Here is a 57,671-nt window from a genome sequence, read left to right on the forward strand (position 1 = left end):
GAGCCAGAGCCAGAGCCAGAGTTTGTGCCAGACAATCCCGTTAAGTTTGTGGCGCTTGAGCAGTTGCGTCAGCGTAAGGGTTGGACGCTGCAGCTTGTTGCAGGCAATCAGGAACAAACGGTGTTGAATGTACTGCGTCGAGCGCCCGAGGATGCGAATTTGAGCTACACCAAGGGTGAGCGCCAGGGCTTACCTTGGTTTATGCTGGTTTATGGCCAATACTCTAGCCGAGAAGAGGCCGGGGCGGCGGCGGCTAGTCTGCCCGACGTGCTGAGGATCTCGAATCCTTGGGTTCGACCCTACGAGGATTATTGATTTTCGCACCATTCCGGTGCGTTTTTGGCCCCAGACTACGAAAAAAATTGTATACGTAGTTTCACGTGTGTAAAATCCCTTCCCCCTTTTTTTTGGTGTCAGCGTATTTTTTGCACTTTTTTGGTGCAAGAGTGTCGCTGGCGGGAAGCATTTACACGCGAGAGAAAGCTTATGACAACAGGCTTGTATCATCCTGATGAGTTCAGGGACAACTGCGGTTTTGGCCTGATTGCCCACATGAAGGGCGAAGCGAGCCATAAGCTGTTGCAGACAGCCATTGAATCTCTGACCTGCATGACCCACCGGGGCGGCATTGCTGCCGATGGCAAGACCGGTGATGGTTGTGGTCTGCTTATTCAGAGCCCCAAGGCCTTCCTCTATAAAGCTGCCCAGGCAGCCTTCGGCAAAAAACCTGGCGACTTGTTTGCGGTTGGCCAGGTTTTTTTGGCTAAGGACGACGCAAAAGCTTCTGCTGGCCGATCAGCTATTGAAAAAAGGCTGACGGAGCAAGGCCTTGAGATAATGGGTTGGCGGGAAGTGCCCGTCGATGACAGTTGCCTTGGCCCCATGGCTCTGGATTGTCTGCCTCGCATCGAACAGGTATTTGTAGAGCCCGGCGGCAAGGAAGAAAAAGAATTTGCGATCAGTCTGTTCGTCGGGCGCCGTCACGCCGAGCGGGATATGGCGGAAGACCCGGAATTCTATATCTGCAGTCTTTCCCACAAGACGTTGGCCTATAAAGGCCTGATGATGCCCGCGGATCTGGCCAACTTCTACAAGGATCTTGGTGATCCGGATCTGCAAACGGCCATCTGTGTTTTCCACCAGCGCTTCTCAACCAACACCATGCCGCGTTGGCCGCTCGCGCAGCCGTTCCGGTTTCTGGCCCATAATGGTGAGATAAATACCATCGATGGCAACCGTAACTGGGCAATCGCCCGCGCGGCCAAGTTCAGCTCACCGGATCTGCCGGATCTGCAGACCCTGCAGCCGCTGGTTAACCTGACAGGGTCGGACTCCTCAAGCATGGACAACATGCTGGAAGTACTACTGGCGGGAGGTGTTGACCTGTTCCGGGCGGTGCGAATGATGATTCCGCCGGCCTGGCAGAATGTCGATACCATGGATTCTGAACTGCGGGCCTTCTACGAATACAACTCCATGCACATGGAGCCCTGGGATGGCCCTGCTGGCCTCGTGATGTCAGATGGCCGTTATGCGCTGTGTATGCTGGACCGTAACGGTCTGCGCCCCGCGCGCTGGGTGATTACCAAGGACGATTTCATCACCCTGGCCTCGGAAGTGGGTACCTACAGCTACTCACCGGACGATGTGGTCGCCAAGGGGCGTGTTGGTCCGGGTCAGATGCTCGCCATCGATACCGAATCCGGCGAGGTCCTGCATACCGGGGATATCGATCAGCGGCTCAAAAAAGCCCAGCCGTACAAGCGCTGGCTCAAGGACAATGCACTGCGAGTCGAGACCACGCTGAATCAGGCGACCCCGGAATTCAAGCTGATGGAATCCGATGAGCTTCTGGTTCATCAGAAGATGTTCAATATCTCGTTTGAAGAACGGGATCAGGTCTTGCGTCCGTTGGCTGAGAGCGCCCAGGAAGCGGTCGGTTCCATGGGTGACGATACCCCGATGGCGGTCCTGTCCAGCAAGGTGCGCCATGTTGCGGATTACTTCCGTCAGAAGTTTGCGCAGGTCACCAACCCGCCCATTGACCCGCTCCGTGAGACCATCGTCATGTCTCTGGAGACCTGTCTGGGTGCAGAGCAGAACGTTTTCGAGGAGTCTCCGGAGCACGCTAACCGGATTATCCTGACCACGCCGGTGCTGTCGCCGGCCAAATTCCTGAAGATCAGCAATAACGATCGCCCGGGATTTGAGGTGGCAAAAATTGCCCTGAGCTATCGGCCGGAAGAGGGCCTGGAACAGGCGGTTCGTCGAGTATGCGACGAAGCTGAAAAGGTCGTCCGTGATGGCAAGGTGCTGCTGATTCTCAGCGATAAGGACCTGGCTCAGGGCGATCTCCCCATCAATGCCCTGATGGCCACCGGTGCTGTGCACCATCACCTGGTGGCGAAAGGTCTGCGCTGTGATTCCAACATCATCGTTGAGACCGGCTGGGCCCGGGACCCTCACCACTTTGCGGTGCTGTTCGGGTTTGGTGCCACGGCGGTCTACCCGTATCTGGCGTACCAGATCCTGAATGATCTGATTCGCACCGGCGAAATGCTGATGGATCCGATCGAAGCCAAGAACAATTACCGCAAGGGCATCAACAAAGGCTTGCTGAAGATCCTGTCGAAGATGGGTATCTCCACCATTACCTCCTATCGCGGTGCGCAACTGTTTGAAGCCATTGGTCTTGCCGACAATGTGGTAGACCTGTGCTTCAAAGGCGTGCCGAGCCGGATTCAGGGCGCCGACTTCTTCGATTTCCAGCAGGATCAGGAGCAGTTGGCCGCCGTTGCCTGGAAGCCCCGTAAGCCGATTTCCCAGGGTGGTCTGCTCAAGTACGTGCACGGCCAGGAATACCATGCCTTCAACCCGGATGTGGTGGGCAAGCTGCAGGATGCCGTGATCAGTGGCGACTATGGCACCTACAAGGAATATGCCGGTCTTGTCAATGAGCGCCCGGTAGCCACCCTGCGCGACCTGCTGGTGTTCCGTGAAGGCATCCAGTCAATTGACCTGAGCGACGTTGAGCCAGTGGAGAACATTTTTCCGCGCTTTGACTCTGCGGCGATGTCTCTGGGTGCCCTGTCGCCGGAGGCGCACGAGGCTCTGGCCGTGGCCATGAACACGCTGGGTGGTCGTTCCAACTCCGGTGAGGGCGGCGAAGACCCGGCCCGTCATGGCACCAACAAGCGTTCCAAGATCAAACAGGTGGCTTCCGGTCGTTTCGGTGTGACCGCTGAGTACCTGCGTAGCGCTGACGTCATGCAGATCAAGGTGGCTCAGGGTGCCAAGCCGGGCGAAGGTGGCCAGTTGCCGGGTGGTAAGGTGAATGACCTGATCGCCCGCCTGCGTTACTCGGTGCCGGGCGTCACTCTGATTTCACCACCGCCGCACCACGACATCTACTCCATTGAAGACTTGGCGCAGCTGATCTTCGACCTTAAGCAGGTGAACCCGGAGGCGCTGGTCTCCGTCAAGTTGGTATCGGAGCCAGGTGTGGGCACGATTGCTGCGGGCGTTGCCAAGGCCTATGCCGACCTGATTACGGTCTCTGGCTATGACGGTGGTACCGCAGCCAGTCCGCTGACCTCAATCCGCTACGCCGGCTCCCCCTGGGAGCTGGGCCTGACGGAAACCCAGCAGGCGCTGCGCGCGAACGATCTGCGGGGCAAGATTCGCCTGCAGACCGACGGCGGCATCAAGACTGGTCTGGACGTGGTGAAAGCCGCGATTCTGGGCGCGGAGAGCTTTGGCTTCGGTACCACTCCGATGGTGGCGTTGGGTTGTAAATACCTGCGGATCTGCCACCTGAATAACTGTGCGACCGGTGTCGCGACACAGAACGACTATCTGCGCGAAGAGCACTTCAAGGGCACCGTGGAAATGGCCATGAACTTCTTCCGCTTTGTGGCGGAGGAAACTCGTGAGTGGCTGGCGAAGCTGGGTGTGCGTTCTCTGGAAGAATTGGTCGGCCGTGTTGACCTGCTGGAGCGTCTGCCGGGTAATACCGAGCGCCAGAAGAAGCTGGATCTGACCCGTCTGCTGCAGAACGACCACATTCCGGCTGACAAGCCGCACACCTGTCAGATTGAGCGCAACAAGCCCTTCGATGAAGGTAAGCTGGCGGAGCAGATGGTGCAGGACACCGCTGCCGCCATAGCCGAGAAGTCCGGCGGTGCCTGGAGTTACCGGGTGACCAACTGTGACCGTTCCATTGGTGCACGCCTGTCCGGCGAGATTGCCGCCCGTTACGGCAACCAGGGCATGACCGATGCGCCCATCACTCTGGACCTGACCGGCACCGCTGGCCAGAGTTTCGGTGTCTGGAACGTCGGCGGCCTGAACCTGATTCTGGAAGGCGACGCCAACGACTACGTGGGTAAAGGCATGACCGGCGGCAAGCTGGTGGTCAAGCCGCCCCGTGGGAGCGATTTCAAAACCCAGGACACCTCCATTGTCGGCAACACCTGTCTGTACGGCGCCACCGGTGGCAAGCTGTTTGCTGCGGGTACCGCTGGTGAGCGCTTCGCAGTTCGTAACTCCGGCGCCCATGCTGTGGTTGAAGGCGCTGGCGATCACTGCTGCGAATACATGACCGGTGGCCTGGTCACCGTGCTGGGATCCACCGGCTACAACTTCGGTGCCGGCATGACCGGCGGGTTCGCCTATGTGCTGGACCTGGACAACACCTTTGTGGACAAATACAACCATGAACTGGTTGAGATCCAGCGTATTTCCCGTGAAGACATGGAAGCCTACCGGAACCACCTGCGTGGCGTGATCCGGGAGCACATCTCTGAAACCGGAAGTGCCTGGGCAGAGCACCTACTTGAAGATTTCGACGATTACATCGGCCGTTTCTGGCTGGTCAAGCCCAAGGCCGCGAACCTTCGCAGCCTGCTGGCAAGCACCCGTGCCCGTCCGGAATAACGGGCAGGTCCAACAAGGTTGATGGGCCGCACTCCGGTGCGGCCCCGTCGAAATCGAGCTGATGAGAGTGGCAACATGAAAGAACGTCTCAACAATGACTTTCAGTTTGTGGAAGTAGGGCGGGTAGACCCGAAGAAGGTGCCTGCCAAGAAGCGCAAAAAGGAATTCGGGGAAATCTATCACCCGTTCAGCGAAACCCATGCGGCGTCCCAGTCCCATCGCTGTCTGGCGTGTGGTAACCCGTACTGTGAATGGAAGTGCCCGGTACACAACTATATTCCGAACTGGCTGAAGCTGGTGTCGGAGGGCAACATCATGAAGGCGGTGGAGCTGTGCCACCAGACCAACTCCCTGCCGGAAGTCTGTGGTCGTGTGTGCCCGCAGGATCGCCTGTGTGAAGGTGCCTGCACCCTGAATGACGGCTACGGCGCGGTTACCATCGGTTCTGTCGAGAAGTACATTACCGACACCGCGTTTGCTCTCGGCTGGAAGCCGGATACGTCCAGCGTTACCTGGACCGATAAAAAGGTAGCTGTAATTGGCGCCGGCCCCGCAGGTCTTGGCTGTGCCGATGTTCTGGTACGCAACGGTGTCAAGCCGGTGGTGTTCGACCGTTACCCGGAGATCGGTGGCCTGCTGACCTTTGGCATTCCCGAATTCAAGCTGGAAAAATCCGTCATGTCCCGCCGCCGCAAGGTGTTCGAGGAAATGGGCGTGGAGTTCCGCCTGAGCACCGAAGTAGGCAAAGACGTTCAGCTGAACAAGATCCTGGAAGAGTTCGATGCCGTCTTTATGGGCATGGGTACCTACACCTACATGAAAGGTGGGTTCCCCGGTGAGGAGCTGCCGGGTGTCTATGACGCCTTGCCGTTCCTGATTTCGAATGTTAACCGTCGCCTGGGTTTCGAGAAAAAGGAATCTGACTTCATCGATATGAAAGGCAAGCGTGTTGTGGTGCTGGGTGGTGGTGACACCGCTATGGACTGTAACCGGACTTCCATTCGCCAGCAGGCCGAGAGTGTGACCTGTGCCTATCGCCGCGATGAGGCCAACATGCCTGGCTCCCGTCGGGAAGTGGCCAACGCGAAAGAGGAGGGCGTCAAGTTCCTGTTCAACCGTCAGCCCATCGCCATCATCGGTGAAGACCGCGTTGAGGGTGTAAAGGTAGTCACCACGGAGCTGGGTGAGCCGGACGAAAACGGCCGTCGTCGTCCGGAAGTGGTTCCGGGCAGTGAGGAAGTGATTCCGGCTGATGCCGTGCTGGTAGCGTTCGGCTTCCGCCCGAGCCCGGCACCCTGGTTTGAAGAGCTGGGCGTGAACACGGACGACTCCGGTCGGGTGACTGCGGCAGAAGAAGCCGAGTTTCCGTTCCAGACCAGCAATGCCAAGATTTTCGCTGGTGGCGACATGGTGCGTGGCTCGGATCTGGTGGTTACCGCAATCTGGGAAGGACGTCAGGCAGCCGAAGGCATCCTGGACTACCTGGACGTTTAACGCTGGATTGACCAGAGTCAGAAAGGGCGGCTTGCTAAGGGTAAGCCGCCCTTTTTTATTCGTACAAACGGGGTATCATTGCTCCCCATTGTCTCTGACCAATTTTTACCGACGAGAACGGGAAACTCTATGACCGAGCTGAAGAACGATCGCTTCCTGCGTGCCCTGATGCGCCAGCCTGTAGACCGCACCCCGGTGTGGATGATGCGCCAGGCAGGCCGCTACCTGCCGGAATACCGCGCAACCCGGGCCAAGGCCGGCGACTTCCTCAGTCTGTGCAAAAACACCCCGCTGGCCTGTGAGGTTACCCTGCAGCCGCTGGAGCGTTACCCCCTGGATGCCGCCATCCTGTTTTCTGACATTCTGACCATTCCCGATGCTCTAGGGCTGGGGCTCTATTTCGAAACTGGCGAAGGCCCGAAATTCCGTAAGGTCATTCGTTCGGAAGCAGATGTGGATGCACTGCCCAGGATGAATGCCGAGTCTGACCTGGACTACGTGATGAATGCGGTGTCCACCATTCGCCGGGAGCTGAATGGCCGTGTGCCGTTGATCGGCTTCTCTGGCAGCCCGTGGACGCTGGCCACCTACATGATTGAAGGTGGCTCCTCCAAGACCTTCTCCGAAGCCAAAAAGCTGATGTATGGCCAGCCGGAGGTGATGCACCGTTTGCTGGATCACCTGGCGGATTCGGTGATCGACTACCTGAATGGCCAGATCAAGGCCGGTGCCCAGGCGGTGCAGATTTTCGATACCTGGGGTGGTGTGTTGAGCAGCTGGGCCTATGAAGAGTTTTCCCTGCGCTACATGAAGAAGATTGTTGATGGTCTGATTCGAGAGAGCGAAGGTCGCCGTGTGCCGGTGATTGTTTTCACCAAAAACGGTGGTCAGTGGCTGGAGTCTATCGCTGATTGTGGCGCCGATGCTGTGGGGCTGGACTGGACGACGGACATCGGTAACGCCCGTGCCCGCGTGGGGGACAAGGTGGCCCTGCAGGGCAACATGGACCCGGCCATGCTGTATGCGCCGAAGGCGCGGATTCGTCAGGAGGTGGCCGATATCCTCAAGCGCTATGGCTCCGGTTCCGGGCATGTGTTCAACCTTGGGCATGGGATTACGCCGGATGTGGATCCGGAGCATGCCGGGGCGTTTATTGAGGCGGTTGTTGAGCTTAGTGGGCAGTATCACCAGTGAAGCTAAACTAGGAGATTGCCGTCATTTGTAGCCTGCGAGCTTGGTGCTTGCGGGCTGGTGGAACGGCCTCCGAAAAACCGCTACGAGCACTTCCCTGTGTGCTTCTCTCCGGCCATCCATGGCCTCCGACATTTTTCGGAGGCCGTTCCACCAGCCCGCTAATCAACCCTCTGGAAGTATCCTCTCTAGAATGGATGCAGCGTTTTCGGACGGTGGCTTCTCTCGCTGTGGTTGCTGGAGGTTCTTTGCTGTACTCCCTTTTGTGCCCGGTCTATAGTCATAGAAAGTAATGACTTTTGATCCGGAGCATTCCCTTGTCTGCTAAAACCTCAGAAAAACGCCGGTTTCACCGAATCAGTTTCGATGCCCCCTGTGAGCTGCATTGTCAGGATCAGGTGTGGTCAACGGAGGTGTTGGATATTTCCCTGAAGGGCGTTCTTGTTCAGCGGCCAGAAGGCTGGAAGGTTCCGTTGAATAAGCCCTGTGAGGTGGTGATTCACCTGAATGAGCATGAAGCTGCGATTGTGATGGCGGTGGAGTTGAAGCATGTGGAGGATCATCGGCTGGGATTTCGCTGCCAGTACGTTGATCTGGACAGTGCAACGCACCTGAAGCGTTTGGTGGAGCTGAATCTCGGGGATCAGGCGCTTTTGGAGAGAGAGTTTGCGCATCTGATTGACTGAGGTCGTCGTTGGGGATTACTCCGAAAGTTGCCGGTGTCCCTCTGCCGCGCGCCTTGCACCGGATTTTGCAGGCTAGGGGCCTGGCTCAAAGTTCCTCAAGAGCCGAAAGGGCATCCGAAAGCTTGGTCACCGGAATCACCTTCATGCCATCGACAGGCTTACGCGGAACGTTGGCCTTGGGCACCAAAGCCCGGGTAAAACCGTGCTTGGCCGCCTCGTAGATACGCTCCTGGCCGCTTGGTACCGGCCGGATCTCCCCAGACAAGCCAACTTCGCCAAAAATAACCAGGTCCTGCGGCAGCGCCCGGTTCCGGAATGACGAAACCACAGCTGACAGCAAAGCAAGATCCGCACTGGTTTCGTTGACCTTCACACCGGCCACCACATTCACAAACACATCCTGATCGGCCACATGCATGCCGCCATGGCGGTGCAGCACGGCCAGAAGCATCGCTAAGCGGTTCTGGTCAGTCCCTACCGCTACCCGTCTCGGGTAGCTCCCCTGGGCCATGTCCACGAGGGCCTGAATCTCCACCAGCATCGGCCGAGTGCCTTCCCAGACGACCATCACCACGCTGCCCGGCGCCGCTTCCTCTCCTCGATTCAGGAAGATGGCGCTGGGGTTTTTTACTTCCTTCAGACCTTGTTCCAGCATGGCGAACACGCCCAGCTCATTAACCGCGCCAAAGCGATTCTTGATGCCGCGCAGGGTTCGGTAGCGGCTGTCGCTGGAGCCCTCCAGCAGGATCGAGCAGTCAATCATGTGTTCGAGCACCTTCGGCCCCGCCAGGCTGCCATCTTTGGTGACGTGCCCCACCAGCAAGAGGATGGTGCCGGTTTGCTTGGCAAAGCGGGTCAGAAAGGCGGCGCTTTCCCGCACCTGGGATACCGAGCCTGGGGCTGATTCAATGTCCGCCACATGCATGACCTGGATACTATCGATTACCAGAATGCGGGGTTTCTCCGCTTCCGCCACCTGCATAAGCCGCTCAACGGAGGTTTCCGAGAGCATTTTCAGGTCTTTGGTGGGCAGACCCAGGCGCTTGGCGCGCATGGCCACCTGTTGCAGGGATTCCTCACCGGTGACGTACAGCGCTGAGTGCTTCTCGGCCAGCTGGCAAACCGCCTGCAGTAGCAGGGTGCTTTTACCGGCGCCGGGGTGGCCTCCCATCAACACGGCTGACCCTTCCACCAGGCCGCCACCCAGGACACGGTCGAATTCCTGCATGCCGGTGCTGATGCGTGCCTGTTCTGCCAGACTGACTTCGTCCAGGCTTTTTACCTCCGACAAGCTGCCGGCATAACCCTCAAAACGGGCGCTGCGAGCACCTTTGCCGGGGCCTGAGACGCCGCGTACTTCGCTGATGGTGTTCCAGGCCTGGCAGGCGGTACATTGGCCCTGCCACTTGGAATAGTCAGCACCACACTCGGTGCATACAAAGGCGGTTTTGGCTTTGGCCATGAGCATCGTTCCGTGTCGGGCAGATCGGGGAGGGCAAGGGGGCCGGCGCGAAGGCCGGCCCGGTCATCGGTTACGCCAGTTTCTTGTACTTCATACGCTTGGGCTGCATGGCGGAGTCGCCTTTGCGCTTCTTGAAGTCGGCGTCGTAATCAGTGAAGTTGCCTTCGAAGTAGACTACTTCGCCGTCGTCTTCGAACGCCAGGATGTGGGTCGCTACCCGGTCCAGGAACCAGCGGTCGTGCGAGATCACCAGGGCGGAGCCCGGGAAGTTCAGCAGGGCTTCTTCCAGAGCGCGCAGGGTTTCCACGTCAAGGTCGTTGGTGGGTTCGTCCAGCAGCAGCACGTTGCCACCCTGTTTCAGCAGCTTGGCCAGGTGCAGGCGGTTGCGCTCACCGCCGGACAGGTCGCCCACCCGTTTTTGCTGGTCAGTGCCCTTGAAGTTGAAGCGGCCCACGTAGGCCCGGGACGGGGTCTCGTAGTTACCGACCTTGATGATGTCCTGGCCGTCGGAAAGCTCTTCCCACACAGTCTTGCTGCCGTCGAGATCGCGCATCTGATCCACGTAGGCCAGTTCCACGGTTTCACCAACGGTGATGGTGCCAGAGTCCGGCTTGTCCATGCCTGCGATCATCTTGAACAGCGTGGATTTCCCCGCGCCGTTACCACCGATGATGCCAACAATCGCACCCGGTGGAACGTGGAACGAGACATTTTCGTACAGCAGGCGGTCGCCAAAGGCCTTGCTGATGCCGTCCACCTCGATCACCTTGTCGCCAAGGCGAGGTCCGGGCGGGATATACAGTTCGTTGGTTTCGTTGCGCTTCTGGAATTCCTGGGAGCTCATCTCCTCGAAGCGGGCCAGGCGCGCCTTGCTCTTGGACTGGCGACCCTTGGCGTTGGTGCGTACCCATTCCAGCTCGTGCTTGATGGCTTTCTGGTGAGCGGCCTCCTGCTTGGCCTCCATCTCCAGGCGCTTCTCTTTGTTCTCCAGCCACTGACTGTAGTTGCCCTCGAACGGAATGCCGTGGCCACGGTCCAGTTCCAGGATCCAGCCGGCGACGTTGTCCAGGAAGTAACGGTCGTGAGTGATGGCGACAACGGTGCCGTCGTAATCGTGCAGGAAGCGCTCCAGCCAGGCCACGGATTCGGCATCCAGGTGGTTGGTAGGCTCGTCCAGCAGGAGCATGTCAGGGCCGGACAGCAGCAGGCGGCACAGGGCCACACGGCGGCGCTCGCCACCGGACAGCACTTTGACCTTCTGGTCCCAGGCCGGCAGTCGCAGGGCGTCTGCCGCCACTTCCATCTTGCGCTCTATGTCGTGGCCATCGGTAGCCTGGATAATGGCTTCCAGTTCGCCCTGTTTCTTGGCCAGCTCGTCAAAGTCCGCATCCGGCTCGGCGTAGGCGGCGTAAACCTTGTCCAGCTCCGCCAGAGCGTTGTGTACGTGCGAGACGGACTCGTCAACGATTTCCTTTACGGTCTTTTCCTCGTCCAGCTCCGGCTCCTGCGGCAGGTAGCCCACATTGATGCCGGGCTGTGGCCGGGCCTCACCGATGTAATCCTGGTCCACACCCGCCATAATACGCAGCAGGGTGGATTTACCGGCGCCGTTCAGACCAAGTACGCCGATTTTGGCGCCCGGGAAGAAGCTCAGAGAGATGTCTTTCAGAATTTCCCGCTTGGGCGGTACCACCTTGCCCACGCGGTTCATGGTGTATACGTATTGAGCCATTTTGGCATATTCCTTTTATCAAACAGTAGCTTGAAAAATGAAAGCACGTCAGGCGACTGATCGAGGACTTCGGGGTGAGCGATCCGGGATCGTCAAAATCAGGGATGATTTTGTCGAGCGTACAGGGACGTATTTACAGCGTATCCCGGATCGCTCACCCCGAAGGCCGATACCACGGACGTCGGTACCTGAGAACAATAACCGGGTAAGGTATCTAAAGCGTTCCGCGATAGCAATTGACAGCCTCCGGTGTGCCGGTATCTGCGGACGGCATAAAGGATGATTTTTAACCCGCTTTCAAGATAGAATAGCGGCCCAATTTTTCAGGGGTTCCGGCTTGCAAAGAGGCATCGCCGGGCCAGCCATACAGACAGGGGCAGCACATCCATGTTTACTCGTGATATGAAAATCGCCGGTTTCGATGACGAACTTTGGAACGCTATGCAGGCGGAAGAGAAACGCCAGGAAGCACACATCGAACTGATCGCGTCTGAAAACTACACCAGCCCGCGCGTGATGGAAGCCCAGGGCAGTGTGCTGACCAACAAGTACGCTGAAGGTTACCCCGGCAAGCGTTACTACGGTGGCTGCGAGTTTGTGGACATCGCTGAGGATCTGGCCATTGCCCGCGCCAAGGAGTTGTTTGGTGCGGCCTACGCCAACGTGCAGCCGCATTCCGGTTCCCAGGCCAACTCTGCGGTATTCATGGCGCTGCTCAAGCCCGGTGATACCGTTCTGGGTATGAGTCTTGCTCACGGTGGCCACCTGACCCACGGTGCCAGCGTGAACTTCTCCGGCAAGATCTACCACGCAGTTCAGTATGGCCTGAACCCGGAGACCGGTCTGATCGATTACGACGAAGTGGAAGCCCTGGCTGTCGAGCATAAGCCGAAAATGATCATCGCCGGCTTCTCTGCTTACTCGCAGGAGCTGGACTTTGCCCGTTTCCGTGCCATCGCCGACAAGGTGGGCGCGTATCTGTTTGTTGACATGGCCCACGTGGCCGGTCTGGTCGCCGCCGGCGTATACCCGGACCCGGTACCTCACGCCCACGTGGTTGCGACCACCACGCACAAAACCCTGCGCGGCCCCCGTGGTGGCCTGATTCTGGCCTGTGACGACGAAGACCTGCAGAAGAAGCTGAACTCTGCTGTGTTTCCGGGCGGTCAGGGCGGCCCTCTGATGCACGTGATTGCGGCCAAGGCCGTGTGCTTCAAGGAAGCCATGAGCGACGAGTTCAAGGCCTACCAGCAGCAGGTTGTGAAGAACGCTGCGGCGATGGCTGAGGTGTTCATCGAGCGCGGCTTTGACGTGGTTTCCGGTGGTACCAAGAACCACCTGTTCCTGGTGAGCCTGATCAAACAGGACATTACCGGTAAAGATGCGGATGCCGCACTGGGCAAAGCGCACATTACCGTGAACAAGAACGCCGTGCCGAACGATCCTCGTTCACCGTTCGTGACCTCTGGTCTGCGCATCGGTACTCCGGCGGTGACCACACGCGGCTTCAAGGAAGCCGAGTGTCGGGATCTGGCCGGCTGGATGTGTGACATTCTCGATAACCTTGAAGACGAAGCGGTTAACAGCCGTGTACGGGAGCAGGTGGAAGCTGTCTGCGCACGGTTCCCGGTCTACGGCTAACAGGCATAGACAGGTCAGCCCGGGCGCTCCGGTGAGTGCCCGGGTTCTTTCTTTCCGGAGCAGGTGATTTATGCATTGTCCTTTCTGTGGTGAAGCCGATACCAAGGTGATTGATTCGCGCCTGGTGGCCGAGGGTGACCAGGTTCGCCGCCGCAGGGAGTGTCTGTCCTGCCGTGAGCGTTTTACCACCTTTGAAACCGCTGAGCTGGTGATGCCCCGGGTCGTGAAGCAGGATGGTACCCGGCAGCCTTTTGATGAAGAAAAGCTGCGAGCCGGCATCATGAAAGCTCTGGAAAAACGTCCGGTCAGCATTGAGGAAATCGATGCCGCCCTGAACCGTATCAAGTACCGTCTTCGCTCCACCGGTGAGCGCGAGGTTAAGTCGATGCAGTTGGGTGAGGAAGTGATGACTGAGCTGCGCCAGCTGGACAAAGTGGCCTACGTGCGTTTTGCGTCGGTCTACCGCAGTTTCCAGGACATCAACGAATTCAAGGAAGAGATCGAGCGCCTGTCCCAGGGCAATGGCGATACCGCGGTGGATGTTGCCAGGGCACTGGTGGATAACGGTACAGATAAAGGCAAGGCATGATTTCAGACCGTGATCGGGCAATGATGGCCCGGGCCGTTCAACTGGCCTGGCGCGGTCGCTATTCCACTCATCCCAATCCCCGTGTTGGTTGTGTTATTGCCAAAGGCGATCTCATTGTGGGCGAGGGCTGGCACGAGCGTGCCGGTGAAGCCCATGCAGAAGTGCGTGCTTTGAGCCAGGCTGGCCATGAGGCTCGAGGTGCCACTGCCTACGTTACTCTGGAGCCATGCAGCCACTACGGGCGCACGCCGCCCTGTGCACGAGCACTGATTGATGCCGGTGTGGCCCATGTGTTTGCTGCCACCAAAGACCCGAACCCGTCTGTGTCTGGTCGGGGTCTGGATATGCTCAGGGAGGCTGGCATACGGGTGACCGAGGGCGTGATGGCCGATGAGGCTGCGCGTCTGAATCCTGGCTTTATGAAACGTATGAATACGGGCCGGCCCTGGGTGCGCCTGAAAATGGCGGCGAGTCTCGATGGCCGGACCGCCATGGCCAGTGGTGAAAGCCAGTGGATAACCGGCCCGGAAGCGCGCGCGGATGTGCAGCGTTTGCGGGCGATCAGCGACGCTATCCTCACCGGGGTAGGGACTGTGCTGGCGGATGACCCTTCGTTGACCGTTCGGCGGGACGAGATGGGCGACATCGGTGATGCCACGGATCCGTCCCGGCAGCCGTTGCGGGTGATCGCCGACCGGGATGCCCGTACGCCCGCCACCGCCAGGATTCTTCAGGGTGGCAATGTGCAGGTATTTTGCGCCAGTTCTGCGCTGGCCTCAGGCCCGGCTCAGGATCTGGCTGCACTGGGTGTCAGCCTTACCGGGGTTGCCTGGAAAGATAACGGTGTTGATGTCGCCGAGTTGCTGGATGCGCTGGGCGAACTTGGCATTAACGAATTGCTGGTTGAGGCCGGCCCCACGCTGGCAGGTACGTTCATTGGCGAAAACCTGGTGGACGAACTCTGGCTCTACCAGGCACCGGTTTTCCTGGGCAGTACCGGCAGGCCGACAGCGCATCTGCCGCTGGAGACCATGGCCGACAAAGTACAATGGAAGGTGCTGGATCGTCGTCAGGTGGGTGAGGATCAGCGTCTGATCCTGGCTCGCCACTAATCATTCAATCCATTCCCCGTGAACCGGCTAGACTGTCGGGAGGGGTGAAAGGGTGCAGAACCGTATGGCACTGAACAGCATTGAAGAAATCATTGAAGACATTCGCCAGGGCAAGATGGTCATCCTGATGGATGATGAGGATCGCGAGAATGAGGGCGATCTGGTGATGGCCGCCGAACACTGCACGGCGGAGGCCATCAACTTCATGGCCCGTTTTGGCCGTGGGCTCATCTGCATGCCGATGACCCGTGATCGGTGCGAACAGCTGGGCCTGCCGTTGATGGTGCAGCAGAATGCCTCCGGCTTCGGAACCAAGTTCACCCTGTCTATCGAGGCGCGGGAGGGTGTTACCACGGGCATTTCCGCAGCGGACCGAGCTCGTACCGTGCAGGCAGCGGTTGCCCGGGATGCCAAGGCTTCTGACCTGGTTCAGCCGGGGCATATTTTCCCGCTGATGTCCGATCCTGGTGGCGTTCTCAGTCGTGCCGGTCACACCGAAGCGTCCTGCGATCTGGCGGCCCTGGCCGGCTGTGAGCCGGCCGGCGTGATCTGTGAAATCATGAATGATGACGGCTCCATGGCCCGGCGCCCGGATCTTGAAAAGTTCGCAGAAGAGCACGATCTGAAGATCGGGACCATCGCAGACCTGATTCATTACCGCACCATGAACGAGCGCACGGTTGAGTGTGTGGAGCAGAACGAACTGGATACCGAGTACGGCGTGTTCAAGCTGCACACCTACCGGGACAATATCCAGGGTGCTACCCATCTGGCTATGGTAATGGGCGATATCCAGCCAGATGAGCCGGTGTTTGTGCGTGTGCACATTACCGATACCCTACGCGACCTGTTGGGCGCACGACGTAAAGATTCCCGGAGCTGGCCGCTGCATCACGCACTGGAGAAGGTTGCGGAAGAAGGCAAAGGCGTGGTGGTGCTGCTTAACAGTGCTGAAGACAGCTACAACCTGGAAGACCGGATTCAGGAGTTCTTTGACAAAGGGCAGGGATCCTCAGGCAAGGGCAGTTCCGGCGTGTATTTCACCGTCGGTACCGGTTCCCAGATTCTCCGGGATCTTGGCGTAGGTAAAATGCGCCTGCTCAGTCCGCCGGTTAAATTCTCCGCCATCTCCGGTTTCGACCTGGAAGTGGTGGAATACGTACCTTACGCCCCCGAATGATAAACCCGGTCATCGCCCAAAAAACGATGACCCGCGAAGGAGCCCGAGATGGCAGATATCAAAGTAATTGAAGGTGATTTTACCCAGTGCAGTGGCCGCTATGCGCTGGTGGTTGGCCGGTTTAACGGCTTTGTTGTGGAAAGCCTGGTGGAAGGCGCAGTGGATACCTTGCGTCGTCATGGTATTTCCAATGATGACATTGCCATCATCCGCGTGCCGGGTGCCTATGAAATGCCGTTGGCGGTCAAGCGTGTTGCCGAAACCTCGGACTACGATGCCATCATCGCGCTGGGCGCCGTGATTCGCGGTGGTACTCCGCACTTTGAATACGTCGCAGGTGAAGCCTCCAGCGGCCTGGGCGCTGTCAGCCTGGAAACCGATGTCCCGGTTACCTTCGGCGTATTGACCGTAGATTCCATTGAGCAGGCCATCGAACGCTCCGGCACCAAGGCCGGCAACAAGGGCGCGGAAGCCGCCATTACTGCCCTGGAAATGGTCAGTCTGTTCAAAAAGTTGGGTGAGTAATGAGCGAAGCGGGTGACACTTCTCCCCAGCCGGGGAAAACCGGCCAGCCCAAGGCAGGCGATCGCCGCCGGGCACGGGCGCTGGCCATGCAGGGTTTGTATCAGCGGCACTTCAGCAAAACGCCGATTTCTGATATCGAAGCCGAGTTCATGGTCGACAACGACATGAGCAAGGTCGATATCATGTATTTTCGGGATCTTCTGCGTGGCGTTCACCGCGAGCAGGCGGAGCTCGACAAACTGCTGGAGCCGTTTCTGGATCGTCCCCTCAGGGAGGTCGACCCGGTTGAACTGGCGATCGTCCGCCTCGGAACCTATGAGCTGAAGCATCGCATTGACGTGCCCTACAAAGTGGTCATCAACGAGGGCATTGAAATGGCCAAGCGTTTTGGTGGTACTGAAGGGCACAAGTTTGTGAACAGCATTCTGGACAAACTCAGTCGCCGGTTGCGTCTGGCTGAGACCCGTCCGCGTTGATTCATGGGTGAGTTTGAGCTGATCCGGACGTATTTCCAGCCGCTGGCCGATGGTGCCGGGCAGGATCAGCTCCTTCTTGGCCCCGGTGATGACTGCGCTATCCAGCGGGTACCGCCGGGGCAGGATCTGGTGTTTTCCGTGGACACCCTGGTGCAGGGCGTCCATTTTCCGTTTGATTATTCGCCTGATTATCTCGGATGGCGGGCCCTGGCTGTTGCGGTAAGTGATCTCGCCGCCATGGGCGCTCGCCCGGTCTGTTTTACCCTGGCTTTAACCTTGCCAGACGCCGACGCGGGGTGGCTGAAGGCGTTTTCCGAGGGTCTGGCCCGGGCCAGCAAAGCTTTTGGTATCGCCCTGGCGGGCGGAGACACTACCCGAGGGCCCCTGACAATCACCATCCAGGTGCATGGCACCGTTGACAACGGGCGTGCACTGTATCGATCCGGCGCAAAGCCCGGCGACCTGATATGTGTCAGTGGCCCGCTGGGGGCGGCCGGTGCCGCTCTGGATTACCTTGATGAAACCGACCCCTCGCCTGCGCAGCTTGCCTTGTTATCCCATTATCATTTTCCCCAGCCGCGCCTGGAATTAGGGCAGCAGCTAGCCGGCCGGGCCTCCTCTGCCATTGATGTTTCAGATGGGCTCCTGGCCGATCTCGGTCATATTCTTGAGGCCTCGGGCACCGGCGCACGAATCGACACGGGACGTATTCCGATGATGGCGCAGTTGGTTGCGTTAAAGGGCGAGAATGCCCGGGATCTGGCGTTGGGGGCAGGCGATGACTATGAGCTTTGCATCACCATCCCGCCGGGAACCTTCGACACTCTTGAAAATACTGTGGCCCGTGAACTGATAGTCATCGGAGAGATCACTTCGGAGCCGGGCCTGCAATTGAGCGGACCGGCCCCGGGCGGCATTCAAGGATATGAACACTTTGGGAGACCTGCATGAGTGATGACCTGATGCATGAACCGGATGCCGCCCAGGCCATCTTGCCTCCAGGCTTTCTGAGAAACCCGGTGCATCTGCTGGCCTTTGGTTTTGGCAGTGGCGCAGCGCCCAGGGCGCCGGGAACCTGGGGTAGTCTCGCCGCTATTCCGGTTTGGTATGGCTTTTCCTGGCTGCCGCCGGTGGCCTATTGGCTGGTGGTTCTGGCGGCGTTTCTGGTGGGTATCTGGTTGTGCGGCAAAACCGCGACAGATCTGAAAGTGCATGATCACGGCGGTATTGTCTGGGATGAGTTTGTGGGGATGTGGATTGCCCTGGGCTTGTTTCCGGATCAGCTTTACGGGGTACTCATGGCGTTCATGCTGTTCCGGCTGTTTGACGTGTGGAAGCCCTGGCCCATCAGCTGGCTGGACGAGCGCCTACCCGGAGGGCTCGGTATTATGGTGGACGATGTGGTCGCCGGGGCCATGGCGCTGGGTTGCCTTTGGGCGATTGACGTCTGGGTGATGCCCTATATTGTCTAGCAAAGGCATCACCCATTCGGTTTGTCGGGTGGGTTAGTGCACCTGCTGCTCTTCCGGCAGCATGCGAACAACATGCAGAAAGCGTTTAAGGCCGACTTCTGCCCGCTCTCTCGAAGCAAACGGCCCGCTGTCGAAGCCCTCTCGGGTGGTAAAGTACCATTTGCTCCCTACGCAGAAAAAACGACTGCTGCGAAACGGGACGGGGCCTTGCTCTCCTGTCCTGCGCTGAGTGTCCATGGTTTCTCCTGAGCCCACTTGTTTTTTTCTTCTCGGGCTATGCGTTGTGTAAGCCGACTTGTTTAAAACTAATCCAATTGCTGGCGAATTCAACAATTTTTTACATTCTTACGCCGGGCATCACATTCCGGACCTTTCAGCATCGAAAGCGAATTCGATTGTGTGCCTTGCTCTGATCAGCCGGGATGGTCAGAATGCTTGGCAGCGTTGCCCTCAACATTGCAGGCCGTGCCAACGGCCATCCCTATGGATAAGGAGATGAAGTGAGTATGTGTCACGTTCCAAGGCTTTTCAAGTTGCTGGCTGTTCTGATGAGTGTTGTCATGGTGGGCTGTGCGTCTACCGTGGCCAGGGTCGATACCTGGGAAGGCCAACTGCCCGCGGCAACGGAGCCGGCAGTGCTTCAGGCGCCCGGTGCGATACAGGTGGTCAGCGTGAATGGCCGGAGCATGACCAACTTCCTGATCGACGACCTGGCACTGGATTACGGTTTGCTGCCTGGTGAAAACGAAGTGGTGTTCAACTATAAAACCATCTGGGCCAAGGCCGGTGTGGTGCGCAATGGCGAATCCAAAGTTCATGTCATTGAGAGCGGTCCTCAGGTGGCACGGTTCGAGGCGAGCCCGGACGCGGTCTACCGTTTCGAGTTTGATAAGCCGGGCAGCCGCCAGGAAGCCGAAGCCATGATGGAGAGCTTCTCGGCAAAGATTGTTGCCGGTAACGGTACCGTGGTGGCGGTATCTGAGGAATGGGACGGACAGTCCCGGTTGACAGCCAACCGCACTCCGGTACCGGTGTCTGACGCAGAAAGTGTCGGGCGCACCCAGGACGGCACCGCACTGGAACAGCTCAAAGCCATTTGGGCAGATGCTTCGGACGAAGAGAAGAAGGCCTTTCTGCGCTGGGCATTCGAATAATCCCGGGCCGGGCCTGTGGGCCCGGCTTTTTCACTATCTGATTAGTACTGCAGCCCACACCCCGGTTACCGTCTGAATTTGCCCAGCCCACCTTTTAATAGTTTTTCCACATAGGCCAGGACATCATCGGTCAGGTTGTGTTGTGGTTCCGGAAACTGCTCATGGCCCTGGTCGGGGCCCAGTTCTGCTGCTGCTTTCTCTATCGCTTCCAGGCTGTCATGTACCAGCTCCGGTAGCTGGTCGCTATCGGCGACCACGTCCGGGCAAAGGGTGAAATTCAGGGTGAGCTGGCCCTGGTAGCTGACCGCGACAATTACCAGCCCAAGGCTGTCGAACAGGGGGGCGCTGTTGTACTGGCGCACCAAACGGGCACCTTGCAGGTACAGTGGTACCTGCGGACCCGGTACGTTGGTAATCGGCACATTGAACAGGGGCTGATAGCGTTGTGCGACCTGGAGCTCGGAATACAGGCGGGCCGAAAGTGCCAGCAGTGTTGATGGCAGCAGTTCGGTCAGCCGGTCCGCGGCTATGGCTTCACGATAGGGTTCCGATTCTACCGCGTTACGGTGAATTCGCCGGATCCGGGCTGCCGGGTTGGCTTCTGCGGTGGCCAGGTCCAGCAACATGGCCGACATCTGGTTGCCCGTGGCCTTGCGAAGACTGCTGGAGCGAACCGAGATCGGCGTCATGGCGACCAGCGATGTTCTCGTTTCGATGTTCTGGTTGGCGAGGTATCGGGCCAGGGTTTCGGCGCACAGGCCGAGGACCACATCGTTCAGGGTGACGTCGGCCAAGGAGCCTTTGATGGCTTTGAGCCGGGACAATTCCACGCTGGTCGAGACAATCCGCCGGTTGGCGGTAATCTGCCGGTTAAAGGGGCTGTGGGGCGCGGTGAACAAGGGCAGTGGCAGTGGCAGCTTGTGTAATTGCTTCTGGATCAGCCCACGGGTTGTGGCTTCGGCGGCGTTATAGGCCAGAGAGGCCAGCTGCATCGGCGTTTTCAGCATGTTGGCGCCGGCCTGCAGGAACACCCGCTCCTCAGAAGGTTCCTGCCTTGGCAGCCAGGGGCGGGGTGGTGTGATGGTTCTCGGGCTGGGTGTGTACTCCAGCAGCTTGCCCATGATTTCCTCGCCACTGAAGGCATCAATGGCCGCATGATGCAGCTTCACGATCAGTGCAAACCCTTCTTTCTCGCCCTCCGGATCGTCGATCCGGAAACCATCGACAAAGGTGATGTGCCAGAGCGGTCGGTCGCGTTTCAGTGGTTCCTCAAGAATCTTCGAGGCCAGCGACATCAGGCTGGCCTGCTTGCCGTGTTCGCCCAGGTTTACATAGGCCAGGTGCCGCTCAATGCTGAAATCGGCATCGTCCACCCAATAGGGGCGGCCGAGCCGGAGAGGGATTTCTTTCAGTTTCTGGCGGAACAGAGGCACCACGTGGAGGCGGCTGCGCAGGTAGGCGACGAAGGTGCTGAACGCCAGCGGGTTAGACAGGCCGCTGGCATCAAACAGATAAACGCCGCCGATGTGCATCGGGGTGGTGTCTGATTCCAGATACAGGAACGAGGCATCCAGTTCCGACAGCTGACGCATGGAACGCACTCCTTGTGTTTCTCGTTGTACTCGGCTGACCAGTATACTCCAGACCGTGAATTCCCCGGTTGGCTCCGTTGCCTCAGGAATCCGCCGGCTTGAGCCACTGGCTCAGGCTCTGGTCTTCGCTCAGCCGGTTCCAGAACCACATCAGCGCCTTGCCTTTGTCTTCACTGTGCCGGGCCAGGTGGATGGCGATCGGGGGGCGTGGTTCATGCACTGCTTTCGCCACCAGCCGGCCTGCGGCCAGTGCCTCCCGAATGCGTGGCAAGGGCAGCCAGCCAACGCCGAGGCCTGCTTCCTGTATGGCGATTTTCTGGTCGATGTTGGTGACGGTCAAGGTTCGTTGGCGCCGAAAGATACCGGCATGGCCGGGGGGTAGCGCGCGGGAGGTATCGGCGGCAACGGCGGCGGGAAATGGGGCGATGTCGCTTTCTGTCAGGGGTTCTTGTGCCTGGGCCAGGGGGTGGCTGGCCGCCACGGCAAAGACGAACGGTATCTCCCCCAGTGGCTTAGTGGTAAAGCTTCCGGCGGGTTTGCTGAGCTGGTCTGCGCCAATCACCATGTCGACGCGCCGACTTTGCAGGGCGTCCCAGGCACCTGCAAAGACCTCCTCCACCACCTGCACATCCACTGGAACGCCCAGTTGGTAGAAAGCATCAATCGCCGGAAACAGGCATTGTGCCGGCAGTAGCGAGTTGAAGCCTATTCTCAGCCTGGTCTCCCAGCCCTGGGCTACCTGGCGGGTGGTGTGAGCGAGATTCTCGGCGGCTTCAAGCAGGGAGCGGCCTTCCTCCAACAGGTAACGACCGGCAGGCGTGAGCACGGCTTTGTGCCCGGTTCGGTCAAAGATACTGACATTGAGGTCTTCCTCAAGCTTCTGGACGGTGTAACTGATGGCTGAGGGAACCCGGAACAGTTCGCCGGCGGCACCAGCAAAACTGCCCTTGCGGTCGATAGCGTCCAGTACTTTGAGTGCGTCGATGGTAATGGCTGTATGCATGTTCGAATAATCTGAAAGTGTTTGCCAGAAATGCTTGCTATCAGCCTAGCAGCACAGCCGTTAGCCTGTCTCTATTAATTCAGAACTGGGTCAGCCCCCATCACACTTCATCAGGGCAAATGTCAGGGTGGTTGATCCCGCAGGAGGGTATTTATGGGCTTGTTGGTTGATGGCCGTTGGCACGATCAGTGGTATGACACAGACAAAACCGGCGGCAAATTTGAGCGCGAGGCGGCGCGGTTCCGGAACTGGGTAACCGCTGACGGCTCCGCCGGCCCGGCGGGAGAGGGTGGTTTTCCCGCAGCGAGTGGTCGGTATCATCTGTATGTGTCCATGGCCTGCCCCTGGGCTCACCGAACGCTGATTTTCCGTAAGCTCAAGGGGCTGGAGAAGCATATTTCAGTGTCTGTCGTACACCCGGACATGGTGGAAAACGGTTGGGAATTTCGTCGGGGCAGCGCGGCTCACCAGGATGACCTGTATGATTCCGACTTCATGCACCAGATCTATACCCGTGCCGCCCCGGATTATTCAGGCCGGGTGACGGTGCCGGTGTTGTGGGACAAAGAGCGGGAAACCATTGTCAGCAATGAATCAGCCGACATTATCCGGATGTTCAATTCTGTCTTTGATGGCCTTGAAGACGTCAAGAACGAACTGGATTTCTACCCGGAAAGCCTGCGTGGTGACATCGAGGCCGTGAATGAGCGGGTTTACCATACGGTGAATAACGGTGTTTACAAGGCAGGATTTGCGACAGCCCAGGATAAGTATGAGGATGCCTATCAGGCCCTGTTCGATTCCCTGGATTGGCTGGAACAAATGCTGGCAGAGAAGCGCTATCTCACCGGTAATCAGCTAACCGAGGCCGACTGGCGGCTGTTCACAACGCTGATCAGGTTTGATGCGGTTTATTACAGTCATTTCAAGTGCAATCGCCAGCAGATCCGGGACTATCCGAATCTGTCTGGCTATGTGCGGGAGCTGTATCAGGTGCCGGGTGTGGCAGAAACGGTAGACCTGGACCAGATCAAGCGTCACTACTATGTGAGCCAGCGCACCATTAACCCGACGCAGATTGTGCCGGTGGGGCCAGATCTGGAGTTTGAGGTCCCCCACGGGCGTGAACATCTCAGCTGACAGAGCTGGCAGACTAGCTGACCCGGGCAACCGCTACATCGGTCAGTAGTTCCAGCGCCTGCCGGTGCTCAGAGCCCGGCAGGCAAGCCAGCAGGTCTCTCGCGATCTGCGCCTGCTCTTTTGCCTTTGCCATGGTGTATTCAATAGCGCCGGACGCCTTCACGATCTCCAGTACCTTCGGCAGGTCATCCAGCCCGCCTTTGCGGATGGCCTGGCGAATCAGTTGCCTTTCCTCTTCACTACCGTTGGCCATGGCGTAGATCAGCGGTAGGGTGGTTTTGCCTTCCGCCAGGTCGTCTCCCACGTTCTTGCCCATGGTTTCGGCATCGCCCTGGTAATCAAGCACGTCATCAACCAGCTGGAAAGCCAGTCCCAGGTGTTTGCCATAGTCTTTCAGGGCGTTTTCCTGTTCCGTGCTGGCTCCGGCCAGCAAAGCGCCGGTGTGGGACGCGGCTTCAAACAGCATGGCGGTCTTGTTGTGGATGACGACCATATACTGGTCTTCGCTCAGATCCGGGTTCTTCACGTTCATCAACTGCATGACCTCGCCCTCGGCAATGACTGCCGTAGCGTGAGACAGAACGTTCATGATTGGCAGGCTCTGCAGCTCGACCATCATCTCGAAGGCCCGGGCATAGAGGAAATCACCGACCAGCACGCTGGGCGCATTGCCCCATTTGGCGTTGGCTGTGCTGCGGCCGCGGCGCATGTCCGAGGTGTCCACCACGTCGTCGTGCAGCAGTGTGGCGGTATGCAGGAATTCAATCACGGCAGCCAGCTTCAGGTGATCGTCTTTCTGGTAGCCGGCGGCCTGGCTGGCAAGCAGAACCAGCAAAGGGCGCAGGCGTTTACCGCCGCTTTCGATGATGTACTGGGCGATTTTCTCCACCAGTGGGACATCGGAAGCGAGCCGCTTGATGATAAGGTCGTTAACGCGGCTGAAATCATCCGCTACGGTGTCGTAGATGCGCTGGGCTGTCATCGGGCCGGTAAGTCCCTTGCTGGTGTTTTCGTTGAGTTTTCGGGCAGGTCGCGGCAATGCTAGGTATTGCTGCTTACAGTGTCAACTTGAGCCGGAAACCGGCTTGTATTGGCCGGCGGGTTTTCGTACAATCACGCGCCCAACTCATCCCAACCTGCGCTCCCTGCAATAGGGTCGCCAGAGCGCTTCCCTTAGAACCAGGTGGATAAGAGCAGGGATGGGTCAATCGCGGAGACTATGAATGTACGCAGTTATTGTTAGCGGTGGTAAGCAGCACCGTGTAAAAGAAGGCGAAACTCTGAAGCTGGAAAAGCTGGAAGTTGAAACCGGCGGTTCCGTTGAGTTTGACCGTGTTCTTCTGGTTGCCAATGGCGACGACGTAAAAGTTGGCGCTCCGGTTGTTGAAGGTGCCAAGGTGACCGCAGAAGTGGTTAGCCACGGTCGTCACGACAAAGTGAACATCATCAAGTTCCGTCGTCGTAAGCATCACATGAAGCGTCAGGGCCACCGTCAGTGGTTTACTGAAGTCAAGATCACGGGTATCCAGGGCTAAGCCCTCGAATAACCCCTTAATGAAGGAGGCTGGTAATGGCTCATAAAAAGGCAGCAGGTAGTACCCGTAACGGTCGCGATTCCGAGTCGAAACGACTTGGTGTCAAGCGCTACGGTGGCGAGTCTGTATCTGCAGGCAGCATCATCGTTCGTCAGCGCGGCACCCGTTTCCACGCTGGCAGCAACGTAGGCATTGGCAAGGACCACACCCTGTTCGCGAAAGCGGAAGGTCAGGTGAAGTTCGAAACCAAAGGCCCGCAGAACCGCAAGTTCGTAAGCATCGTTCCGGCTGCGTAAGCAGCGGCGATCCGGTTCTGTTGAACCTTGGGTTTGCCTGATATGCTGATTTAGTCAGTTCTCAGGTGAGTCCGGAGCCCCGCAAAGCTTCCTTGAGGCTGCGGGGCTTTTTAGTTTATGCAAAGGCATTTGGCGTATGAAATTTGTAGACGAAGCCACCATCATTGTTGAAGCCGGTAAAGGCGGGCATGGTTGCCTGAGCTTCCGGCGGGAAAAGTACGTGCCAAAAGGTGGTCCCGACGGCGGTGACGGCGGGGATGGCGGTTCCGTCTATCTGGAGGCGGACAGCGCACTCAATACCCTGATTGATTACCGCTTCCAGCGTAAATACAAGGCCCAGAATGGTGAGCCGGGTGCTGGCCGCAACTGCACCGGCACCAAAGGCGAAGATCTGGTTCTGCCGGTGCCGGTTGGCACGACGGTGGTGGACATGGATACCCATGAAGTGCTGGGCGATCTCACCAAAGAAGGCCAGCGCCTGAAAGTGGCTCAGGGTGGTTTTCACGGCCTTGGCAATACCCGCTTCAAGTCGTCCGTTAATCGTGCTCCGCGTCAGACCTCCAAAGGGTCTGAGGGTGAGGCGCGTAATCTGCGCCTGGAACTGAAGGTTCTGGCCGATGTCGGTCTGCTGGGTTTGCCCAATGCCGGTAAGTCTACGTTCATCCGGTCGGTTTCCGCAGCGCGCCCGAAGGTGGCGGATTATCCCTTCACCACGCTGGTACCGAATCTTGGTGTGGTCAGTGTGCAGGCCCATCAAAGCTTTGTTATCGCGGATATTCCCGGTCTGATTGAGGGGGCAGCCGAGGGTGCGGGTCTTGGTATTCGTTTTCTGAAGCATCTGGTCCGGACCCGCTTGTTGCTGCACCTGGTGGATGTTGCTCCTTATGATGGCTCGTCCCCGGCCGATGCGGTCAGGGCAATTGTCCACGAGCTCGAGAAGTTCAGTGAAACGCTGGCCAGCCGTCCTCGTTGGCTGGTGCTGAACAAGGTCGATATGGTTGCCGAGGAAGATCGTGAGGCCCATTGTCAGGCCATTGTTGATGAGCTTGGCTGGGAGGGGCCTGTGTTCCGCATTTCCGCGCTGAGCGGCGAAGGCACCAAGCCTTTGGTGCAGGCCGTGATGCGCTGGATTGAGGAGCAGGCCGAGCAGGAAGCCGATAACCCGGATTTTGCCGAGCAGGAAGCCGCGCGCAGGCGCCGTATGGACGAAGAGGCTCGTCAGAAGATTGAGGCGGATCGTCAGGCCCGCCGAGCGGCCCGTCACGCGGACGATGATGACGACGACTTTGACGACGATGATTACGACGTTGAAGTGGTTTACGCCCCGGAATAACTCACTAACGGAAGAGACTGTACCGCTATCATGAGTGAACGCCTCCAGCTTCGACAGGCCCGTCGCCTGGTAGTAAAGATCGGTAGTGCCTTGCTGACCAATGATGGCAAAGGTCTGGATGTTGCTGCATTGGGGTTGTGGGTAGATCAGATCGCCGAGCTGATTGCCGACGGTGTAGAGGTGGTGGTGGTGTCGTCTGGTTCGGTGGCCGAGGGTATGAGTCGCCTGGGCTGGACGGTTCGCCCTCAGCACTTGCACGAGTTGCAGGCTGCGGCTGCTGTGGGGCAGATGGGGCTTGTCCAGACCTGGGAAGCCCAGTTCAAGCGCCATGATATTCATACGGCGCAGATCCTGCTGACCCACGACGACCTCTCCGACCGCAAACGTTACCTGAACGGCCGCAGTACCCTGCGTACGTTGCTGGATTACGGCGTGGTGCCGATCGTGAACGAGAACGATACGGTGGTGACCGACGAGATCCGGTTTGGTGATAATGACACCCTGGGCGCGCTGGTGGCCAACCTGATTGAGGCTGATGGTCTGATCATTCTGACCGATCAGGTGGGGTTGTTTGATAAAGATCCCCGCAAGCACCGCGATGCTGTACTTGTGACCGAACGCAGGGCGGAGGATCGCGAGCTGGATGCCATGGCCGGCGGCGGTGCCGGTGCGCTTGGGCGCGGTGGTATGCAGACCAAATTGAGGGCGGCCCGGCTGGCGGCCCGTTCCGGCGCGTTTACGGTGATTGTCGGTGGCCGGATCGAGCATGTGATTGCCCGGTTACGCCAGGGTGATGTCGTTGGCACTCTGTTGTTGCCAGAGCAGGGGCGGCTGGCCGCCAGAAAGCAGTGGATTGCCAGCCATCTGCAAACCCGGGGCAAGCTCACGCTGGATGACGGTGCGGTGAAAGTGTTGCGCCAAGGCGGGCGGAGCCTGTTGCCGGTGGGTGTGAAGGCGGTGTCCGGGCAGTTCCGGCGGGGCGAGATGGTTTCATGCGTGGATCTGGCGGGCAAAGAAATCGCGCGGGGGCTGGTTAACTATGATGCTGATGAGGCCAGGGCCATCGCGGGCCGGTCCAGTGATCGCATTAACGATGTTCTCGGTTATGTGTCCGATGAGGAGATGATCCATCGGGATAACCTGGTGGTGGTTTGATCTTTTCTGCTTGATTCAGGCACAAAAAAACCGGCTGGCTAGCCGGTTTTTTTATTTTGCACAGAATCAGGCGCTTTTCAGGGCCTTGATTTTGGCGTTCAGTCGGCTCTTGTGACGAGCAATCTTGTTCTTGGCGAAGATACCTTTGTTGACCATGCTGTCCAGGATCGGCTGAGCTTCTTTCAGAGCAGCCTGGGCTTCATCGTGGTTACCGGCCTTGATCTTGGCGTCGACCTTTTTCATGTAGGTGCGTGCCATGGAACGCAGGCTGGCGTTATGCTTGCGGTTTTTCTCGTTCTGACGAGCGCGCTTCTTGGCTTGCGGGGAATTTGCCACCGTAAAACTCCTGAAAATTCGTTGCTATAAAAGAAATTTTTACATCGCGGGCGCGCCAAAACCAGCGCGTCGAAATAAATGACGCGGAACTATGCCGCTGAATGCCCGAAATGTCAAGGCCACCGCATGGTTCGTGCCTCGCCAGCAAAGCCCTGTGGTACACTCCGGCATCGCAGCGCTGGGGGCTGGCCGAGGGCTTTAATCGGCCTTGTGGATTACCGAGATGGCCCGCAGCGCCCACTCAGGATTCTGGACGCCGAAATCATGCCTTCCGAACAGCCAAAGCCGCCCCAAACCGGGAAGTCAGAACCACCCAAAGCGCCGGGGTTGCTGAGATCGTCTGGTGTGGTAGGCATGATGACCATGCTGTCGCGGGTGTTGGGGCTGGTCCGGGATATGGTAATTGCCCGCTACTTTGGTGCCGGAGCAGGGGCGGATGCGTTCTTTGTGGCGTTCAAAATCCCCAATTTCCTACGGCGTCTGTTTGCCGAAGGTGCGTTTTCCCAGGCTTTCGTGCCGGTGTTGTCGTCCTATCGGGAGAATCAGGACATCTCGGAAGTGAAGCGCCTGGTGGATGCCGTGGCCGGCTCTCTGGGTTTGGTGCTTTTGGCGGTGACTCTGGTTGCCATGCTCGGTTCGCCGGTGCTGACTGCGGTATTCGCGCCGGGGTTTCTGGATGACGACCTCAAGTTTGCGCTCACCAGCGACATGCTGCGCATTACCTTTCCGTATTTGCTGTTGATATCCCTGACCGCCTTTGCCGGCGGCATTCTCAACAGCTACGACCGGTTTGCGGTGCCGGCCTTCACGCCGGTGTTGCTGAATCTGGCCATGATTGCGGCGGCCATTTTTCTCACGCCGGTGATGGATGAGCCGGTGATGGCGCTGGCCTGGGGTGTGTTCATTGCAGGGGCCTTGCAGTTGTTTTTCCAGTTGCCGTTTCTGATGCGTTTGGGGTTATTGCCCAGGCCCAGGATTGATTACCGGCACGAAGGGGTCAACCGGATTCTGAAGCTGATGGCGCCGGCGCTGTTCGGGGTTTCGGTCAGCCAGATCAATCTGTTGCTGGATACCGTGCTGGCCTCCTTCCTGCAAACCGGCAGCGTGTCCTGGCTTTACTATTCCGACCGTTTGTCTGAGTTGCCATTGGGGGTGTTCGGTATTGCGATCGCCACGGTGATTCTACCCAGTCTGTCGCGTAAGCATGCGGCGGCATCCGCGGACCAGTTTGCGGCGACTCTTGACTGGGCTGTACGGGCGGTTTTGCTGATCGGCGTGCCGGCCGCCCTGGCGTTGGCTTTGCTGGCCGAGCCCTTGATCGCAACTCTGTTCCACTACGGCGAAGTGACCGATCGCGACGTCGCGATGTCTGCACAAAGTCTGCGGGCCTATTCTGCGGGTTTGCTGGCGTTCATGTTGATCAAGGTGCTGGCGCCGGGCTTCTTCGCCCGGGAAGATACCAAAACCCCGGTAAAGATTGGTGTGATCGCCATGGTCGCCAATATGGTGTTTAACCTGGCGCTGATTGCGCCGCTGGCCCATGCCGGGCTTGCGCTGGCGACGTCGCTTTCTGCCTGGCTCAACGGTTATCTGCTTTGGCGCGGACTTCGCAAGGAAGGCGCCTGGAAAAGCCAGTCGGGCTGGCCGAAGTTCCTGATGCAACTGGCGGTTGCGAACGGTGCACTGGCGGCGGTGATCCTCTGGCTGAATGTGCCGGTTGGCCAGTGGCTGGCCTTTACTGGCCTGCAGAGGGCCTCGGAAATGACGATTCTGGTCGTGGCCGGGGTTTTCGCCTATTTTGTTGCGCTCGCCCTTGTGGGTGTCCGCGTGCGGCAATTCCGCCAGAAGTAAGGCGTTGTGATTTCTACCACACCGGCTCCTGGGGTATAATCGCGCGTTTTCTCACCAGTGCGTCGCGCGTTCGCGCCGGCGCGCCGAAAGCCATTGGCAGCATTAGGGTTCGCAGTACATGCGTCTGATTCGAGGCCTGACCAATCTCAAGCGTATCGCGGGAAGTGCGGATTCTCCGCTGGCCGATGGGTGCGTGGCCACCATCGGCAACTTTGACGGGGTTCATCGGGGCCATAGAACCATCATCGATCAGGTCAGAAGCAAGGCTCAGGCTCTTAACCTGCCGTCTGTGGTGATGATTTTCGAGCCTCAGCCCCAGGAATTTTTTAAGGGGGCGGAAGCGCCTCCCCGGTTGATGCCGTTTCGCCAGAAATTTGAAGCTCTGCTTGGCGAAGGCGTTGATGTGGTGCTGTGTATCCGCTTTGACGAAACCTTCCGCAGCTATTCGGGCATGGGTTTTATCGAGGATGTGCTGATCAATGGCCTTGGGGTTCGTCACCTCGTGGTTGGCGACGACTTCCGCTTCGGCTGCGACCGGGCCGGCGACTTCAGGCTGCTGCAAAGTGTGGGGCAGCAACGGGGCTTTACAGTTGAGAATACCCGTACCGTTGTGGTGGGCGGTGAGCGGGTGAGTAGCACCCGGGTGCGCAATGCCCTGAATGTGAACGGACTGGAGGAAGCCGAGCGACTGCTGGGGCACCCTTACCGGATCCATGGGCGGGTGGTTTATGGCCGGCAGTTGGGCCGGCAGATCGGCGCGCCCACCGCCAATATCCTGCTGCATCAGATGCCGGCGCTGCGAGGGGTTTACGTGGTGAGGGCACGGCTCGATACCGGGGAATGGCGTGATGGCGTGGCGAACATTGGCCTGCGCCCCACGGTAGATGGCAAGCGACCATCGCTGGAAGTGCACCTGTTTGACTTTGCTGGCACACTTTATGGCCAGCACCTGGAAGTCGTGTTCCGCCATGGCCTGCGGGACGAAGTGAAATTCGACTCTGTTGACGAACTTCGGCAACAGATCGCCCGGGATTTTGAGCATGCCCGGGCCTGGTTGGCGGAGAACCCCGCCACGCCGGAAACCTGATTCAACTGACCAACCAAGAGTACGCACACAGACATGAGCGACTACAAGCATACCCTGAATCTGCCGGAAACCGCGTTCCCCATGCGCGGTAACCTGGCCAAGCGCGAGCCGGACATGCTCAAGCACTGGCAGGACCTGAACGTTTACGGCAATCTGCGCAAGCAGCGCCAAGGTCGTGAGAAGTTCATCCTGCACGATGGCCCTCCCTACGCTAACGGCAGCATTCACATCGGGCATGCGGTCAACAAGATCCTGAAAGACATGATCGTGAAATCCCGCAGTTTCATGGGCTACGACGCACCTTACGTGCCGGGCTGGGATTGCCACGGTCTGCCCATCGAGCACAAGGTTGAGCAGGAAATCGGCAAGGCCGGCGTAAAGGTGGACTACAAAACCTTCCGCCAAGCCTGCCGAGACTACGCCACCAAACAGATCGAAGGCCAGAAGGCCGACTTTATCCGCCTGGGCGTGATGGGTGAGTGGGACAAGCCCTACCTGACCATGGATCCGAAAGTGGAGGCGGGCATTGTCCGGGCGTTGGGCAAGATCGTCGCCAAGGGCCACCTGGTGCGGGGCTTCAAGCCGGTTTACTGGAGTGTGGTTGGTCAGTCCGCACTGGCAGAAGCCGAAGTTGAATACCAGGACAAAACCTCAACCCAGATTGACGTGCGCTTCACCGTCGTGGATCAGGACGCCGTACTGAGAACCTTCGGAACCAGCGAAGGTGAGGGCGATGTATCCCTGGTGATCTGGACCACTACTCCCTGGACGATTCCCGCCAACCAGGCGGTGTCCATCGGTGCCGATATTGAATACGCACTGGTACAGTTAGATGCCGGCCACGGCGCGGAGCGCATGATTCTGGCCACGGACATGGTGCAGGGCATCATGGCTCGCTGGGGAGTGGAAGACTACAAAGTGCTGGCCAACGTGGCCGGTTCCGCCCTGGAAAACCAGTTGCTGCACCATCCGGTGTACGACAAGCAAGTGCCGGTGCTGCTGGGTGACCATGTCTCCCTGGAAGCAGGTACCGGTGCCGTGCACACCGCGCCAGACCATGGTATGGAAGACTTTGAAGTAGGTAAGGCCTACGGCATTGGCACCATCAACCTGGTGAAAGCCGATGGCACCTACACCGAAGCGGCCGGCGAGTTCGCTGGCGTGCACGTATACAAGGCCGATGAGCCGGTATGCGCCGCGCTGGAGCGGGAAGGCAAGCTGGTACGCGCGGAAAAATTCCGCCACAGCTATCCGCACTGCTGGCGCACCAAGACCCCACTGATCTACCGGGCTACGCCCCAGTGGTTCATCAGCATGGACAAGCTCAACCTGCGCGCCGATGCGTTGGAGGCCATCAAAGGCATCCGCTGGGTACCGGCCTGGGGCCAGAACCGTATTGAAGCCATGTTCGAGCAAAGCCCGGACTGGTGTATTTCCCGTCAGCGCACGTGGGGCGTGCCGATCACCTTGTTTATCCACAAGGAAACCCAGGAGCTGCATCCGAGCACCCAGGAGCTGATCGAGAAAGTCGCCCAGGCGGTGGAAACCGGCGGCATCGATGCCTGGTACGACATTGACCAGAACGAACTGCTGGGCGCCGATGCTGACCAGTACGAAAAAGTTCTGGATACCCTGGACGTCTGGTTTGACTCGGGTGTCACCCATGACTCTGTATTGCGGGTACGTGAAGAATTGGGCCAGTTCCCGGCCGATATGTACCTGGAAGGCTCCGACCAGCATCGTGGCTGGTTCCAGTCATCCCTGAAAACCTCCATCGCCATGAATGGCGTGGCCCCGTACAAGCAGGTGCTCACTCACGGCTTCACTGTGGACGCCAAGGGCTACAAGATGTCCAAGTCCATGGGTAACGTTATCGCCCCACAGGAAGTCATGAACGAGCTGGGTGCAGACATCCTGCGTTTGTGGGTCTCTGCCACCGACTACAGCGGTGAGATGAGCGTTTCCAAGGATATCCTGCGCCAGACGGCAGACGGCTATCGCCGTATCCGCAACACTGCACGCTTCCTGCTGAGCAACCTGACCGGGTTTGATCCGGAACAGCACATGGTCGCGCCTGAAGACATGATCGCCCTGGACCGCTGGATGGTCGACCGCGCCCTGCAGCTCCAGAACGAACTGCACGAAGACTACGGCAACTATGCCTTCCTTCGGATCTACCAGAAGGTGTACAACTTCTGTGAAGCCACCCTGGGTGGCTTCTACCTGGACATCATCAAGGACCGCCAGTACACCACCCAGGCCGACAGCCTGGCGCGACGTTCCTGCCAGACCGCGCTCTATCATGTAGCCGAAGCCCTGGTGCGCTGGATTGCGCCAATCCTGAGCTTCACCGCTGATGAAATCTGGCAGCACCTGCCGGGTAAGCGCGGCGACACCGTGTTCTACGAAACCTGGTACGAGGGCTTGAGTGCGCTGCCTGAAGGCTTCGAGTTAGGCCGTGACTACTGGCGTGAAATCTACGCTGTGAAAGAGGCGGTCAACAAGTGCCTGGAAGAAGCCCGTGCCCGTGGTGAAATCAAAGGCTCGTTGAGTGCGGAAGTGACTCTGTACTGCGAAGGTAGCCTGGCCGAGCGACTGAACTATCTTGGTGAAGAGCTGCGCTTTGTGCTGATTACCTCTGAAGCCACCGTTAAGCCGGTGAGCGAAGCAGCCGGCGTAGAGCAAACCAACGTGGAAGGTCTGCTGGTGAAAGTGACCCCGGCGACTCACTCCAAGTGCGAACGCTGCTGGCACCACCGTGAAGACGTGGGGCAGAACGAGCAGTACAGCGATCTGTGTGGCCGTTGCGTGACCAATGTGGAAGGCCCGGGTGAAACCCGTGCATACGCCTGATGGATGCGGTCATGACTGAAAGCGCTGGCAGCAAACTGAAATGGCTGTGGCTGGCGGTGCTGGTCATCGCCATTGACTTGGGCACCAAGGCCGTAGCCACGGCTATGCTGACCTATGGCAACCCTGTACCGGTGCTGCCCAGTTTCAACCTGACGTTACTGCACAACACTGGCGCGGCGTTCAGCTTCCTGGCCGATGCCGCCGGCTGGCAGCGCTGGTTCTTCGTCACCCTGGCGGTTGTGGTCAGCGTAGTGCTGGTGGGCTGGCTGAGAAAACTCAAAGCTGATGAAACCTGGACTGCCATCGCCATCGTATTGATCCTCGGTGGCGCCATCGGCAACGTGTACGACCGGGTGGTGCATGGTTACGTGGTGGATTTCCTGCATTTCTACTGGCAGGACTGGCATTTCCCGGCCTTCAACCTGGCCGACACCGCCATCACCATTGGTGCTGCCATGATGATCATCGATGCATTCCGCAAACCCGCTGGTGCCAGCGGCGATGCTGACAGGAGCAACTGAACCCCATGAAAGAACTGCCCATCGACAAGGGAACCCGCGTAAAACTGCACTTCGCCCTGAAGTTTGAAGACGGCGAAACTGTGGATACCACCTTCGACAAAGAGCCGGCTACCCTGGAAATCGGTGATGAAAATCTGCCGGAAAATTTCGAAGCCTACCTGATGGGCCTGAAAGCCGGCGACCACAAAACCTTTGAAGTACCGCCGGAAAAAGCCTTCGGGCAGCACAACCCCAGCAATATCCAGACCTTCAAGCGCCACGAATTCAGTGCTGACATGGTTCTGGAGCCTGGTGTAGTGATCTCCTTCGCCGACGCGCGCCAACAGGAACTGCCCGGTGTGATCAAGCGGGTAGAAGGTGACCAGGTGGATGTGGACTTTAATCACCCGCTGGCAGGGCATACACTGAGCTTTGAGGTAAAGATCATTGATGTGGAGCCGGCTGGCCCGACTCATTGATTTGATCGGCTAACCATGAATTAGCGGGATGCGAGGTAGGTTCTTCCGGGATTGTCTGCAGCAGGGATGCTGCAGTCAAGCGTACAGGGACGTATTCACAGCGTGTCCCGGAAGAACCTACCTCGTAGCACGCGGGCGACAATCTCTAAGGGCAATGTTATGCAAATCCGACTCGCTAACCCCCGTGGCTTCTGTGCCGGCGTAGACCGCGCCATAGAAATTGTAAACCGCGCGCTGGACGTGTTCGGAGCGCCCATCTACGTGCGCCACGAAGTGGTCCACAACAAATTCGTGGTCGACAACCTGCGCAACCGGGGTGCGATCTTTGTCGACGAGTTGGACGAAGTGCCCGACGACAAACTGGTGATCTTCAGCGCCCACGGCGTCTCCCAGGCGGTACAGAACGAAGCTGCCCGCCGCGGCTTGAAAGTCTTCGACGCCACCTGCCCGCTGGTCACCAAGGTACATATGGAAGTGATGCGCTACAGCCGTGACGGCCGCGAGTGCATCCTCATCGGCCACCACGGCCATCCGGAAGTGGAAGGTACCATGGGCCAGTACGACCACAGTAACGGCGGCGACATCTACCTGGTGGAAGACGAAGCCGACGTGCAAAAGCTGGAAGTAAAAGACCCCAGCCGCTTGTCCTTCGTTACCCAGACCACCCTGTCCATGGACGACACCGCCCGGGTAATCGATGCTCTGCGCGCCAAATTCCCGGAAATTGAAGGCCCCCGTAAAGATGATATCTGCTATGCCACCCAGAACCGGCAGGATGCCGTCAAACAGCTAGCCGGCGACTGCGACATCATGCTGGTGGTGGGCTCCCCCAACAGCTCCAACTCCAACCGCCTGCGCGAACTGGCTGAGCGCATGGGCACGCCTGCTTATCTGATTGATGAAGCTGGCCAGATTGATCCTAAATGGCTCGAAGACAAGCAGGCTGTAGGCGTAACCGCCGGTGCATCCGCCCCGGAAGTGCTAGTGGCCGAGGTGATCAATCGCCTGAAGGAGCTGGGTGGGGAAGAACCGCAGGAAGTGGCAGGCAGGGAGGAGAATATTGTGTTTTCCATGCCCAAGGAATTGCGGATCGACGCGGTGAACGTTTGATCTGAATCACACTTCTGCGGACCCAATTCCGCTTATCTTCTGTAAACCGCCACTTATCGAAAAGCCATGGCGGTTTTTTTGTGTCTGGATATTGTATGAATATGACAAAAGTATCAGGGGGCTGTTCCATGCGATCTCTCGCTCACCAGCGCGGGTTTACACTCATTGAATTGATGGTCGTAATTGCACTTGTGGCGATCACCGCAACGATAGCTGTTCCTGGTTTCAATCGAATGATTGAGTCAAACCGCATGACGGCGACGACTAACTCGGTGATAGGAACGCTGAATTTCGCGAGAAGTGAAGCCGTGCGCAGAGGGGAGCCCGTGCTGGTTACACTGGCAGGAAATGGAAGCGTCCAGGTATATGTTGCGGCGGATTTGAACACGCTTCTTCGGGAGACAGGAGCACTACCGAACGGAGTAAGCCTCTCGCGTGATCCAGATGCGGATACCGTCTTTCGTGGGAACGGAATGATGCAGGGTAATCAGGTGCGTAGGCATTATGACATTTGCTCAAATAATGGTGTGTCTGATGCGCGCGTTACCGTCAATGTTGGTGGGCAGACGTCAGTAAACCAAGGTGCGCCAAATTGTTAACTGGCCAGAGTAATCAGGGGTTTGGAATGCCTGAAAAATATAGCGATGTAAAAAAACGATGTTCCGGTTTTTCGATGATCGAAGTCTTGATTGCCCTGATTGTATTGGCTATCGGTCTACTGGGCGTTGCAGGGCTGCAAACAGTTTCCATGCAACAGACAGTGGCATCAGATACCCGGTCTGTGGCGGTTATGCATGCGCAATCCATGGCAGAAACAATCCGATCTCTAAGAGGTGTACCCAATTCTTCAGTGGTCAACGCCTGGGAGGCCGAAGTAAAAAGAGACCTCGGGTCGGCTAGCGCTGCCAAAGTGGAGTCTGTTGGAACTAATAGCGCGAATATCGACATCACCTGGATAGAACGCGAGAGCCGGCTGGATCCGGAAGAAGTTGATGCGGATGGTGGCGCCCAAAGACAAGAAGTGTCGGGTAGCTTCAGCTTGACGATAAGGTACCGGGAATGAAATCTAGAATGAAAACGCTGCAGAAGTCGTCAGCCCGCCAACAGGGTCTGTCGCTCGTCGAGCTTATGATCGCGCTTTTGTTAGCGTCGATTCTGACCGTTGGTCTGTACCAGGTTTTTAGCTCAAACAGTTTTTCGTTTCGTTTGAACGAAGCATCGGCAAGAGCTCAGGAAAGCGGTCGTATTGCCTCGGAGGTTCTTGGGCGAGAAATACGTGGTGCGGGCTACTTCGGCTGCAACGTCGAAAGTGTTGTCAATAATCTCGATGATACCGATGAAAGCTATGATCCGGACTCACACTCGTTTGATATCAGTGCGGCGGTTTCTTCTGCAGCAGCAACGCGACCAGCCGATGCAATCGCCGGGACTCATCACTTAAGACTGTCTGGCATGGAAAATAGTGGAATTGAAGTGAGGACGATGGGTCCTGCCACTTCCGCCTCATTTGATATTACTGAACGGGGAGGATTGGTTGATGGTAGTGTTATTGCCATATCAGATTGCTCCGGAACGGACATTTTTCAGGTTTCCAGTATTCAGCAGGGCGGGGGAGGAAATCTGAAAATTACAGTCGTTGCTAATAGTGGTGAAGATGATCCGGGCAACGATTTTACAGACAACGGGTGCACTAACTGTCTGGCCAATAGTTATGGTGCAGGAGCCCAGATTCTGCAGCCCTATAATCGCACCTATTTTATCGGCCAGAGCAATACAACCGGTGAGCCAGCTTTGATGCTCCAACGAACCGATGGAACGGTGGTCGAGATGGTCGAGGGCGTTGTGGATATGCGTATCAGAATGGGAACCTCGAACACTCCAAATAATCCGGTTAATCAATGGACGGATGTTACCGGAGCTATTTCCTGGAACGATGTGCGAGCGGTGCAGGTTAGTCTGTTGGTGCGAGCTGGCCGAAATAATTTATTGGAAGGCACACAAAACCTGTGTTTCCCGGGCTGGAATGATTGTAGTAGCGGTCCAAACTTTACCGCCCCGGATAATCGTATGTACCGGGTTTATGACTTCACCATGAATGTTCGTAATTCTTCACGGTAGGGGATGCTAATGACCAATATAAGTTCACAGCGTGGTATAGCTCTTATTCTCTCGCTTGTAATTTTGCTGGTGTTATCCGTGCTGGCTGCGTCCTCTATGCAAGGATCGATCATGCAGGAGCGGATGTCGATTACCGCCCGGGAAAGCAGTTTGGCGCTTGAGGCCGCTGAAGCGGGGCTGAGAGAAGTTGAATCTCGTCTTAGTAATCTCGATAGCCTGGATAACTTCGGGAATGCAGACGGCACGGGAAATAGAACCGGCTGGTATCACATTGGCTATGCTCCAAAGGTTTTTGACGCCACTACCTGGACGGGGAGTGGCGTGATTGAGGCTGCTGAAATAGATGGCATAACCCCCCTTTACTTTCTCGAATATCGAGGGCTGGTATCGTTGAATATTGGCGGAAGCCTGGGGTCAGTGCGTAACCTGAATTATGAAGGCCGGGGTGATGCGGCAGGCGGGTCTAGCGCAGCCTCAGCTGAGGCCGAGTCGGTTCGGATTGTGGTAATGGCTCAGGGACCATCGGGCCAGAGCCGCAAGATGATAGAGGGGTTTTATTTCTTTGATCCTGACCAGGCCGCTGGTAATAACGATTAGTTGGAGGGTGTGGACGATGTTTAAAAAATTAAGCTGGCGGTACGTAGCTTTGGGGTTGATGACAGTTCTGCCCTCAGTTGGTTATGGAGAAGTAAATTTTTCGCAGAAGCCTCTATATTCTGGTGGGGCTGTTGAGCCAAATATGTTGTTCGTTATCGATGACTCTGGCTCCATGAGTTGGGGATTTATGCCGGATGACTTGGTTGATGATTTATTAAATTCCGAGAATAGTAGTCGGCGCCTGGTGAACTGTGAAGATAGAGTCTTTTATGGCGGAGCAGATTTCTGTGCTATGGATTTGGACGATGCCCCTGGGTTAGCTTCACACAGGCACAACACACTTTATTACAATCCTGATCAGAAGTATGAGCCGCCTTTGAAGGCAGACGGTACTAGTTATCCTAATATCGATTTTTACAAAGCGCCATTAGACGGATATTCGGTTGACTCCACTGTTAATCTGAATACAGAGTATCGGGCTCTGATGGACGATTATTACTACTATGGTCGTTACTATTATAATGTCTGGTGGGGAGAGACCTACGATAATATATATGGATTTACTATTAGCCCTGACGGAAATGCGGGTTCAGCCTTTATCAATCGATATGATACAGACTGCGGAGACCCAACATCTGTAAGTTGCTTTGACTATAAAGCTATCCCCATCGATGACCGTAGCGAAACTGATGAATATCAACGTCAAAACTTCGCAAACTGGTTCTCGTATTATCGAACCCGCATGATGGCTTCGAAAGCCGGAATCGGGAAGGCCTTTAGTGCAGAATTGTCGGAAGATTTCCGGCTCGGTTGGGGCGAAATCAACCGGGAAAAGAATACGGTTGATGATGCTGCGAGTGTACGGGCGATCAGGGCCGGTGTCCGTCGTTTTGGAGACGTGAAATCAAACTTCTTCACCTGGTTGTATGGTCGCGAACCTGATGGCGCAACGCCCTTGCAACGGGCATTGGAGGGCGCGGGTCAATATTATGAAAAAAGTGGCCGCGCCTGGGCTGATGACCCTTCCCAAGCTGTAAATAAAAATTCAAACCCTATGAGAGAGTGTCGTCAGAGTTATACCATTCTCATGACGGACGGCTACTACAATGTGGGCTCTGACTACAATCCAGATCTTACAACGTTCTCGGATGATACCGACGGCGATAAAATTGAAACAGGGCTGAACGCCCCATATCAATACAAGCCTAAAGCTCCCTACTCAGACGGTTACAGTGGTCGTGTTTCGCTAGCAGATGTTGCCATGCATTACTGGAAGCGGGATCTGAGAACTGATGTCGACAATTATGTCCCTACGATAGACGCAACAGAAACGAAACCCGGTAATCCGGCATTTTGGCAACACATGGTTACCTATGGCGTCGGGTTGGGCGTGTCAGGAAGTATTGATCCCGACGATGCGTTTAAGGCAGCGCTCGAAGGCACGTCTGTTGACTGGTGGGCCGGTAGCGATAACGAGGACAAAATTAACGACCTTCTGCACGCTGGTGTTAATAGCCGAGGCGGCTTCTTCAGTGCTGCGGATCCGGCGACTTTCAGCTCGGAGTTGGTTGAAGTTCTCAAGGATGCTACTGCTCGGGCGGGTTCTGCGACGGGACTTGATTTCAGTATTACTTCCTTTAAGGAAGGCTCACTGTTGTTCTCTGCTTCTTTTGATCCCTCTGGCTGGCGAGGTGACGTAAAGGCTGTGGAGTTGTTGGCGACCGAAGAGGGAGAGCCGGTTATCCCAGGGGAAGATGATGAAGCGGACGGCTGGTCTGCACGAGATAAGTTGGATAGCCGGGATCTGGCAGCCAATGATCGGGATATCATTACATATGATGGGGGCAGAGGTCGTCCCTTTACGTGGAGTAATTTGACCACTGCGCAAAAACAGGATCTTCAGACCGGAGACAATACACTCGCTGAGGATAGGTTGAGCTATCTCAGGGGTGACCGATCCTTTGAGGCCGATCTGGACAATTTCAGAAAACGCAGCAGTAGGCTCGGAACCATTGTCAACTCGACACCGCGATATGTCGGTGTGCCAGACTCGGAGTGGCCTAATTCAGCAGCCTTCGGGGATGGAAAGTATTCTTTGTATCGCACCAGTATGAAGGATCGGACTCCCGTGGTTTATGCCGGAAGTAATGATGGCATGTTGCACGGATTCAAAGCGACGACGTCTGATGACGGCGGCGGTGAGGAGCTGCTTGCTTATGTTCCATCATTTGTGTTTTCTGACCAGGCAGGGCAAGGCCTCCACTACCTGACACAACCTGAATACCAGCACCGATACTACGTAGACTTGGAGTCTCGGGTAACGGATGTGCATATCAAAGGCCGGAACGTTGCCGGCGGGGTATCTGATGCTAAGTGGCGTACGATACTGCTCAGCGGTGGCCGGGCCGGTCCAAAGGGACTGTTCGCGTTGGATATTACAGATCCTGACTCGTTCTCTGAAGAGAATGCATCCTCGCTGGTGCTTTGGGAGTTTACCCACGAAAAACTCGGCAATCTTGTCCAGCCGCCGGTAGTTTCAATGGCAGACTGGGGCAATGGTGACTACCGTTGGACTGCGTTTGTGCCCAGCGGCTACAACTCGGGTTCAACTGGCTTCTTTATGCTGGATATTGAGGGTGGAGTCGATGGAAGCTGGGGTGCCGATGACTATAAGTACATTGAATTCGACTCATCAGGCAGCGGTCTGTCCCCACTTACCGTGATCGATGTCACTAGTGATTATATTGCCGATCGCGTTTATGCGGGCGATCTTGAGGGGAATATCTGGGTGGCGGAAAGAACCAGCAAAGGCTGGACCTCATCCTATGTTCAAGGTAATACGCCAGTAGCCTACTTTGAAGCTTCAAGACCAATTACTGCTGCCCCGACGATTGGTCCGGCGAGTGCAGAGGGTAACGGCCCAAATCTGATGATCATGTTTGGCACGGGTCGCTACCTGGAAACCGGCGATGTAACTTCGACTGCTGATGAATTTTTCTACGGCGTTCTGGAGCAAAGCAATGCCAAAGTTCCTCTTGGAGTGTCTAATCTCGTTGAGCGTGAGATAAAGACGAAAACTGGCCAGGTTGATGGAGTGACCCAACTTATTCGTTATGCGGAAGGTGACCCAATCGACTACAAGAGCAAAGATGGCTGGTATGTCGAGTTGCCTACTACTGGAGAGAGGGTGATTACTAACGGTGTCATTCGTGGTCAGTACGCTTATGTCAGCACCCTGATACCCAGTGCGGATCCCTGTATGGGAGGAGGTGATGGCTGGATCATGGCATTTGATATGCAAGAGGGTTCTGTAGGGCTCGACAATGATCCAGACGCACTCGGTGCATTTGAAGACTCTACCCAGGATGCTATGGGTTATAAGGTTGAAGGTGTGCCGTCACAATTGAAAGTTTGGGGCGAATTCCTGGCCTATGATTGCGCGGGTTGCGGCGCCAGGCTTGATGCGTTGCCTCCTTTTGGTCTGGCGCTTGGTCGCAAGGGCTGGCGTGAACTCACCCAATAACGGATGGACAAATGACTAACAGATTTGGATTTAGCCAGAGCCGAGGGTTCACGCTGATTGAGCTGATGATCGTGGTTGCGATCATCGGCATCATTGCGTCGATTGCTTACCCGTCCTATCAGGAAAATGTCAGGAAGACCCGCAGAGCCAATGCTCAGGCCGATTTACTGGAGTTGGCTCAGTGGATGGAGCGCCAATATGCGCAGGATTATTCCTATCTCGTTGGTGGAAATCAGCCAACACTGCCTTTTACTTCGTCTCCTCGAACAGGGACGGCCTTTTACGCGATTAGCTTCAGCGGGAATGTAACGCAGAACGGTTTCACGCTCCAGGCACAGCCTAGTGGTGATCAGGCCCAGGATAAGTGTGGAACTTTAACGCTCGATAATGCCGGCTCCAAATCTGCAACCAAGGGCGGTAGTGTTGTGACAGATTGTTGGTAAAACTGATTTTGGTTTAGCAGTCAACAGCTGTTCCATTTGCGCGTTCAACGATTCCGTCGCCGTTTTGGTCTTTAGCTACTCGAACCCGGCCACCTTTGCTAATGATAATGTGAGCAGCAGAGGTGGCCGAGTTGCTTGGAGGGCACCAGGTAATATTTCCGAGGTCGCTGTACATCATTCCATTTGGCCGAAATTGAAAGTAACTTCTGGATAGAGATCGAACCTTTCTCGTGCCATAGCTGGTGCTTGGAAGGACTCTCAAGATAATGGTGTTGGCAGAAATAGACCGTTGGTTTTGGGGGTCGTGAAACATAGATACGTCACTATTCCAGTCTCTTCCACACCGCCCGTCTCTTTTAAGCGGACACATTGTGACGACTTTGCCACTCATTACAGCTTCTTGTCGGGCTAAAGCAAAAAAGCCAAGGATGGAGTTCACCTCAGCCGAGCCTTGACCATTTTCAACCAACTTGTTTGTGCCGGGAATCGCCGCAGACAAAAGAATGGAGAGAATCGCAAGTAGGGTAAGTAATTCGATCAGAGTTAGCCCCTGACAGGCATAATAGCGAGAGCGCATAGTAACATCCTTGTATCAATCCTTTTTCAAGAGGAGTATCCTGCTCCAAGTTCCGTAAGGTTATCAGGAGTTCTTTGGGGTGTGTGAGCTCTTGTTTGTTTTGTGAGCGGCTTCACGCTTCACTCCATCCCCAACTTCTTCAACCGATACCGCAATGCCCGAAAGCTGATTCCCAGCCTCTTGGCCGCCGCCGTTTTATTCCACCGCGTAGCTTCCAGCGCTTTTTCAATGGCCTGTCGCTCGATGCTTTCCAGATAACCTTCGAGATCAATCTCGCCCTCTGGCACCGGGGCCGAGGTGGCGTCCGTTTCTGAGCCCGTTTCCGAGACAGCCGGGACCGAGCCCGCTGGCGCAACACCGCCGCCGAGATGCAGATCCCCGGCATCAATCAGGTCTTCGTCGCACAGGGTAAAGGCGCGCTCCAGAATGTTCTCCAGTTCTCGCACGTTGCCGGGAAACTCGTAGCCTTTGAGTCGCTCGATGGCGGCCGGGGTGAGTCTGGCCGGGTCGCATTCGTATTCCCGGGCTATGCGTTGGAGAATGTGTTCGGCCAGCAGGGGAATATCCTCGGCGCGCTCGCGCAGCGGCGGAACTGCCAGTTCGATGACGTTGATCCGGTAGAACAGATCCTGGCGGAAGTCGCCTTCCTGCACCAGTTCCGGGAGATTTTTATGGGTGGCGCTGAGCACCCGGATATCCACCGGCACTTCCTTGGTGTCGCCTACCGGACGAACGGCTTTCTCCTGGATAGCCCGCAGCAGTTTTACCTGCATGGCCAGCGGGAGGTCGGCCACTTCGTCCAGAAACAGGGTGCCACCATCGGCGGAGCGAAACAGGCCCTGTTTATTTTCGACGGCGCCGGTGAAACTGCCTTTTTTGTGGCCGAAGAACTCGCTTTCCATCAACTCCGAGGGGATGGCGCCACAGTTCACGGCGACAAAGGGGCCGTCACTTCTGGGCCCTTGCAGATGAATCATGCGGGCAACCAGCTCCTTGCCGCTGCCGGATTCACCACTGATAAACACCGGTGCCTGGCTTCGGGCGAGCTTTTTTGTCTGTGTGCGCAGTTTCCGGATTTGCGGCGAGTCGCCCAGAAGCAGCCCGGGTTCATCGGATTCGGCGGTTTCACGGGCTTTGGGTTCGGACAGCTTCAGGGCGCTGTTGACGAGTTCCCGCAGGCGGGGCAGCTCCACGGGCTTGGACACGAAGTCAAAGGCGCCGGCTTTGAGCGACTCGATGGCTGTGTCCATGCTGCCATAGGCGGTAATCACGGCAACGGGGGTACAGGGCGTGTGTTGCTGAATCCAGTGCACAAGCTCTATGCCATTGCCGTCTGGCAGGTTCATGTCGGTCAGGCAGAGCTGGGGTTTGTGCTGTTGCAGAAGTTCCCTGGCGCTGGCCAGGTCGGGGGCGGTGTAGGTGGTAATGCCCATCCGGGTGAGGGTGATTTCCAGTAGATCCCGGATATCCGGCTCGTCGTCAACAATCAGCGCTGTCTGTGTAGTCATTCTGTGTATTCGGTTCCCTGTTGAATTCAAACGCCCGATGGCCAGCTGGTCAGATCATTCGCCCGGGGTGAGCGAACGTTATGCGGAATCGGCACCCCGGTTGGCCATCGTCGACCAGCGACAGGTGTGCCTGGTTGGCTTCGCATAACTCCCGGGCCAGGTAGAGGCCGAGCCCGGTTCCACTCTTGTCCGTGGTAAAAAACGGCTCGAATACGGAATGCCGGTGCTCGGCGCTGATGCCCGGGCCGAAATCCCGAACATCCACATAAGCCCGCTTGCCATCGGCCGTGGCGCCTGCAATTAATTGTATCCTGTTTTGCCCGGTCTGCTGTTTGCTGTACCGCAAACCATTGTCGCACAGATTCACCATCACCTGCTCAATCTGGCTCTTGTCGAAACGAGCCTGTGGAATCTGCTCGCTGATATTCAATTCGATGGTGGTGGCCGTTTCCCCATTCAGCGTCTGCACGAAATCATCCCGGAACTCGCGAAGCCATTGGCCGACATCTATCAGCTCGGAATTTGCGGTCCGGCGGCGAGAGAGATCCAGTACATTCTCGATGATGCCATTCACCCGTCGGGAGTGACGGCGAATGATATCGAGCATGCGAAGATCCCCCTCATCCAGGCTGGGGGATTCTTCCATTAACTGGGCTGCGTGGCTGATGGCGCCGAGAGGATTCCGGATTTCGTGAGCGATGCCAGCCGTTAATCGTCCTAGGGACGCCAGCTTCATCTGTTGGGCCTGCTGCGTCACTTTGCTCATGTCTTCAATAAACACCAGAATCTGGTCGCCCCGCTCCTGGTCCAGTTGCGTGAAGTTGGCCTGCAAAAGCGGTGAGGTAGACGACGCCTGAAAGGGTTCAATCCGCATGTTGGGGTTTTTCAGCCAGCTTTCGAGCCCCTGCCTGAGCGGTTTAGGCAGTAGCCGTGCACGGGGCTCCAGATCTTCTCCATCGGCGCTCACACCGAACAGCAGTTCTTCGGCGGCGGCGTTGGCAAGCCGAATCTGGCCGAAACGATCAAGCACCAGGATGCCGGTACGCATGCGCTGGATGATCTGCTGGTTGATCTGTTCCAGTTCCTGAATGCTCCGTGCCCGGCTGCTGGCCAGGGCTTCGCTTCGGATCATCCGTTTTGAAATGCCCTGCAGGACAAAAGCCGCGGCAAAGTAGAGTATGCCCAGAGAGCCCGCCCGGACAATGTCGTCGGCGGTTTCATTGATGGCGAGTACCGCCCAGCCGGAGATGCCGAGAGAGCAGATGGCAGCCAGCGCCGCGTAGAAGGTGCCTATCCGGCTTGGTGTCAGAATATTGCCCGCCGCCACCGAAATGATAACCAGGTTGGCCAGGCCATTAGTGATACCGGTGCTGGCCAGTAACAGTCCATGCATCACCAGTATGTCGATCAGAATGGAGAGCGTGATATGCCGCTGTCGTGGCTGGAAGCCGGCAAGCAGTAGCAGTGCGGTAAAGCCATTGATTGCCAGGTAGGTAACCACGCCCGCCTGGTAGTACTCCAGCCAGCGGAACTTGCTGTCGGTGGTGAATGGATCGAAGAGCAGCAAGCCCAGCAGCATCAGGCTGATGACCACGCGATAATGATTGTAGATCCGGAACAGCCTTCCCTGTTGCTGCTTGGCCGGCGGCCCGAAAGCAGAGCGCTTGCTGTCTTTGTCGGCAGTGTCTTGAGCCATGGAGCGAGTCATCTGTCTGTGTGCGGGAGAAATCTTTGTTGTTGACGGGTTATAATAGCCTTTTAACGGCAACAAGTTACAGGAGCCAGTCCATGCCGGAAGCCGGTCAAACATCCCAGAGCCAGAACGCCGCCAGAAAACTCCGCGTTGTTATGGCGCAACTGGATTTCCTGGTGGGAGATATTCCGGGCAATACCGATCTGATTCTGGAGGCAACCCAGCGGGCCTGGACGGAGCATCAGGCCGATATCGTTGTCTTTCCGGAGCTGTGCCTGACCGGCTACCCGCCGGAGGATCTCCTGTTGCGCCCGAGTCTGGATCTTCGCGTGCGCGATGCACTGGAAAAGCTGCAAAGTGCGGCACTGTCTCCGGCGATGGTCATCGGGGCTCCTATTCGCTCTGGAGGGTTGCTATATAATGCGGCGCTGGTGATTGAAGCCGGTCAGATTCGTGGTCGCTACTTCAAACGCTTCCCGCCGAACTACCAGGTTTTTGACGAAAAGCGCTATTTCGCCGAAGGTTCCGACACACTGGTGCTCGACATTAAAGGCCAGCCTGTCGGCATTACCGTGTGTGAGGATCTCTGGAAAGATGGCCCTGTGGAAGATGCGGCAGCCGCGGGTGCCCGGCTCATCCTTAATCTCAATGCCTCGCCCTACGATATCGATAAACAGGCTCGTCGCAAGGCTTTGCTGGAGCGCAAGTCCCGGGAGAACCGGGTCAGCATCGTCTACGTGAACCTGGTGGGCGGTCAGGATGAGCTGGTGTTTGATGGCGGCTCCATGGTGTACGACCACTCGGGTGGGCTGTCTGCGGAGGTGCCTCAGTTCGAGGAGGGGCTGTACCCGGTGGATTTCCTGTGCGAGCACCATTGTCAGCCGATTTCTCGGCCGTTACCGCCGGAACCGCAGCTGGAAGCCAATGTTTACAACGCCCTGGTGACCGGCGTACGGGATTACGTGAACAAGAATGGTTTCAAGTCGGTAGTGCTGGGCCTGTCCGGCGGCATCGATTCGGCGGTTACATTGGCGGTTGCGGTGGATGCCCTGGGCAAGGAGCGTGTGCGCGCGGTGATGATGCCGTTCCGGTATACCTCCAGCATCAGCCTGGAAGATGCCGAAGCCGAGGCCACCGCTCTGGGTGTGCAGTATGACGTATTTTCCATCGAGCCCATGTACGATGCCTTCATGGCGGCGCTGGCAGAACCGTTTGCGGGCACAAAGCCCGATACCACTGAGGAAAACCTTCAGGCCCGTCTGCGGGGCGTGCTGCTTATGTCACTGTCCAACAAGTTTGGCTCTTTGGTGCTTACGACCGGCAACAAGAGTGAAATGGCGGTTGGCTATTCCACGCTTTATGGTGACATGGCGGGTGGCTTTGATGTTCTGAAGGATGTGCCGAAAACGCTGGTTTTCCGGCTGGCGCGCTACCGCAACACCTTGTCACCAGTGATTCCCGAGCGGGTGATTACCCGCCCGCCCTCAGCCGAGCTGGCGCCGGACCAGAAAGATGAGGACAGCTTGCCGGGCTATGACGTACTGGATCAGATCCTGAATCTGTACGTGGAGCGTGATTACAGCGCCGATGCCATCGTAGCGGAAGGGTTTGAACGGGAAGACGTGGACAGGGTGGTCAGGCTGGTCGATATCAATGAATACAAGCGCCGCCAGGCCCCCATCGGTGTTCGTATTACCGAGCGGGGCTTTGGCAAAGACAGACGCTATCCCATTACCAACGGCTGGAAGAGCGGGAAGTAATCCCGCTCTTATTCATCCCCCATCAGACCAAAGGTCACCACGTTGGTCAGTGACCGGTTCTGGCGGCGAAGAAGATCCGATTCGTACTCACCGTTCTCGTTGAAGGCCTCGCTGTTGGGGAAATTTTTTCTCAGGGTGGCAATGGCATCGTTGGCGCCCTTTTTCAGCTCGAGAAAGCGGAAGGTATCCGCCATGATCATCAGAGCTTCTTCCACTGAAGGCGAAGACGAATAGTTCTCCACTACGTAGCGGGCACGGTTGTTGGCGGCCACATAGGCTTCACGCTTGATGTAGTAGCGTGCGGCGTGCAGCTCCAGTTCAGCCATGCGGTTGCGGATAGCGATCATACGCTGGCGGGCGTCCAGGGCATATTCACTGTCCGGAAACCGGTTCAGCAGCTGTGAGAAATCGCGGAAGGCCTGCAGCTGCTCGCCGGGATTGCGCGCGGCCACGTCAACAGGGAAGTAGCGGGCGGCCAGACCAAGGTCCAGGTTGTAGGAGGCTAGCCCTCTCATATAGAGGGCGTAGTCCAGGTGATCGCTCTGCGGATTCAGGCGCATGAAGCGGTCGGCGGCGGCCCGGGAACCTTCAAGATCGAGGTTCTGATAACGGGCAAAGATCAGATCGAGCTGGGCCTGTTCGGCATAACGGCCGAAAGGGTAATAGGTCTCCAGGGCATCCAGATTCTGTTCGGCTTCGTTGAAGTTGCCCGAGTTCATGGCCTTGCGGGCGTTTTCGTAATAGGTTTCTTCCGGCAGGACTTCCACCTCCTTCTGGGACGCGCAGCCGGCGGCCAGCGCAAAGAGAGTGGAAAGTAGCAGTAATCGAACGACTGATCTCATGCCGGAATCCCGTATAATGGTCAGAACTTGTGGTTTGATTGGCCATTGTAACGGGGAAGGCTGTCTGTGTGCAGTGTTTCCCGATATTGGTCTCAGAATCTGACCGAAACGTAACATCGCCGCCTGTCCGGCGGCCGTCTGCGCCAGAAACCAACGGCGAAAACGAGGCTGAATGACTTCCGAAAACCGAATTACCGGCCAATTTACCGTACCGCCGGAGCTCAGCGATAAACGGCTGGACCAGGCGGCGGCGGAACTGATGCCCGAGCATTCCCGCTCCCGCCTGCAGTCCTGGATCAAGAGCGGAGCCCTGACGGTGAATGGAAAATCCCGTAAGCCGCGGGACAAGGTAATGATGGGCGATTCCCTGGCTCTCGATGCTGAGCCGGAAGTGCAGGTGACCTGGGAAGCCGAACCCATCAGCCTGGATATCGTCTACGAAGATGAGCATTTGCTGGTGATCAACAAGCCGGCCGGGTTGGTGGTGCACCCAGCGGCCGGCCATGCCGATGGCACGCTGGTGAACGCCCTGCTGAACTACGCGCCGGAAGTGGAAAACCTGCCGAGGGCAGGTATTGTTCACCGCCTGGACAAGGATACCTCCGGCATCATGGTGGTGGCCCGCAGCCTGATTGCACATACCTCTCTGGTAGACCAGTTGCAAACGCGCACGATGGGGCGGGAGTATGAGGCCGTGGTGGTGGGCGCGCTGACCGGTGGTGCAACAGTTGACGCACCTATTGGCCGTCATCCGCAGGATCGTAAACGCATGGCCGTGGTTTCCAGTGGCAAACCGGCGGTCACCCATTACCGTCTGCTGGAGCGTTTTGCCGCGCATACCCTGGTTCGTTGCAAGCTGGAAAGTGGCCGCACCCATCAGATCCGTGTGCACATGGCGCATGTGCGCCACCCGCTGGTTGGTGATCCTGCCTACGGTGGGCGTCTGCGGTTGCCCAAAGGCACTACAGAGGAGCTTCGGGATGTACTGGCTGCGTTCACCCGGCAGGCCCTGCATGCGAGACAGTTGACCCTTGAGCATCCGGAAACGGGTGAGATTCTGAGCTGGGAGGTGCCGCTGCCAGAGGATATGGTTCACCTGATCGAAGCTCTGCGCAAACACGCCCGTGAGCTGGAAGAACGTGATTTCTGATAACTACATCCTGAGGCCGAGTTGGTCCGCGCCGGGGGCGGTGCAAGCCATGTGCACGACTCGCAAGGGAGGCGTCAGTGAGGCGCCGTGGAAATCGCTCAACCTCGGTAATCATGTCGGGGATAGCTCCGAATCTGTCGCCGAAAACCGGCAGCGCCTGGCCCGCTTCACGGGGTTAGAGGTGGATCGGATTGGCTGGTTGAATCAGGTGCATGGTGCTAGGGTGGTCGAGCTTACACCCGACAACGCTCAACAGGTGCCTGAAGCGGATGCCAGTTTCACCCGATCGCCCGGCCTTGGTTGTGCCATTCTGACTGCCGACTGCCTGCCCGTAGTGATTGCGGATTCCGATGGAACCGTAGTGGGGGCTGCTCACGCCGGCTGGCGCAGCCTCAGCGGAGGCGTGCTGGAAAACCTGGTCAGTGCGATGGCGGTTGAGCCTGACAAGCTTTCGGCCTGGCTGGGTCCCGCCATTGGCCCCGACAGTTTCGAAGTTGGTCCGGAGGTGCGCGAAGCGTTTGTTCGGCATAGCCCGGTGGCTGAGACCGCCTTTAAAACCAGGGGGGCTCGCCCAGGCCATTTCATGGCCGATATCTACAGCCTGGCAGCCCTGCGCCTGCATCAGGTTGGTGTCTCGGCGGTCGCTGGCGGTAGCCTGTGCACCGTTCAGGATCGGGAATGGTTCTTTTCCTATCGCCGGGATGGTCAAACCGGCCGCATGGCGACCCTGGTCTGGTTAAAATCCTGAACTCCTGATTGCTCCCCCTGATGTGTTAACTGACAGCCGTCAAATTTCTGACGAATTGAGGTCGGCTCAACTTGAACTCCCCCCACTTGCCCCTACATTAAGTTTCAAAGCAATCGGAATATCCGCACCACAGGGTTGATCGGTATTCACTACGAATTTTGGGGATAAGAGCACATGAGAATCGACAAGCTCACCAGCAAACTGCAAACCGCGTTGGCGGATGCGCAGTCCATCGCGGTTGGCAAAGACCATAACTTCATCGAGCCCGTGCATCTGATGCAGGCCCTGCTGGACCAGCAGGGAGGCTCCATTAAACCGCTGCTCAAACAAGTGGGGGTTGAGCCCGGCCGGGTACGGCAGGCCGTGGCGAAGGAAATTGAGAACCTGCCGGAAGTGCAGGGCAATGCCGGCGATGTGTCCATGTCGAACGACATGGGGCGACTGTTCAACATTTCCGACAAGCTGGCCCAGAAGCGGGGTGACCAGTTCATATCCAGTGAGCTGGTTCTGCTGGCGGCGGTTGAAGACCGTGGTTCATTGGGGCGCATTCTGCGAGAGCAAGGCGTTGACAAGGCGGCGCTGGAAAAGGCGATTGACGAAGTGCGTGGGGGAGAGTCGGTGAATGATGCGGGCGCTGAGGAAAACCGTCAGGCGCTTTCAAAGTACACCATTGATCTTACCGAGCGGGCTGAAGCCGGTAAGCTGGACCCGGTAATCGGTCGCGATGACGAAATCCGTCGCACCATTCAGGTACTGCAACGCCGGCGCAAGAACAACCCCGTGCTGATCGGTGAGCCTGGTGTGGGTAAAACCGCGATTGTTGAGGGGCTGGCCCAGCGTATCGTCAACGGCGAGGTGCCCGATGGCCTGAAGGACAAGAAAGTACTGTCGCTGGACATGGGCGCATTGATTGCCGGCGCCAAGTTCCGGGGTGAGTTTGAGGAGCGCCTGAAGGCAGTGCTTAACGAGCTGTCGAAACAGGAAGGCCAGATCATCCTGTTCATTGACGAAATCCACACCATGGTAGGCGCCGGGAAAGCCGAGGGTTCGATGGATGCCGGAAACATGCTGAAGCCGGCGCTGGCCCGGGGTGAGTTGCACTGTGTCGGCGCCACCACGCTGAATGAGTATCGGGAAAATATTGAAAAAGATGCAGCGCTGGAGCGCCGTTTCCAGAAGGTGCTGGTCAGCGAGCCCAGTGAGGAAGATACCATCGCCATCCTGCGTGGGCTGAAAGAGCGCTATGAGGTTCACCATGGGGTTGAGGTAACGGATGGCGCCATCATCGCGGCCGCCAAGCTGTCTCATCGATATATTACCGATCGTCAGTTGCCGGATAAGGCCATTGACCTGGTGGATGAAGCGGCCAGCCAGATACGTATGGAAATGGACTCCAAGCCTGAGGCTCTGGATCGCCTGGAGCGCCGGCTGATTCAGCTCAAGATTGAGCGGGAAGCCCTGAAAAAGGAAACCGACGCCGCCTCTAAGAAGCGGCTGGAAGAGTTGTCTGCCGTTATCGGCAACGTTGAGCGCGAATACGCCGACCTTGAGGAAGTCTGGAACACTGAAAAGGCGGCTCTGCACGGCTCCCAGAAGATCAAGAGCCAGCTGGAGCAGGCTCGGATTGACCTGGAGAATGCCCGCCGTGCAGGGGATCTGGGCAAGATGTCCGAGCTGCAGTACGGCAAGATCCCGGAGTTGGAGCGCCAACTGGATATGGCCAGCCAGGCGGAAATGATGGAAATGAAGCTGCTGCGCAACCGGGTGACGGATGAGGAAATCGCTGAAATCGTCTCCAAGTGGACCGGGATTCCAGTATCCAAGATGCTGGAGGGTGAGCGCGACAAGCTGATGCGCATGGAGGAAGCCCTCCACGATCGGGTCATTGGCCAGGATGAGGCGGTGGAAGCGGTATCCAATGCGGTGCGCCGGTCACGGGCTGGTCTGTCGGATCCGAATCGTCCCAACGGTTCTTTCCTGTTCCTCGGGCCGACGGGGGTGGGGAAGACCGAGTTGTGCAAGGCGCTGGCAAACTTCCTGTTCGATACCGAAGAGGCCATGGTTCGCATTGATATGTCAGAATTCATGGAGAAGCACTCGGTCGCCCGTTTGATTGGTGCGCCTCCCGGATATGTGGGGTATGAAGAGGGTGGCTACCTGACCGAGGCCGTACGTCGCCGGCCATACTCGGTTCTGCTTCTGGATGAGGTTGAAAAGGCGCACCCGGATGTCTTCAACATCCTGCTTCAGGTGCTGGATGATGGGCGTCTGACCGATGGTCAGGGCCGCACGGTCGACTTCCGCAACACGGTGGTGGTGATGACCTCGAATCTGGGGTCCCACATAATCCAGGAGAAGGCCGGAGAAGAGAACTACGAAGACATGAAGTCGGCGGTGATGGAAGTGGTTGGCACCCATTTCCGGCCGGAGTTCATTAACCGTGTGGATGAAGTAGTGGTGTTCCATCCGCTGGCGGAGTCCCAGATTCAGGGCATCGCCCGCATCCAGATCGAGAATCTGGCCCGTCGCCTGAAGGATCAGGATATGAAACTGGAACTCGGAGACGACGTGATGCAGTTGCTGGCGGAAGTCGGGTACGACCCGGTTTATGGTGCGCGGCCGCTGAAGCGGGCGATTCAGCGCATGATCGAAAATCCGCTGGCGCAAAAGCTGCTTCAGGGTGCGTTTGTGCCCGGCGATATCATTCGCGCAACGGTGCAGGAAGACCGGTTGGTGTTCAGCAAGAACGGCTGACGAGGGAACTACAGTTGCTGATTTAAAAAAGGGCGGAAGACACGAGTCTCCGCCCTTTTCTGTTATCCGAACCCCTAGGGTTTAACGCGTGCTGCTGCCGCCTTGGTCCGGGCCGCAGTTTTCGTCTGCGATTTCCTGGAATTTCTGGCGCTGCTGCGCAATTTCCTCGGGACTCAGGTACCGGGTTTCACCGTTCTCCTCCACCCGGATACGAGCGTTGTTATTGATCACCTCAAGATTGGAGCGTGCTGTTCCGCAGTTGGCCTCGCGCTGCTTCCGGCGAGCTTCTTCAACCGCGGATTCTTCTCTTTGCTGCTGCTCTGCCGCTTGTTGTTCCTGCAGTTCGTCCAGCTGTTCCTGGGCGCTTCGTCGCTGAACACCGGCGCCCTGACTGGTGCCGGAACGAACGTTGACCTGCTCGGCGTTACGGCCGGTTGGCTGTCGGTCGCCAAAGTGTGTTACGCCGTTCTCGTCTGTCCACTTATAGACCGAAGCGCTGGTTGCAAGGCCGGGCGCGGCCGCCATCAATACCGTCAGCAATAATATTTTTCGGTTCATGTCTCTGCTCGTCACTTGGTTACTGCCTGTGGCTATCATGCCATCGGATGGCTGGATTTTCCTGTCTCTGGTTCAAAATCTTGCACGCAGTTTTGCACAGTATGGCAGAGAGAGGCGAATTCGGCGGTAATTAAGCCACAGCGCCTATTGACAGCGAGTTTCCCGCTGTCAGAATTACCGATTGCCTGAAGACTGGGGTCAATACGGCAGGCAATCCCGAGCGAGTATCCCCCGTTAATCACCACACTGCGTTCGCCAGCGTCTGGCGGGCCTTGGTTGTTGCTTACGTGCAACCCGTTGATTGGCCGTTCTCCGCAACCCTCAGGAGGGCGGCTGGCCAGGAGACAACCTCTTTAGTTTTAGTGTGGAGGAGTACGCCGGTTCCGCTTTCACAAGAAGCAGGGAAACCGAGAATCCAGGCAACCGGGGCGTAACCCGGCTCATTCACTCGTAGAAGAGGGTAGAAAATCGTGGAGTTATTGTCTGGCGCCGATATGCTGATCCGCTCCCTGCAGGATGAAGGGATCGAATACATATACGGCTATCCGGGTGGTGCAGCCCTTCATATTTATGATGCGCTGTTCAGGCAGGACAAAGTCAAGCATATTCTGGTGCGGCACGAACAGGCGGCGGTCCACATGGCCGACGGCTATGCCCGTGCAACCGGAAAACCAGGTACCGTACTGGTGACCTCGGGTCCTGGAGCCACCAACACCATTACCGGCATTGCCACCGCGTTCATGGATTCCATCCCCATGGTGGTTCTGTGCGGCCAGGTTGCATCCACCCTTATTGGTGAGGATGCCTTCCAGGAAACCGATATGATCGGTGTTTCCCGTCCGGTGGTTAAGCACAATCTGAGCGTTCGTCACCCCGAGGAAATCCCTGAGGTAATCCGCAAGGCATACTACATCGCTGCTACCGGTCGTCCCGGTCCGGTTGTGGTTGATATCCCGAAGGATATGACCACACCGAATGAGCGCTATGAGTACTCCTATCCCAAGAAGGTCAAGCTGCGCTCCTATAACCCGGCGGTTCGTGGCCATGCCGGTCAGATCAAAAAAGCCGTCGACATGCTGATGGCGGCCAAACGCCCGGTCATCTATGCCGGCGGCGGTGTGATCCTGGGCAAGGCTTCCAGCCAGTTGACCGAGCTGACCCGGACCCTGGGCTTCCCTATCACCAACACCCTGATGGGCATTGGTTGCTATCCGGCGACTGACAAACAGCACCTGGGCTGGCTGGGTATGCACGGTACCTATGAAGCCAACATGGCGATGCACCATTCAGATCTGATTCTCTGTGTGGGCGCGCGCTTTGATGATCGCGTGACCAACGCCACCGAGAAGTTCTGCCCGGGCGCGCGCATTATTCATATCGATATCGACCCGGCATCTATCTCAAAGACCATAGATGCAGACGTGCCCATTGTCGGCCCGGTGGATGCGGTACTGAAAGAAATGCTGTCGCTGGTAAAAGAATCCAGGGACAAGCCGGATGCCGAGGCGCTGGCATCGTGGTGGAAGCAGATTGAAGAGTGGCGCGCGTTCCACGGCATGCGTTACGAGACCAGCCCGGATGTAATCAAGCCCCAGGAAGTGGTCGAGATGCTCTGGAAGCTCACCAATGGTGATGCCTTCGTAACCACCGATGTAGGTCAGCACCAGATGTTTGCTGCCCAGTACTACAAGTTCGACAAGCCGAACCGATGGATCAACTCCGGTGGCCTCGGCACCATGGGCTTCGGCCTGCCGGCCGCCATGGGCATCAAACTGACCCATCCGGAAGATGAAGTGCTGTGCTTTACTGGTGAAGGCAGTATCCAGATGAATATCCAGGAACTGTCCACCTGCAAGCAGTACGATCTGCCGGTGAAGATCATCAACCTGAATAACCAGGCTCTGGGCATGGTCAAGCAGTGGCAGGACATGAATTACGAGTCCCGCCATTCCCAGTCTTACATGGAGTCTTTGCCGGACTTCATCAAGCTGGCGGAAGCGTATGGTCATGTGGGTGTGCGCATTGATCGCAAGGAAGACCTGGAGCCCAAGCTCAAGGAAGTCCTGGCCATGAAAGACAAACTGGTGTTTGTCGATATCTATGTGGACCGCTTTGAGCATGTCTATCCCATGCAGGTCGCTCGAGGATCCATGAAAGACATGTGGCTCAGCAAAACGGAGAGGGTGTGATCATGCGTCGAATCATTTCTGTTTTGCTGGAAAACGAACCCGGCGCACTGTCTCGTGTGGTTGGCCTGTTTTCGCAGCGCAACTACAACATCGAAACCCTGACCGTGGCGCCCACGGAAGACGAAACCCTGTCTCGCCTGACTGTCACCACGACAGGTTCCGACAAGGTTATCGAGCAGATCACCAAGCAGCTGAACAAGCTGATCGAAGTGGTCAAGCTGGTGGATCTGACCGAGGGCGCTCACATCGAGCGGGAGCTGATGCTGGTCAAGCTCAAGGCAACCGGATCCCAGCGTGCCGAGATCAAGCGCACGGTGGATATCTTCCGTGGCCAGATTGTGGATGTCACCAGTTCTGTCTACACCGTGCAGCTTGCCGGCGACAGTGAAAAGCTGGACGGCTTCATTCAGGCGGTGGGCACTTCGGGTGTTCTGGAAGTTGTTCGCACTGGTGTATCTGGCATTGCCCGGGGCGAAAAGGTGCTCAGCCTGTAAGGGCTGCCGAAACAAATCGAAAATCATGGCCCCGAGGGGTCAGTACATATAATAGAGGTTTCTCATGCAGGTTTATTACGATAAGGATTGCGATCTTTCCATCATCCAGGGCAAGAAAGTTGCCATTCTCGGCTTCGGCTCCCAGGGTCACGCTCATGCGTGTAACCTGAAGGACTCCGGTGTAGACGTGGTTGTTGGTCTGCGTGCCGGTTCATCCTCCATCGCCAAGGCTGAAGCCTATGGACTGAAGACCAGCGATGTGGCTTCTGCCGTTGCATCTGCAGACGTGGTCATGGTTCTGACGCCGGACGAGTTCCAGGCCCAGCTGTACCGTGAGGAAATCGAGCCGAACCTGAAGCAGGGCGCTACCCTGGCCTTCGCTCACGGTTTTGCGATTCACTACAACCAGATCGTTCCGCGCAAAGATCTGGACGTGATCATGGTTGCTCCGAAAGCTCCGGGCCACACTGTGCGCACCGAGTTCACCAAGGGCGGTGGTATCCCTGACCTGATTGCGATCTTCCAGGACGCGTCCGGCAACGCCAAGAATGTAGCTCTGTCCTACGCCAGCGGCATCGGCGGCGGCCGTACCGGTATCATCGAAACCACCTTCAAGGACGAAACCGAAACCGATCTGTTCGGTGAGCAGGCGGTTCTGTGCGGTGGTGCGGTTGAGCTGGTTAAAGCCGGCTTCGAAACCCTGACCGAAGCAGGCTACGCTCCGGAAATGGCGTATTTCGAGTGTCTGCATGAGCTTAAGCTGATTGTTGACCTGATGTACGAAGGCGGTATCGCCAA

General features: G+C 57.3%; 50 protein-coding genes (1 of these 50 running past the window's edge). 38 read left to right on the forward strand and 12 right to left on the reverse strand.

Features of this window, described 5'->3' with window-relative positions; all coding sequences use genetic code 11:
• From Q669_RS10615 to Q669_RS10635, 5 genes are all read left to right on the forward strand, one after another.
• Window positions 1-315, forward strand: a 315-nt coding sequence (locus Q669_RS10615) for an SPOR domain-containing protein (protein WP_022992189.1), incomplete at its 5' end; no start/stop codon positions are given.
• A 171-nt stretch (window positions 316-486) separates the two neighbouring features.
• On the forward strand, window positions 487-4,935 hold the full coding sequence (gene gltB, locus Q669_RS10620) for a glutamate synthase large subunit (RefSeq protein WP_022992190.1): 4,449 nt from the start codon (window positions 487-489) through the stop codon (window positions 4,933-4,935).
• Window positions 4,936-5,010: 75 nt separating this feature from the next.
• Entirely contained in the window at window positions 5,011-6,429 is a 1,419-nt protein-coding gene (locus Q669_RS10625) for an FAD-dependent oxidoreductase (protein ID WP_036149488.1), read from the forward strand.
• Window positions 6,430-6,558: 129 nt separating this feature from the next.
• On the forward strand, window positions 6,559-7,623 hold the full coding sequence (hemE, locus tag Q669_RS10630; protein ID WP_022992192.1) for a uroporphyrinogen decarboxylase: 1,065 nt from the start codon (window positions 6,559-6,561) through the stop codon (window positions 7,621-7,623).
• A 314-nt stretch (window positions 7,624-7,937) separates the two neighbouring features.
• Window positions 7,938-8,306 carry a PilZ domain-containing protein gene (locus Q669_RS10635; RefSeq protein WP_022992193.1) on the forward strand — a complete coding sequence of 123 codons (369 nt, stop codon included), beginning with the start codon at window positions 7,938-7,940 and terminating at the stop codon, window positions 8,304-8,306.
• An 85-nt stretch (window positions 8,307-8,391) separates the two neighbouring features.
• Here Q669_RS10635 and radA read toward each other — a convergent pair whose 3' ends face one another.
• Entirely contained in the window at window positions 8,392-9,768 is a 1,377-nt protein-coding gene (radA, locus tag Q669_RS10640) for a DNA repair protein RadA (protein WP_011784357.1), read from the reverse strand.
• Between the two features lie 70 nt (window positions 9,769-9,838).
• Window positions 9,839-11,500, reverse strand: coding sequence for an energy-dependent translational throttle protein EttA (gene ettA, locus Q669_RS10645; protein ID WP_011784358.1), 1,662 nt, complete (start codon window positions 11,498-11,500; stop codon window positions 9,839-9,841).
• 387 nt (window positions 11,501-11,887) lie between these two features.
• On the opposite strand from ettA, the gene glyA reads away from it, so the two are divergent.
• The 8 genes from glyA (at window position 11,888) to Q669_RS10685 (ending at window position 18,495) form a co-directional block, all read left to right on the forward strand.
• Complete coding sequence (gene glyA / locus Q669_RS10650) at window positions 11,888-13,141, forward strand: serine hydroxymethyltransferase (protein WP_022992194.1); 1,254 nt, start codon at window positions 11,888-11,890, stop codon at window positions 13,139-13,141.
• 70 nt (window positions 13,142-13,211) lie between these two features.
• Window positions 13,212-13,730 carry a transcriptional regulator NrdR gene (nrdR, locus tag Q669_RS10655; RefSeq protein ID WP_011784360.1) on the forward strand — a complete coding sequence of 173 codons (519 nt, stop codon included), beginning with the start codon at window positions 13,212-13,214 and terminating at the stop codon, window positions 13,728-13,730.
• The gene (gene ribD / locus Q669_RS10660; protein WP_022992195.1) at window positions 13,727-14,842 is read left to right on the forward strand and encodes a bifunctional diaminohydroxyphosphoribosylaminopyrimidine deaminase/5-amino-6-(5-phosphoribosylamino)uracil reductase RibD; all 1,116 of its coding nucleotides are present in this window, start codon (window positions 13,727-13,729) and stop codon (window positions 14,840-14,842) included. The genes nrdR and ribD overlap by 4 nt, the downstream gene beginning before the upstream one ends.
• Before the next feature lie 64 nt (window positions 14,843-14,906).
• Window positions 14,907-16,022, forward strand: coding sequence for a bifunctional 3,4-dihydroxy-2-butanone-4-phosphate synthase/GTP cyclohydrolase II (gene ribBA, locus Q669_RS10665; protein ID WP_022992196.1), 1,116 nt, complete (start codon window positions 14,907-14,909; stop codon window positions 16,020-16,022).
• A 48-nt stretch (window positions 16,023-16,070) separates the two neighbouring features.
• Complete coding sequence (ribE, locus tag Q669_RS10670; RefSeq protein ID WP_011784363.1) at window positions 16,071-16,547, forward strand: 6,7-dimethyl-8-ribityllumazine synthase; 477 nt, start codon at window positions 16,071-16,073, stop codon at window positions 16,545-16,547.
• Window positions 16,547-17,023, forward strand: a complete 477-nt coding sequence (gene nusB / locus Q669_RS10675; RefSeq protein WP_022992197.1) for a transcription antitermination factor NusB — start codon at window positions 16,547-16,549, stop codon at window positions 17,021-17,023. The genes ribE and nusB overlap by 1 nt, the downstream gene beginning before the upstream one ends.
• 3 nt (window positions 17,024-17,026) lie before the next feature.
• Window positions 17,027-17,974, forward strand: a complete 948-nt coding sequence (thiL, locus tag Q669_RS10680; RefSeq protein WP_022992198.1) for a thiamine-phosphate kinase — start codon at window positions 17,027-17,029, stop codon at window positions 17,972-17,974.
• Window positions 17,971-18,495 (forward strand): phosphatidylglycerophosphatase A, encoded by a 525-nt coding sequence (locus Q669_RS10685; RefSeq protein WP_022992199.1) that lies wholly within the window; start codon window positions 17,971-17,973, stop codon window positions 18,493-18,495. The genes thiL and Q669_RS10685 overlap by 4 nt, the downstream gene beginning before the upstream one ends.
• Window positions 18,496-18,528: 33 nt before the next feature.
• Here the strand turns inward: Q669_RS10685 and Q669_RS10690 are convergent, their stop codons facing one another.
• Window positions 18,529-18,732 (reverse strand): DUF6316 family protein, encoded by a 204-nt coding sequence (locus Q669_RS10690; RefSeq protein ID WP_011784367.1) that lies wholly within the window; start codon window positions 18,730-18,732, stop codon window positions 18,529-18,531.
• Between the two features lie 311 nt (window positions 18,733-19,043).
• On the opposite strand from Q669_RS10690, the gene Q669_RS10695 reads away from it, so the two are divergent.
• Window positions 19,044-19,649: a DUF2057 family protein gene (locus tag Q669_RS10695; protein ID WP_227501089.1), complete on the forward strand. Its 606-nt coding sequence runs from the start codon at window positions 19,044-19,046 to the stop codon at window positions 19,647-19,649.
• Window positions 19,650-19,714: 65 nt separating this feature from the next.
• Here Q669_RS10695 and Q669_RS10700 read toward each other — a convergent pair whose 3' ends face one another.
• Window positions 19,715-21,241, reverse strand: a complete 1,527-nt coding sequence (locus Q669_RS10700; RefSeq protein WP_022992201.1) for a WS/DGAT/MGAT family O-acyltransferase — start codon at window positions 21,239-21,241, stop codon at window positions 19,715-19,717.
• Between the two features lie 82 nt (window positions 21,242-21,323).
• Entirely contained in the window at window positions 21,324-22,244 is a 921-nt protein-coding gene (locus Q669_RS10705) for a LysR substrate-binding domain-containing protein (protein ID WP_022992202.1), read from the reverse strand.
• 153 nt (window positions 22,245-22,397) lie between these two features.
• On the opposite strand from Q669_RS10705, the gene Q669_RS10710 reads away from it, so the two are divergent.
• The gene (locus Q669_RS10710) at window positions 22,398-23,384 is read left to right on the forward strand and encodes a glutathione S-transferase family protein (protein ID WP_022992203.1); all 987 of its coding nucleotides are present in this window, start codon (window positions 22,398-22,400) and stop codon (window positions 23,382-23,384) included.
• Between the two features lie 13 nt (window positions 23,385-23,397).
• On the opposite strand, the gene ispB is transcribed toward Q669_RS10710, so the two are convergent.
• Entirely contained in the window at window positions 23,398-24,366 is a 969-nt protein-coding gene (ispB, locus tag Q669_RS10715; protein WP_022992204.1) for an octaprenyl diphosphate synthase, read from the reverse strand.
• 241 nt (window positions 24,367-24,607) lie between these two features.
• On the opposite strand from ispB, the gene rplU reads away from it, so the two are divergent.
• The 4 genes from rplU (at window position 24,608) to proB (ending at window position 27,703) form a co-directional block, all read left to right on the forward strand.
• Entirely contained in the window at window positions 24,608-24,919 is a 312-nt protein-coding gene (gene rplU, locus Q669_RS10720; RefSeq protein ID WP_011784373.1) for a 50S ribosomal protein L21, read from the forward strand.
• A 35-nt stretch (window positions 24,920-24,954) separates the two neighbouring features.
• Window positions 24,955-25,215, forward strand: coding sequence for a 50S ribosomal protein L27 (rpmA, locus tag Q669_RS10725; RefSeq protein ID WP_011784374.1), 261 nt, complete (start codon window positions 24,955-24,957; stop codon window positions 25,213-25,215).
• A 136-nt stretch (window positions 25,216-25,351) separates the two neighbouring features.
• Window positions 25,352-26,548 (forward strand): Obg family GTPase CgtA, encoded by a 1,197-nt coding sequence (cgtA, locus tag Q669_RS10730; protein WP_022992205.1) that lies wholly within the window; start codon window positions 25,352-25,354, stop codon window positions 26,546-26,548.
• Between the two features lie 30 nt (window positions 26,549-26,578).
• Window positions 26,579-27,703, forward strand: coding sequence for a glutamate 5-kinase (gene proB / locus Q669_RS10735; RefSeq protein ID WP_022992206.1), 1,125 nt, complete (start codon window positions 26,579-26,581; stop codon window positions 27,701-27,703).
• 66 nt (window positions 27,704-27,769) lie between these two features.
• On the opposite strand, the gene rpsT is transcribed toward proB, so the two are convergent.
• Complete coding sequence (gene rpsT / locus Q669_RS10740; protein ID WP_022992207.1) at window positions 27,770-28,039, reverse strand: 30S ribosomal protein S20; 270 nt, start codon at window positions 28,037-28,039, stop codon at window positions 27,770-27,772.
• Between the two features lie 264 nt (window positions 28,040-28,303).
• Here rpsT and murJ point away from each other — a divergent pair, with 264 nt between their 5' ends.
• The 12 genes from murJ to Q669_RS10800 all read left to right on the forward strand — a co-directional run bounded on the left by murJ (window position 28,304) and on the right by Q669_RS10800 (window position 42,600).
• Window positions 28,304-29,890, forward strand: a complete 1,587-nt coding sequence (murJ, locus tag Q669_RS10745; RefSeq protein ID WP_081699729.1) for a murein biosynthesis integral membrane protein MurJ — start codon at window positions 28,304-28,306, stop codon at window positions 29,888-29,890.
• A 118-nt stretch (window positions 29,891-30,008) separates the two neighbouring features.
• Entirely contained in the window at window positions 30,009-30,977 is a 969-nt protein-coding gene (gene ribF / locus Q669_RS10750; RefSeq protein ID WP_022992209.1) for a bifunctional riboflavin kinase/FAD synthetase, read from the forward strand.
• 33 nt (window positions 30,978-31,010) lie between these two features.
• Window positions 31,011-33,830 (forward strand): isoleucine--tRNA ligase, encoded by a 2,820-nt coding sequence (ileS, locus tag Q669_RS10755; RefSeq protein WP_022992210.1) that lies wholly within the window; start codon window positions 31,011-31,013, stop codon window positions 33,828-33,830.
• Entirely contained in the window at window positions 33,830-34,351 is a 522-nt protein-coding gene (gene lspA / locus Q669_RS10760) for a signal peptidase II (RefSeq protein WP_022992211.1), read from the forward strand. Before ileS ends, lspA begins: the two co-directional genes overlap by 1 nt.
• 5 nt (window positions 34,352-34,356) lie before the next feature.
• A complete protein-coding gene (fkpB, locus tag Q669_RS10765) occupies window positions 34,357-34,809 on the forward strand; it encodes an FKBP-type peptidyl-prolyl cis-trans isomerase (RefSeq protein ID WP_022992212.1) in 453 nt (150 codons plus the stop codon).
• Window positions 34,810-34,968: 159 nt separating this feature from the next.
• Window positions 34,969-35,919, forward strand: a complete 951-nt coding sequence (gene ispH / locus Q669_RS10770) for a 4-hydroxy-3-methylbut-2-enyl diphosphate reductase (RefSeq protein ID WP_022992213.1) — start codon at window positions 34,969-34,971, stop codon at window positions 35,917-35,919.
• A gap of 95 nt (window positions 35,920-36,014) precedes the next feature.
• On the forward strand, window positions 36,015-36,518 hold the full coding sequence (locus Q669_RS19080) for a GspH/FimT family pseudopilin (RefSeq protein ID WP_081699730.1): 504 nt from the start codon (window positions 36,015-36,017) through the stop codon (window positions 36,516-36,518).
• Between the two features lie 26 nt (window positions 36,519-36,544).
• Window positions 36,545-36,982 carry a type IV pilus modification protein PilV gene (gene pilV / locus Q669_RS19085; protein WP_022992215.1) on the forward strand — a complete coding sequence of 146 codons (438 nt, stop codon included), beginning with the start codon at window positions 36,545-36,547 and terminating at the stop codon, window positions 36,980-36,982.
• Window positions 36,983-36,990: 8 nt separating this feature from the next.
• Window positions 36,991-38,037 (forward strand): PilW family protein, encoded by a 1,047-nt coding sequence (locus Q669_RS10785; RefSeq protein WP_160170557.1) that lies wholly within the window; start codon window positions 36,991-36,993, stop codon window positions 38,035-38,037.
• A gap of 9 nt (window positions 38,038-38,046) precedes the next feature.
• Entirely contained in the window at window positions 38,047-38,634 is a 588-nt protein-coding gene (locus Q669_RS19090; protein ID WP_160170558.1) for a PilX N-terminal domain-containing pilus assembly protein, read from the forward strand.
• A gap of 16 nt (window positions 38,635-38,650) precedes the next feature.
• Window positions 38,651-42,157 (forward strand): pilus assembly protein, encoded by a 3,507-nt coding sequence (locus Q669_RS10795; protein ID WP_036149482.1) that lies wholly within the window; start codon window positions 38,651-38,653, stop codon window positions 42,155-42,157.
• Between the two features lie 11 nt (window positions 42,158-42,168).
• Window positions 42,169-42,600 carry a type IV pilin protein gene (locus tag Q669_RS10800; protein WP_022992219.1) on the forward strand — a complete coding sequence of 144 codons (432 nt, stop codon included), beginning with the start codon at window positions 42,169-42,171 and terminating at the stop codon, window positions 42,598-42,600.
• Between the two features lie 13 nt (window positions 42,601-42,613).
• Here the strand turns inward: Q669_RS10800 and Q669_RS10805 are convergent, their stop codons facing one another.
• From Q669_RS10805 to Q669_RS10815, 3 genes are all read right to left on the reverse strand, one after another.
• Entirely contained in the window at window positions 42,614-43,177 is a 564-nt protein-coding gene (locus Q669_RS10805; protein ID WP_022992220.1) for a GspH/FimT family protein, read from the reverse strand.
• A gap of 119 nt (window positions 43,178-43,296) precedes the next feature.
• A complete protein-coding gene (locus tag Q669_RS10810) occupies window positions 43,297-44,685 on the reverse strand; it encodes a sigma-54-dependent transcriptional regulator (protein ID WP_022992221.1) in 1,389 nt (462 codons plus the stop codon).
• A gap of 49 nt (window positions 44,686-44,734) precedes the next feature.
• Window positions 44,735-46,381, reverse strand: coding sequence for a sensor histidine kinase (locus Q669_RS10815; RefSeq protein ID WP_022992222.1), 1,647 nt, complete (start codon window positions 46,379-46,381; stop codon window positions 44,735-44,737).
• Between the two features lie 92 nt (window positions 46,382-46,473).
• Between Q669_RS10815 and Q669_RS10820 the strand changes: the two genes are divergently transcribed.
• Entirely contained in the window at window positions 46,474-48,138 is a 1,665-nt protein-coding gene (locus tag Q669_RS10820; RefSeq protein ID WP_022992223.1) for an NAD+ synthase, read from the forward strand.
• A gap of 8 nt (window positions 48,139-48,146) precedes the next feature.
• On the opposite strand, the gene Q669_RS10825 is transcribed toward Q669_RS10820, so the two are convergent.
• Window positions 48,147-48,980, reverse strand: coding sequence for an outer membrane protein assembly factor BamD (locus Q669_RS10825; protein WP_022992224.1), 834 nt, complete (start codon window positions 48,978-48,980; stop codon window positions 48,147-48,149).
• Between the two features lie 172 nt (window positions 48,981-49,152).
• Between Q669_RS10825 and rluD the strand changes: the two genes are divergently transcribed.
• From rluD to clpB, 3 genes are all read left to right on the forward strand, one after another.
• On the forward strand, window positions 49,153-50,130 hold the full coding sequence (gene rluD, locus Q669_RS10830) for a 23S rRNA pseudouridine(1911/1915/1917) synthase RluD (protein ID WP_014420609.1): 978 nt from the start codon (window positions 49,153-49,155) through the stop codon (window positions 50,128-50,130).
• 49 nt (window positions 50,131-50,179) lie between these two features.
• A complete protein-coding gene (gene pgeF / locus Q669_RS10835; protein ID WP_022992225.1) occupies window positions 50,180-50,878 on the forward strand; it encodes a peptidoglycan editing factor PgeF in 699 nt (232 codons plus the stop codon).
• Window positions 50,879-51,052: 174 nt separating this feature from the next.
• Complete coding sequence (clpB, locus tag Q669_RS10840; RefSeq protein ID WP_022992226.1) at window positions 51,053-53,632, forward strand: ATP-dependent chaperone ClpB; 2,580 nt, start codon at window positions 51,053-51,055, stop codon at window positions 53,630-53,632.
• Between the two features lie 81 nt (window positions 53,633-53,713).
• Here clpB and Q669_RS10845 read toward each other — a convergent pair whose 3' ends face one another.
• A complete protein-coding gene (locus Q669_RS10845) occupies window positions 53,714-54,190 on the reverse strand; it encodes a DUF4124 domain-containing protein (RefSeq protein ID WP_011784399.1) in 477 nt (158 codons plus the stop codon).
• 470 nt (window positions 54,191-54,660) lie between these two features.
• Between Q669_RS10845 and Q669_RS10850 the strand changes: the two genes are divergently transcribed.
• The 3 genes from Q669_RS10850 to ilvC all read left to right on the forward strand — a co-directional run.
• The gene (locus tag Q669_RS10850; RefSeq protein WP_011784400.1) at window positions 54,661-56,379 is read left to right on the forward strand and encodes an acetolactate synthase 3 large subunit; all 1,719 of its coding nucleotides are present in this window, start codon (window positions 54,661-54,663) and stop codon (window positions 56,377-56,379) included.
• 2 nt (window positions 56,380-56,381) lie between these two features.
• Window positions 56,382-56,873, forward strand: coding sequence for an acetolactate synthase small subunit (gene ilvN / locus Q669_RS10855; protein ID WP_011784401.1), 492 nt, complete (start codon window positions 56,382-56,384; stop codon window positions 56,871-56,873).
• Window positions 56,874-56,937: 64 nt separating this feature from the next.
• On the forward strand, window positions 56,938-57,671 hold the 5' portion of the coding sequence (gene ilvC / locus Q669_RS10860) for a ketol-acid reductoisomerase (protein WP_011784402.1). The gene runs 283 nt beyond the window's last position; only the first 734 of its 1,017 coding nucleotides appear in the window; its start codon is at window positions 56,938-56,940; its stop codon lies beyond the right edge, outside the window.

The organism is Marinobacter sp. C1S70 (genome assembly GCF_000475355.1).
Lineage (GTDB): Bacteria > Pseudomonadota > Gammaproteobacteria > Pseudomonadales > Oleiphilaceae > Marinobacter > Marinobacter nauticus.

Bases quoted from the DNA above. Each gene is read 5' to 3' on its own strand.
- Q669_RS10820 (WP_022992223.1), top strand. From the start codon at position 46,474: ATGCCGGAAGCCGGTCAAACATCCCAGAGCCAGAACGCCGCCAGAAAA.
- hemE (WP_022992192.1), top strand. From the start codon at position 6,559: ATGACCGAGCTGAAGAACGATCGCTTCCTGCGTGCCCTGATGCGCCAG.
- radA (WP_011784357.1), bottom strand. From the start codon at position 9,768: ATGGCCAAAGCCAAAACCGCCTTTGTATGCACCGAGTGTGGTGCTGAC.
- glyA (WP_022992194.1), top strand. From the start codon at position 11,888: ATGTTTACTCGTGATATGAAAATCGCCGGTTTCGATGACGAACTTTGG.
- Q669_RS10625 (WP_036149488.1), top strand. From the start codon at position 5,011: ATGAAAGAACGTCTCAACAATGACTTTCAGTTTGTGGAAGTAGGGCGG.
- clpB (WP_022992226.1), top strand. From the start codon at position 51,053: ATGAGAATCGACAAGCTCACCAGCAAACTGCAAACCGCGTTGGCGGAT.
- Q669_RS10810 (WP_022992221.1), bottom strand. From the start codon at position 44,685: ATGACTACACAGACAGCGCTGATTGTTGACGACGAGCCGGATATCCGG.
- gltB (WP_022992190.1), top strand. From the start codon at position 487: ATGACAACAGGCTTGTATCATCCTGATGAGTTCAGGGACAACTGCGGT.
- Q669_RS10690 (WP_011784367.1), bottom strand. From the start codon at position 18,732: ATGGACACTCAGCGCAGGACAGGAGAGCAAGGCCCCGTCCCGTTTCGC.
- rpmA (WP_011784374.1), top strand. From the start codon at position 24,955: ATGGCTCATAAAAAGGCAGCAGGTAGTACCCGTAACGGTCGCGATTCC.
- Q669_RS10805 (WP_022992220.1), bottom strand. From the start codon at position 43,177: ATGCGCTCTCGCTATTATGCCTGTCAGGGGCTAACTCTGATCGAATTA.
- Q669_RS10800 (WP_022992219.1), top strand. From the start codon at position 42,169: ATGACTAACAGATTTGGATTTAGCCAGAGCCGAGGGTTCACGCTGATT.
- thiL (WP_022992198.1), top strand. From the start codon at position 17,027: ATGGGTGAGTTTGAGCTGATCCGGACGTATTTCCAGCCGCTGGCCGAT.
- ettA (WP_011784358.1), bottom strand. From the start codon at position 11,500: ATGGCTCAATACGTATACACCATGAACCGCGTGGGCAAGGTGGTACCG.
- Q669_RS10695 (WP_227501089.1), top strand. From the start codon at position 19,044: ATGAGTGTTGTCATGGTGGGCTGTGCGTCTACCGTGGCCAGGGTCGAT.
- ribF (WP_022992209.1), top strand. From the start codon at position 30,009: ATGCGTCTGATTCGAGGCCTGACCAATCTCAAGCGTATCGCGGGAAGT.
- ribD (WP_022992195.1), top strand. From the start codon at position 13,727: ATGATTTCAGACCGTGATCGGGCAATGATGGCCCGGGCCGTTCAACTG.
- Q669_RS10815 (WP_022992222.1), bottom strand. From the start codon at position 46,381: ATGGCTCAAGACACTGCCGACAAAGACAGCAAGCGCTCTGCTTTCGGG.
- proB (WP_022992206.1), top strand. From the start codon at position 26,579: ATGAGTGAACGCCTCCAGCTTCGACAGGCCCGTCGCCTGGTAGTAAAG.
- cgtA (WP_022992205.1), top strand. From the start codon at position 25,352: ATGAAATTTGTAGACGAAGCCACCATCATTGTTGAAGCCGGTAAAGGC.
- nusB (WP_022992197.1), top strand. From the start codon at position 16,547: ATGAGCGAAGCGGGTGACACTTCTCCCCAGCCGGGGAAAACCGGCCAG.
- lspA (WP_022992211.1), top strand. From the start codon at position 33,830: ATGGATGCGGTCATGACTGAAAGCGCTGGCAGCAAACTGAAATGGCTG.
- pilV (WP_022992215.1), top strand. From the start codon at position 36,545: ATGCCTGAAAAATATAGCGATGTAAAAAAACGATGTTCCGGTTTTTCG.
- nrdR (WP_011784360.1), top strand. From the start codon at position 13,212: ATGCATTGTCCTTTCTGTGGTGAAGCCGATACCAAGGTGATTGATTCG.
- Q669_RS10710 (WP_022992203.1), top strand. From the start codon at position 22,398: ATGGGCTTGTTGGTTGATGGCCGTTGGCACGATCAGTGGTATGACACA.
- ispH (WP_022992213.1), top strand. From the start codon at position 34,969: ATGCAAATCCGACTCGCTAACCCCCGTGGCTTCTGTGCCGGCGTAGAC.
- Q669_RS10845 (WP_011784399.1), bottom strand. From the start codon at position 54,190: ATGAACCGAAAAATATTATTGCTGACGGTATTGATGGCGGCCGCGCCC.
- ilvN (WP_011784401.1), top strand. From the start codon at position 56,382: ATGCGTCGAATCATTTCTGTTTTGCTGGAAAACGAACCCGGCGCACTG.
- Q669_RS19080 (WP_081699730.1), top strand. From the start codon at position 36,015: ATGAATATGACAAAAGTATCAGGGGGCTGTTCCATGCGATCTCTCGCT.
- rluD (WP_014420609.1), top strand. From the start codon at position 49,153: ATGACTTCCGAAAACCGAATTACCGGCCAATTTACCGTACCGCCGGAG.
- Q669_RS10700 (WP_022992201.1), bottom strand. From the start codon at position 21,241: ATGCGTCAGCTGTCGGAACTGGATGCCTCGTTCCTGTATCTGGAATCA.
- ribE (WP_011784363.1), top strand. From the start codon at position 16,071: ATGGCAGATATCAAAGTAATTGAAGGTGATTTTACCCAGTGCAGTGGC.
- rplU (WP_011784373.1), top strand. From the start codon at position 24,608: ATGTACGCAGTTATTGTTAGCGGTGGTAAGCAGCACCGTGTAAAAGAA.
- ispB (WP_022992204.1), bottom strand. From the start codon at position 24,366: ATGACAGCCCAGCGCATCTACGACACCGTAGCGGATGATTTCAGCCGC.
- Q669_RS10785 (WP_160170557.1), top strand. From the start codon at position 36,991: ATGAAAACGCTGCAGAAGTCGTCAGCCCGCCAACAGGGTCTGTCGCTC.
- Q669_RS10685 (WP_022992199.1), top strand. From the start codon at position 17,971: ATGAGTGATGACCTGATGCATGAACCGGATGCCGCCCAGGCCATCTTG.
- Q669_RS10795 (WP_036149482.1), top strand. From the start codon at position 38,651: ATGTTTAAAAAATTAAGCTGGCGGTACGTAGCTTTGGGGTTGATGACA.
- ileS (WP_022992210.1), top strand. From the start codon at position 31,011: ATGAGCGACTACAAGCATACCCTGAATCTGCCGGAAACCGCGTTCCCC.
- Q669_RS19090 (WP_160170558.1), top strand. From the start codon at position 38,047: ATGACCAATATAAGTTCACAGCGTGGTATAGCTCTTATTCTCTCGCTT.
- Q669_RS10825 (WP_022992224.1), bottom strand. From the start codon at position 48,980: ATGAGATCAGTCGTTCGATTACTGCTACTTTCCACTCTCTTTGCGCTG.
- pgeF (WP_022992225.1), top strand. From the start codon at position 50,180: ATGTGCACGACTCGCAAGGGAGGCGTCAGTGAGGCGCCGTGGAAATCG.
- Q669_RS10705 (WP_022992202.1), bottom strand. From the start codon at position 22,244: ATGCATACAGCCATTACCATCGACGCACTCAAAGTACTGGACGCTATC.
- fkpB (WP_022992212.1), top strand. From the start codon at position 34,357: ATGAAAGAACTGCCCATCGACAAGGGAACCCGCGTAAAACTGCACTTC.
- ribBA (WP_022992196.1), top strand. From the start codon at position 14,907: ATGGCACTGAACAGCATTGAAGAAATCATTGAAGACATTCGCCAGGGC.
- murJ (WP_081699729.1), top strand. From the start codon at position 28,304: ATGCCTTCCGAACAGCCAAAGCCGCCCCAAACCGGGAAGTCAGAACCA.